The organism is Nonomuraea sp. NPDC005650 (assembly GCF_040605375.1).
In the GTDB taxonomy this organism is placed as follows: domain Bacteria; phylum Actinomycetota; class Actinomycetes; order Streptosporangiales; family Streptosporangiaceae; genus Nonomuraea.
On record NZ_JBEXCR010000057.1, the window covers coordinates 1 to 56057 of the forward strand.

A 56057-nucleotide genomic window follows, 5' to 3' on the forward strand; every position below is an offset into this window, starting at 1 on the left:
CCTGGCCCGTCCTCGTCCTGACCGGCGGCATCGTCCTGTCCCTGGCCGCAAACCTGCAACAAGCCGACCCGACCGTCTGGGGATGGATCACCGCACTCCGGCTTGAACCTCGCGAGGAGTTCGTGGTACTCCGTGAGCCGCCAGGGCACGTTGACCTGCTGGCGACCGTGGGGATTCACGTAGTAGTTACGCTCCTTCGAGTCCGGGTCGTTCCAGATGAGCGACTGCATCGCCTCGTCCAGCCGGGCGTTGTAGTCCTCGAAGACGTCTTGGCGCACCGTGAGATAGCGGTGACCGCCCTCGATCAGAGCCACCAATCCCTCTGCGATGTATCTCGCCCACGCCTCCATCCACACGATCAGCGATCCCGAGCGGTTCTGCGAGTTCGGACCGTACATGACGAACAGGTTGGGGAAGCCGGGCACCGTGATGCTGAGGTAGGCGCGCGGTCCCTTATTTGCCGGATCCTCCCACACGTCCTCAAGCCGCACGCCGCCCAGACCGCGGTACTCGGCCGGCCAGAGATACTTCTCGACCTCGAAGCCGGTCGCGGTGAGGATCACGTCGAAACGGCGTTCCTCGCCATCGGCCGTCCGGATTCCGGTCGGCGTGATCCGCTCGATCGGCTCCGTGATGAGCTCGACATTGTCCTTGAGCAGAGTCGCGTACCAGTTATTGTCGACGACCATGCGCCGCGCCATCGGCGCGTAGTCGGGAACGAGCTTCTCGAGCAGGTCGGGCCGGCTGCCGACCTTCGCATGGATGTAGTTGACCAGGCTGTTGCGGAGATTGTCGTTCGCCTCACTGACGAACCCGCCCTTCGCCTTCCACTCCGGATCCGGCTCCTGCGTGAGCTGCCCCGCGAGCCGCATTGTCGCGATCGAGTAGCAGTACCAGTTCCAGTAGTAGGGCATCGTGTCCAGCAGCCAGCGGGTCTCCGGTGCGATCGGCTCGCCGTACCGCTCGCGCGGGGCGATCCACTGCGGCGTGCGCTGGAACACGCCCAGGCTCTTCACCTGCTTGTGCACGGCGGAGAGCATCTGCACCCCGGTCGAGCCGTTGCCGATCACAGCGACATCGAGGCCCATGAAGCTCTCCTTCCCGGTGCACTCCGCGGTGTGGATGATCGTGCCCTGGAACTCCTCGACGCCAGGTGCGCCGAAGCGCTTGGGCTTGGAGAACAGACCGCTCGCGCTCACGATGGCATTCGCGGTGACATGGCGCTCCTGACCGTCCACCACGACGGTGATCCGCCACGTACCGGCCTTCTCGTCGAACTCCGCCGCCTTGACGTCGCTGTTGAAGCTCATGTGGTCGTACACCCCGTACTTCTTCGCCACATGCTCCAGGTACTCGCGCACCTCGTGGCCGCGGGCGAAGTACTCCTTCCACGGGTAGTTCTTCTCGAAGAAGAACTGGTAGAGGAAGTTCGTCGTGTCGACCCGCACATCGGGGTAGGTGTTGCGGCTCCACGTCCCACCGACCTCCGAGCGTCGCTCGTAGACGGTGTAGGGGATCCCGAGGTGTTCGAGCTGGACGCCGATGGCGATCCCGTCGTAGCCCGCGCCGATGACCGCGACCTGGAATCCGGCCGGGATCTCGGGCTTGGCACCGGTCCAGTTCGCCTGGCGGGGGTGCGGGTCGAACGCCGCGAGGTCCCGGCGGTACGCCCACTCCCGCTCATCGAGCGTCTCGTTGCGGAAAGCCTCCATCATGCGGCGCAGGGCCGCGTCGTCCGGGACCGCCTCAGTGAAGTCCTTGGGGAGGTTGAGCAGGAAGGCGGTCACCCTCTCCCGGATGATCGGCGCCGCTTCGTCCTCGACCTCGGTGTGCACCGTCGCCCCGCCGTACACCGGCGTATTCTTCAGCGGCAGCTGGAGCAGGCTCTCATCTCCCGTTGCCTGGTAGAGCGCGAGCCGGAGGGCGTTGAGGTCGGCATCGTCCAACGCCCTCCGGACGAACGCCTCGTCAACACGTCCCGGCACCTGCCGCTGGGTCGTAGCGTCCACGGTCATGGGGGTTCCTTCCTCGAACGCTCACACAAGGCGGTTAATGAGGTAACTGAATCTACTTATATGATTCCTCTTCACCATACCCCAGCACTCTGGATACGCTCTAGATCCCTGCACCGGGTACGGAGACCGGGCGACGCACCCGCTCGAGGTCTGCAGGAGATGAGGCGAGAACCATGACCGGCACCGCGGCCAGAACCCATCCCGTGATCGCGCTCCGCTACGATCTGCGAGCCCCGGACTTCGGCCCGAGCCACGCCGAGCTCTTCGCGGCGATGCTTGACCAGGTGGTCTACGCGGACCAGAACGGGCTGGAGAGAGTACACGTTTCGGAGCACCACCACACGACGGACGGGTATCTGCCCTCCGTGTTCCCGGCGCTGGCCGCGATCGCGGCGCGCACCTCGCGAGTACGCATCCGGCCCTCCGCTCTCATTCTGCCCTTGCACGATCCGGTCCGGATCGCCGAGGACGCCGCCGTGGTCGACAACATCAGTGGCGGCCGGCTGGACGTCACCGTCGGCGCCGGCTACCGCGAAGTCGAGTTCAGGATGCTCGCACGCGGCTTCGCGGATCGAGGTACGCGGCTGCGTCATGCGGTCCAGGTCCTGCGGCGGGCGTGGAGTGGGGAGCAGTTCACCTGGGATGACCGGCCGGTGCTGGTGCGCCCACTGCCGGTGCAGCGGGACGGGCCGCCGATCATCATGGGCGGCAGCACACCGAGAACGGCCCGCCGCGCCGCCGAGATCGCCGACGGCTACGACCCGGCGAGCCCCTCACTCATCGAGGACTACCTCATGGCCTGCGCGGAACTCGGCAAGCAACCAGGCGAGCACCTCACCCGGGTCGGTCCCTTCTTCCTGCACCTCGCCGACGATCCGGAGCGCACCCGGCACCTGCTCGCCCGCCATGTGCAGCACGAAATGCAGCAGTACGCCTCCTGGAACGCCGACAGCGCCCACTTCGGGGCCGCGCCCGACATCCCGCTCGAGTCGGTGTGGCAGGTCGGCAGCCACCGGGTACTCACGCCCGACGAGGCCATCGAGCTGGTCCGCGGCTTCCCGCCCAACAGCCTCCTGACGCTGAACCCGCTGAGCGGTGGCACCCCGCCCGCGCTCGCCCATGAGAGCTTGCGGCTCTTCGTGGAGAAGGTCCTGCCGGCGGTACGGACCGAGCTCGACGCCACCGCGGGAAGGCAGGCATGACCGCGCCGGGCACACCCCGGGCTGGAGGTCTATCTCGACGGAGGGGTCCACCACGGCGTCGACGTCCTGACCGCGCTCGCCCTCGGCGCTCGCGCCGTGTTCGTCGGCCGGCCCGTCCTGCTGGGCCTGGCCGCCGGCGGCGACCACGGTGTGGACGTGGTGCTGGGACAACTACGCAAGGAGCTCATCAACGCCATGCACATGCTCGACGTCAACTCCATCGACGAGCTCGACGCCTCGTACGTCACGAAGAAGAGCGGATGAGCGCGATCGACTCCACCCACGGCCGGCCATGTCCGCCGGCCGGACGACGACCGATCGTCGTCGTCTACCGGCCCGACACCGTCCAGGCGCTCGCCGCGGCCGGACTCGACTGCGACATCGTCGAGTGGCGGCGGGGGGAGGCCCCACCACCCGGTCACCGCGCCGACGTGTGCTTCGGCGGCTACAACGTCGACGCGAGTGGACCGGCGTGGGCGCAGGGCGCGAGCTGGATCCACCTGAGCGGCGTCGGGATCGACAACGTGCCGCGCGGCCTGCTCGACGGCCGGGTGGTGACCAACTCGGCCGGCGTCAACGCCGTCCCCGTCGCCGAGCTCGCCGTCATGTTCCTGCTCGCAGCGGTGAAGGACGTCCCCCGGATCTGGGGCCCGGCCGCTCCGGACGCGACGTGGACCGATTTCCAGCTTGACGTGCTTGACGGGCACACGCTGGGGATCATCGGTTACGGTCACATCGCCCGCGAGCTTGTCCCCCGCGCGCGGGCCTTCGGGATGACCGTGCTCGTCCACACCCTGACCCCCCGGCCGGACGGCGACGGCGTCGCCTTCGTGACGAAGGAGGAGCTCGCCGCCTCGGCCGATCACATCGTGGTCGCGGCGACGGCGAACGAGAGCACGCGCGACATCGTGGACCGCACCTTCCTCCAGCGCACCAAGCCCGGCGTACATCTGGTCAACGTGGCCAGGGGTTCGCTCGTCGAGCAGGAGGCGCTGCGGCCGTTCCTGGACTCCGGCCACGTCTCGCGGGCGTCCCTCGACACGGTCGAGCCCGAGCCTCTCCCCGCCGATCACTGGCTGCGCGGCCATCCCCGGGTGAAGCTCACCCCGCACGTCGGCGGCGTCTTCGCGCATGCCGCGATGACCAGACGCGCGGTGGAGCGCTTCGCGGCGAACCTGCGGCGCTATCTCGCGGGCGAGGAGCTACTCGACATCGTGCGGGGGGCGTGAACGGTCCGGCGCCGATCGCGCCCCGGCCCCTGGCACCAGGTCAGCCGATCCGGGGCATGACCTCCCCGGCCAGCCAGTGCAGGCGCTCGAGATAATGCTGATAGCTCCTCAGCTTCGGCAACGGCGGCGCCACCTCCGTCACCCCCACGCTCCGCACGCCGCAGATCTGATCGACCAGCTGCTGCACGTTCCACGTATCGAAGTCGTGGTCGTGGTCCTTGCCCACGTGCCCCTGGCTGAGGCGGAGGTTGGCGAGGTTGTAGAAGACCTCGATCGGCTGACCGCGGTATGCCGGGTCGGACCTGATCCGGTCGATGCCTTCGCCGATCTTCTCCAGCGGCGTGAGATACGGCGACCAGCCCACGCCCCACATTGCCACGCGACGCAGGGTCGCGGGGACGTCACCGGCGAACCAGAGCGGAACACCGCCGGGCTGCAGCGGCTTCGGCTCGGCGGCGACGCCGGCGAACCTGACGAACCGTCCCTCATAGGAGGCGACATCCCGGGACCAGATCTCCCGCATCGCCTCGACGTACTCATCGACGATGCGGCCGCGCGCGCCGAAGTCGACGCCGAGGATGTCGAACTCCTCCTTCAGCCAGCCGACACCGACGATCAGGTCGGCCCGCCCCCCGCTGAGCCAGTCGAGCGTCGCCCACTGCTTGGCCTGGACGACGGGGTTCTGCAGGGGGACCAGGCTGACGTTCGCGGCGACCCGGATCCGCTCGGTGTGCCCGGCGAGGTAGGCGAGGGCCGTCGTCGCGTGCAGGTAGTGCGCCCCGGAAGCCGCCACGTGGCTCTGCGGGATCGCGAAGTGTTCGCCCACGGTGAGCCGGCCGAAGCCCAACCGGTCGGCGATCGCCGAGATCTCGCCGATCTCCTTCGCCCCCACGTTGTCCTGCCAGGTCTGAAGGAGGGTCGTGACTCTGTGGTTGTTGGGAACCGTGAGGTTGAGCTTCATCGGGCATCCTCGAAGAGCCGCCAGAAAATTATATAGTATGGTGAAATTATTATACCTTTTCTTGCGTGGCGGCCGGCGCCGGTTGCGCGGTTCGCCGTCGATCGGAGGAGCCGGTGATGACGCTTGAGGAGTTCGAAGCGCTGGCCGAGCAGGTGAACAATTGGGGCCGCTGGGGGGACGACGATCAGCGCGGCACTCTCAACTTCATCTCCCCCGAGGTCGTCACGAGGGCGGCCGAATCCGTCCGCACGGGCCAGGTCTTCTCATTGGCGATGACGCTCTCGCTCAACGGGCCACAGGACGGCTCGCCACCGCCCGGCCGGATCAACCCGGTGCGGACGATGCTCGCGATCAACACGCCCATGTCCGGCTCCCCCAACTCGGCGAGGTACAGCGACGACATCGTGGTCACGCCAACCCAGACCGCCACACATTGGGACGCGCTCGCACACACGACATTCCGCGGAACCATGTACAACGGCTTTCCGGAGACCGCCGTCGACGCGTCCGGAGCCACGAAGCTGGGGATCGAGGCAGCGGGCGAGATCGTCTCGCGGGGCGTGCTCCTCGACGTCGCGCGCCACCAGGGCCTCGATGTGCTCCCCGGCCGATTCGCCGTCACTAGGGCGGTGCTCCAGGCCGTCGAGGAAGCACAGGGCAGTCCCGTCGAGCGGGGCGACATCGTGCTCGTCAGGACCGGACAGGCATCGTTCTTCCTGCAGGGGGACGTTCCGAGATACCGGCGCCCGCTGGCCGCGTGCGACTACGATACCGCGCTGTACTTCCACGAGCGTGAGGTCGCCGCCGTCGCCATCGACAACGCGCCGTTCGAACTGCTTCCGGCGAACGTCGAGGAGGTCGTGCTCCCGCTCCACGTCCTCAACCTCGTGTACGCCGGCTTGATGCAGGGCGAGAACTTCGTCCTCGAAGAGCTCGCGACCGCGTGCGCGCAGGACCGACGGTACACGTTCCTGCTCAACGCGACGCCGGAGCGCTTTCTCAGGAGCACGGGGGGCCTCGTCAACCCGGTCGCCATCCGCTGAACCGCCTGGGAGGCTGCGCGCAGAGAATCCGGCATGACCCTCGTCGAGGTCGGCGAGGATCATGCCGGACCCGTCGGCCACGGCAGCGGCGGAACCTAGGAGCTCCACTCCTTCAGCAGCGCCATGTCCCGAACCCGCGCCTCGTGCGTCACGGCGAGCGGCCGGACGTTGAGCGTCGTGGCACCGGACTGCCGGAAGGCCGCTATGCGCTCTTCGACCTCCGACGGCGTGCCGATCAGCGCGAGGCCGGCTACCAGTTCGTCGGGAACGGCCGCGGCGGCTTCGGCCTTGCGGCCGTCGAGGTAGAGGTCTTGCACCTCCTTCGCCGCCGCCTCGAAGCCGAACCTGCCGATGAGCGCGTTGTAGAAGTTCTTGCCGCGCGCGCCCATCCCACCGGCGTACAGGGCGACGTGGTCGCGCACGACCTGCCTCGCGGCATCCGACTCCGCCGCGTCCTCGCTGATGGCCACGTAGGTCTGCGCGATGATGTCGAGCGGCCCGAGACCATCGTCGCGCCGCGCGGCGCCTTCGGCCAGCGCGGGTCCGAACGCAGCCTGGGCCGCTTCGGGCAGGTAGAAGATCGGCTGCCAGCCCTCGAAGAGCTCGGCCGCGAGCGCCACGCTCTTCTCGCCCAGCGCGGCAAGCGTCATCGGCACCCGGTCGCGCATCGGACGGTTGATGAGCTTCAGCGGCTTGCCGAGCCCTGACCCGCCATGCTCAGGCCCGAGCGGGACGTGGTAGTGGCGGCCATCGTGCGTGAGCGGCTCACGCCGCCAGACCGCCCGGCAGATCTCGACGATCTCGCGGGTGCGCCCAAGCGCACCGTCGAAGCGCACGCCGTGAAATCCCTCGACCACCTGCGGCCCGGACGCGCCGATTCCGAGCTCGAACCGGCCGCCCGAGACGTAGTCGAGGCCGGCGGCCGTCATCGCCAGCAACGCGGGCGTCCGCGAGTAGATGTTGAGGATCGACGAGGCGATCCGGACTCTGTCCGTCTTCGCGGCGAGATAGCCGAGCTGGCTCACCGAGTCGAACGTGTACGCCTCAGGCACGAAGACCACGTCGACGCCGGCCCGCTCGTACTCCACAAGCCGTTCGACGGTCTCGGTGAAGCCGCCGCTGTACTCGATCGGCATTCCGATCCGCATGCCACCTCCCGCATCAATCACACATAGGAATACAATAGTTAATCTTAGGTAGATGATTCAGGGAGGTAGCTTGTCCATCCGTGAAGCCGTCATCGTCGAGGCTGTCCGCACCCCCATCGGGAAGCGCGGCGGGTCGCTGGCCGAGATCCATCCGGTCGACCTGTCGGCACTGGTACTCAAGGAGCTCGTCGCCCGCACCGGCATCGATGCCGGGACCGTTGACGACGTCTACTGGGGATGTGTGACGCAGCTCGGGGACCAGTCGAGCAACGTCGGCCGGTTCGCGACCCTGGCCGCAGGTTGGCCGGAGTCGGTTCCCGCGGTCACCGTCAACCGCGCCTGCGGCTCCAGCCAGCAGGCACTCGAGTTCGCGGCGAGCACGGTGATGTCCGGCCGGGCCGACCTCATCGTGGCCGGAGGCATCGAGGTCATGTCGCGCGTGCCTCTCGGGGCTGCGCGCGAGTCCGGCTTCCCATACGGGCAAACCGTGCTCGACCGGTACAGCGTCGACCGCCTCGACCAGGGAACCGGAGCTGAGCTCATCGCCGAGCAGTGGGGCCTCACCCGTGCGCAGCTCGACGAATACGCGGTCCGTTCCCATCGGCTCTCGGCAGCCGCGAGCGACAGCGGCGCCTTCGACCAGCAGATCGTGCCGGTGCCGCTGGCGGAGCGGACGTTCACATCAGACGAGGGTGTGCGACGCAACACGACCACCGCGATCCTCGCCGGCCTCAAGACCGTGTTCAAACAGGACGGCGTAATCCACGCCGGAAACTCCTCTCAGATCTCCGACGGCGCCTCCGCGGTCCTCGTGACCACTCCGGAGAAGGCCAGGGAACTCGGGCTGTCACCGATCGTCCGCTTTCACTCCCAGTCCGTCGTCGGCGACGACCCGGTGAAGATGCTCACCGCGCCGATCCCGGCCACGCACAAGGTGCTGCGGCGGGCGGGCCTGTCCATCGACGACATCGGCGCGTTCGAGGTCAACGAGGCCTTTGCACCCGTCCCGCTCGCCTGGCTGAAGGAGACGGGCGCGGATCCCGAGCGGCTCAACCCGCTCGGCGGTGCGATCTCGGTGGGTCACCCGCTCGGCGCGTCCGGAGCCATCCTCGCCACCAGGCTCATCCACCACATGCGTGACAACGGCATCCGCTACGGCCTGCAGACCATGTGCGAAGGCGGCGGCACCGCGAACGCCACCATCTACGAGCTCATCTGAGCACGCATGCGGCCCAGGCCGCGTCGGCGGCGGATCAGTACGCGGCCAGGAGCCGGTCGCGGTGGTCGCCCGCGACTCCCCAGCGCCGCAGGACCTGACCCGCCTCCGCGCCCGCAGGCGCATGCCCCAGCGGAAGCCGAGGCTCCCAGCCATGTTCCGGATCACCGTGGAGGATGCCACGGGCGGCGACGTGTGGATTGCCCGCCGCCTCGGCGAGCGAGAGCACGGGCGCCAGGCAGGCGTCCGTCGCCGCGGCGAGGTCGGCCCACTCGTCTCGGGTCCTGGAGCCTATGGCGTCCGCGATGCGGCTGCGCAGCCTGGGCCACGATCGAGGGTCCTGTCGATCTTGGCGGTCCGCCCCGCTGAGCCCGAGGAGGTCGGCGAGTTCCTCGAAGAACTTGTCCTCCAGCGCGCCCACCGCCACATACCCGCCGTCCGCCGTCCGGTAGACGTCGTAGTAGGGCGCACCCGTGTCCAGGCGGTTGGTCCCCGGCTCGTCGGACCATCGGCCATGGGCGCGGTACTCATGGAGCATCGACGTGAGGTAGTTCGCGCCATCGACGATCGCCACGTCGAGCACTTGGCCTTCGCCGGTTCGCGCCCGCTCGACCAGGGCGGCGAGCACGGCGGTGACGAGGTACATCCCGCCCGCGCCGAAGTCGCCGAGCAGGTTCGCGGGCGGAACCGGGGCGGTCCCCGCGCGCGCCGAGACGTGCAGCGCGCCGGTGACCGCGATGTAGGTGATGTCGTGCCCCGCACGCGCCGCGTACGGGCCGGTCTGACCCCAGCCGGTCATGCGCGCGACGATCAGACCTCGGTTGCGCTCTCGCAGCGCGACCGGCGCGAATCCCATCCGTTCCAGGACTCCGGGGCGAAAGCCTTCGACCACGACATCCGCACGGTCGATCACGGCGTGCAGCGCCTCGGCCGCCGTGGGTTCCTTGGCATCCACCTCGATCACCGCGCGATTGCGCAGCATCGACCGTGGTTGCTGACCAGGGCGGGCCACGGTCAGTATCTCCGCGCCGAGATCGGCGAGCAGCAGGCAACCGAATGGACCTGGCCCCAGTCCCATGAACTCGACCACGCGGATGCCGCTCAGCGGTCCCTCTGCCATCGCATTCCTTCCGGGGGTGGGGGACTCAACGTTGCGAAAATCATTCTATATAGTTCACTGATAGAACGATTAGGTGTGGCCACGTTCAGGAGGATGCTGCCGGATGGGCACAGAGTTCTACGAGAGCGAGCACAATGCGCTCCGCGAGGTAGTGCGGGACTTCGTCGCGCGTGAGGTCGCGCCGCATCTGAGCAGTTGGGACGAGCGACGGTCGATCGACCGAGCTGTCTGGACCGCGGCCGGCAAGGTCGGACTCCTCGGCCTGCGCACGCCTGAGCAGTACGGCGGAGGCGGCACTTCCGACTACCGTTTCCGCTGCGTGGTCGCAGAGGAACTCGCCCGGGTCGGCGCCGCTTCGCTCGCATCGGGACTCGCCATCAACGAGGACATCGTGTCCTCCTATCTCATGGCCCTCGGCACGGCTGAGCAGAAAGAGCGCTGGCTGCCCGGCATGGCCTCTGGTGAGATCGTGACCTCGATCGCGATGTCCGAGCCGGGCATGGGAAGCGATCTGCGCGCCATCGCGACAACCGCCCGCCGTGAGGGCGACTCCTGGGTCCTCAACGGCGCGAAGACGTTCATCACGAACGGATTCGCCTGCGATGTCGTCCTCGTCGCCGCACGCACGGGAGAGAGGGACGGCAGGCCGACGTTCTCCCTCATTCTGCTCCCCACCGACACTCCCGGATTCGCACGCGGGCACAAGCTCAAGAAGCTCGGCCTGCACGCGCAGGACACCGCGGAGCTCTTCTTCGACGACGCGAGGGTTCCGCTCGGAAACCTCGTCGGAGAGGAGGGCCGCGGTTTCCACCACCTCACCGACCGGCTTCCACTCGAGAGACTCTCCATCGGATGGCGTGGGCTCGCCGCCGCCGAGGCCGCGATCGAATGGACCTTGGCCTACACGAAGCAGCGCAAGGCGTTCGGCAAACGCGTCATCGACTTCCAGAACACGCGGTTCCGGCTGGCGGAGCTGGTGACCGAGACCGAGGTCACCCGTGGCTATCTGGAGGCACAGGTGCACCGCTACAACGACGGGAAGCTCGACGCCACCACAGCCGCGAAGGTGAAGTGGTGGGCGACCGAGCTGCAGAACCGGGTGGTCGACGCCTGCCTCCAACTGCACGGCGGCTACGGCTACATGGAGGAATACCCGATCTCACGCGCCTTCGCCGATGGGCGTGTGCAGACGATCGTAGGCGGAACCACCGAGATCATGAAGGAGATCATCGGCCGCTCTCTGGCCAACTGATCTCCCCGTTCCCCGATACCCCTTCCCCAAGGTGAGGATGCCCATGAAGCTCCACGACATCAGCGCGCTCGTCACCGGCGGCGCATCCGGCCTCGGCGCGGCGACCGCGGCCGAACTCGCCGCCGCCGGGGTTCGCGTCATCATCACGGACCTGCCCACCTCGCCCGGAGAGGAGACCGCGGACAAGCTGGGACCCAACGTGACGTTCGTACCCGGCGACATCACCGATGAGACGAGCCTGGTCGCGCCGCTGGACGCCGCCGAAGCGGCCGGGCCGTTCCGCGCCGTGGTGCACTGCGCCGGGCGCGGCGGCGATCGGCTCCGAATCCTCGACAAAAAAGGCGATCCAGCCCCCGTGGAGAGTTTCGAGCAGGTCCTCAAGATCAATCTTGTTGGGACGTACAACATTCTCCGGCTCGCGGCCGCCCGCATCGCCAAGCAGGACCCCGACACCGACGGCGATCGGGGAGCGATCGTCCTGACGGCGTCCGCCGCCGCCTTCGAGGGGCAAATCGGGCAGACCTCGTACTCGGCGTCGAAGGGTGGCGTGCACGCCATCACACTCGTCGCCGCGCGCGACCTGGCCAGCCACGCGATCCGGGTGAACACGATCGCGCCCGGCGTCTTCGACACCCCCATGCTCGCCCGCCTGCGCCAGGACATTCGCGACAGCATCGCGGCCACGGTGTTGCATCCAAAGAGGCTCGGCGACGCGGGCGACTACGCCGACATGGCGGTGACGCTGCTGCGCAACCCGTACGTCAACGGCGAGACCGTCAGGCTCGACGGCGCCCTTCGGATGGCTCCCCGTTGACGGCTTCGGAGGTCCTCGTCGCCGCCGACGAGGGCGTGCTGATCATCACGATCAACCGGCCAGCGCAGCGCAACGCGATGACGCTCGCCGCGGCTACCGAGATCGCGCGTTCGCTCGACGAGCTGGATGACTCCCCCGAACTGTCGGTCGGCATCATCACCGGTCACGGCGGCACGTTCTGCGCGGGAATGGACCTCAAGCGCTTCCGGGAGGGCGAGCGCCCGTCGGTCCCGGGGCGGGGATTCGCCGGGCTCGTCGAAGCGCCTCCGCGCAAACCCCTGATCGCGGCAGTCGAAGGCTGGGCTCTGGGTGGAGGCTTTGAGATGGTACTCGCGAGCGACCTCGTCGTCGCGGGTAAGGGCGCCCGTTTCGGCCTACCAGAGGTGAAACGCGGCCTCGTAGCGCGAGGCGGCGGGATGTTCCGCTTGCCGCAGCGCCTGCCGAGGGCGATCGCGCTCGAGTTGCTGCTGACCGGCGATCCGATCGGCGCGAGCCGGGCCGCGGCCTTCGGCCTCGTGAACGAGGTCGTCGACGATGGTGCGGCGCTCGACGCCGCGCTGGCGCTCGCGCGGCGCATATCCGCCAACGCCCCGCTGGCGGTGGCCGCCTCGAAGCACATCGCGACCGCCTCGCGCGACTGGCCGCAGCCGGAGTCCTTCATCAGGCAACAGCCGATCTCGGACCAGGTATTCGCCTCGCAGGACGCGCAGGAAGGCGCGGCCGCGTTCACGGAGAAGCGCAAGCCCGTCTGGCAGGGGCGCTGAGCGGCGTCGGCCGGGATCGGCCGCAGCGCACTGATCTTAGGAGTGAGATGAATCAGGCACGGACCGACGAACAATTCGGAGTCCTCACAGATGCCGCTCTGGAGCGCTCTCGCGGGCGACTCGGCATTCCGATCCCTCAGCCGAACCCCCCGCACAATTACGAGGTGACACGAGACGCGGTCCGTCACTTCGCACAGGGCTACGGCGACGACAACCCTCTTTACTGCGACCCGGCCTACGCGAAGACCTCGCGCTGGGAGGGTGTCATCGCCCCGCCGACCTTCCTTTACACGATGGGCGAGGACATCGCCCCGCAACCGGACGCGGAGACCAGAGCACTTCTCAAGGGCGACCCCTTCGCGGGCCTCGGCTCCTACCAGGCGGTCATGGAGTACGAGTGGTGGCGCCCTTTGCGGCTCGGTGACTCCTGCAGGCTCCTGGTCACCCAGGTCGGTGTGGCGGCCAAGCTCAGCAAGTTCGGTGGGCGGGCGGCCCACGTCACCAAGGACTACGTCTATGCCAACGGCCAGGACCAGGTCGTCGCCCTCCGCCGGGGAACCTGGATCAATGCCGAACGCCACACCTCGAAGAAGCGGGCCAAGGAAGCGGTGACCTTCGAGCCGTACACTCCGGAGCAGCTCAAGGAGATCGATACCCTCTACGCCGTCGAGACGCGGCGCGGTGCGGATCCCCGCTACTGGGAGGAAGTCGAAGTCGGTGACGAGCTCCAGCCACGGGTCAAAGGCCCGTTGAAGACGACCGACATCGTCGTGTGGCATGTCGGCTGGGGCATGCAACTCACGCCGCCCGGGTCGTTCCGTCTCGCCTATCAAGTGCGCAGAAAGGCGCCGGGGCTGTTTCCGCCCGACCCGCTGAACATCCCTGACACCGTGCAACGACTCCACTGGGATCCGATCCGCGCCCGGGAACTCGGCCTGCCGACGTCCTACGACTACGGCGGAATGCGGGAGACGTGGCTCGTGCACGCCATCACCGACTGGATCGGCGACGATGCCTGGTTGTGGCGGTTGCGCTGCGAGCACCGCAAGTTCAACTACATCGGTGACACCACGTGGGTCCGCGGCAACGTGTCCGCCAAGCGCGTGGTGGACGGGCACCACGTGGTGGACTTGGACCTGCGTTGCGAGAATCAGCGTGGCGAGATCACCACGCCGGCGTCCGCGACGGTGATCCTTCCGACGCGTGCCGAAGCCATCGCGCTCCCCCAGCCGCCCGCTCCGACAATCGATGGCGTCGTCGCCGCGGACATCGAACGCTTCAGCATCGGCTGACGGGCTGCGCGGTGACCGGGGTCAGCCGAGACGAGGAACCTGGTGATGATGATGGACAGTGAGGTGCGGCCGTTCCGCATCGACATCCCGCAAGCCGAGCTGGATGAACTACGACGGCGTCTGGAGGCCGCGCGGTGGCCCGAGGAGCTTGACGTGACCAGGCGCGAGGACGGCATCACGGTCGAGATGATGCGTACCCTCGTCGAACGCTGGCTCAACGGCTTCGACTGGCGGGCGCACGAGGCCGATCTCAACCGTTTCCCGCAACTGGTCACAGAGGTCGACGGGCAGCGGGTACACGCCGTGCACCGGCCGTCGCCGCGGCCGGACAGTGTGCCGCTGGTGCTGCTGCACGGGTGGCCGAGCACATTCGCCGAGTTCCGCCGCGTGATCGACGAGCTCGCCGAGCCCTCTGGTGCGGCCTGCCCGGCGTTCGACGTCATCGTTCCGTCCCTCCCGGGCTACGGGTTCTCCGGTCCGCTGCGCGAGCGCGGCTGGGGCGCCCACCGCATGGCGAGGGCCATCGCCCAGTTGGTCCGGCGGCTCGGGTACGAGCGCTATCTCGCGCACGGCGGTGACGCCGGTTACCAGGTTGCGGCGGCGCTGGCCCGAGTGGACACCCCGAACGTCGCCGGCGTCCACCTCAACCTCGGCGGGGTCGGGCTCGCCGGAGCCCACAAGCACGAGCGCCCCGCCGACGAAGTGGAGGCGCGAGCCCTTGAGCGCTACGCCGACTATGTCCGGGACAAGTCGGCGTACGCGCTGCTCAACGCGACCCGCCCCCAGACGGTGTCGTACGGGCTCAGCGACTCACCGGTCGGGCAGCTCGCCTGGATCGCCGAGAAGTTCATCGACTGGGTCGACCCGGCGTACCCGCTGCCCCTGGACGACTTGCTGACAACAGCGTCGATCTACTGGTTCACCAGGACCGCCGCATCCTCGGCGCGCTTCTACCAGGAGGAGTACACGGCCAACCGGGCGCCCGGCACCGGGCCGGCGCTCGATCGGACGTATGTGACCGTTCCCACCGGCGTCGCCTCGTACCCCGGCGAGCTTGTGCCGCCCGTGCGGCGCTGGGCGAAGGAACAGTACAACATCGTTCGCTGGGTGGAGTTCCCCGCGGGCGGGCACTTCGCGGCACTCGAACGCCCCGACCTTGTGGTCGGGGCGCTCCGTGAGTTTGCGACGTGCCTCGGCGGTGCCGGCTGAGGCACACTGATCAGCCCGGCATGAAACGGCCGCCGTCGATGACGAGGATCTGGCCGGTGACGAAGCGCGCGTCGTCGCTCGCGAAGAAGACCGCCGCCCCGGTCAGATCCTCGGCCTGGATCGCACCCTTGATCGGCTGCGCGCTCACCAACTGACGCAGGCGCTCCTCGCTCGCGGCCTTCGCCAGGGCCTGGGTATGCGTGGGACCGGGAGCGATCGCGTTCACCGTCACGTCCCAGTTGCCGAGTTGTGCCGCCGTGTACTTGGTGAGGCCGTTCACGCCGTACTTCGTCCACGCGTAGCTGAACGAGCCCAGGCCCGGGAACTCGTCCGCCGGACCGGTGTAGGTGTAGCTGTAAGCGTTCGTCGACGACTGGTTGATGACCCGGCCGTGCCCGCTCCTGACCAGGTACGGCGCCGCAGCCCGGGTCACCAGCCACACGCTGAGCAGGTTCACCTCATGAACACGCTTCAGGTACTCGAAGGTGTCGTCCTTCGGCGACCAGTCGCCGAAGAGTGCCGCGTTGTTGATCAGTACGTCGACACCGCCGAGCCTCGCCGCCGCCTCATCGACGGCCGACTGAACGGAGTCGGGATCCGACACGTCAGCACGGATCGAGAACACAGTGCCGCGTTCGGCGAGATCCGCCACCGTCTTCTCCGCGGCCTCGGTGTCCAGGTCGAGGATCGCCACGTGCGCGCCCTCTTGGAGGAACCGTTCGACGTAGGCGCGGCCGATGCCGCGACCGCCTCCCGTGACGATCGTACGCCTGCCCTTCAGTCTCATGCTGCCTCCCTCGACGTGCTGAAATCGCTGCCGCCCTCCTGGCGGGCCAGCCGGGCCGCCCTGGTCAACGGGCGGTAGGACGATGACCAACGCCGCAGAAGACGAGCCCAGACGTGGTAACGGCGATGCGTCCACGGCCACTGCACGACGTTGCGCCCGCTCGCCGAAAGGTAGAAGTTGTGGCATCCCGACTTCCACGTCTCCACCGCGTCGATGGCCTCCTGCAGCACCCGCTGGTACCACACGTCTGCCGCTTGGCGCACCTCGATGGTTCCCCCGCCGCCACGTCGCAGCCGCCGGACATCACGGGCGACGAACTCGGCCTGCCGCTCGAGTACGAAGGACACGACGGTGCCGTGCGTGTTCGGGCCGTAGAGCATGTAGAAGTTCGGGAAACCCGGCACCGTGATGCCGAGGAACGCCTTCGGGTCGTCCCCCCACGTTTCGTGCAGGTCGCGTCCGCCACGTCCGGTGACCCGCAGCGTGCCCAGGAAGTTCGCCGCCTGGAAGCCCGTGGTGAGTACGACGATGTCGGCCTCATGCTCCTCCCCCCGGTCATCGACGACACCGCGTGGCGTGATTCGTTCGACCGAGCGGGTGATGAGCCGGACATTAGGCTCCAGGAGCGCGGCGTAGAAGCCGTCCGAGAGCACGTTGCGCTTACATCGTGGCTGGAAGTCCGGGGTGAGCGCGTCGCGCAGTTCCGGATGGTCCTCGAACACGGAGGCGATGCGGGTTTCCAGCCTGTTCCGTTGCGCCGCCACGACGTTGGGGTCGCCACGGCCGCCACCTTTGTCCATGGCCCGCAGCACCCTCCAGCGTTCGAGCTTTCGCCGCCCGAATCGGTTGAGCTCCGCACGTTGATCGGAGGTGTAGTCGTGATCTCCCTTGGGGAGCACCCACCCGGGCTCGCGTTGGAAGCTCAGCAGTTCCGTGACGCGCGGCTGTAACGCGGGAACGACCTGTGCCGCCGACGCGCCCGCGCCGACGACCGCGACGCACTTTCCGTCGAGATCGACGGCCGGATCCCAGCGCGCGGAGTGGAACAGCGGCCCCTCGAAGGAGTCGATCCCCGGCCAGTCGGGAATCTTCGGCACGTTGAGCATGCCGACCGCGCTGACGACGACGTCGAACCACCGCGCCTCCCCGGTCGCCGTCGTCACCAGGTACTGCTGCCGCTGGTCGTCCCATTGCGCGCTCTCGACAGCCGTGCCGAACCGGAGGTTCGCCCGGATGCCGAAATCGTCAATGGTCTCCTCGATGTAGGCCTGGATCTCCGCCTGCCTGGCATGCGTGCGGGTCCAGTCATGCGACTTGAAAGAGTAGGAGTACAGCGCCGACGGAACGTCGCACTCGGCGCCCGGGTAGCGGTTGTCCCACCACGTTCCCCCCGGTCCTGCGGACTTCTCGAAGATGACGAAAGTCCGGATGTCTCGGCGTACGAGGTTGACGGCGGCGGCGATGCCGCCGATTCCGGCGCCGATGATGGCGATGTCGATGGTGCGGGATCTTGCGTGTTCGCGTTCTCCTGGCATGCGTCTGCTCGTCCTCTGTCGTGCCCATGGACTCTGCGGTCACCGCGCAGAACCCTAACTGATACTGACGTCAGTGTCACCATTTGGTCGTGGTCACAGATCAGACACCCAGCAACTCAAAGCTCTCCAGGTCGGCGACCGCCGTCCCAAGCCGTTTGCAGAACTCGTGGATGACGGGCGGGTCCACGCGCCGGGTGACGGCCCACAGGTAGTAGCCGTAGGCGACACCGGCGCGGTAGACGTCCCACGCCTCCTGCCGGCTCGGCGCCATCACGCCAAGGGCGGCGAGGCGCTGAAGGTAGTAGTCGAGCAGATCACGCTCCGACTCCCGCCGATCTTCGACAGAGAGCACGGCACCGAGGTGATAGGCGACATCGAGCCCCCAGTTGGTGCGCTGGAGCAACTGCCAGTCGACGAGCGAGGTCGCCCCGTCGAGCACGAAGAGGTTGCCCGCGTGCGCGTCGCCGTGCACGAGGGTGTCAATCTGGCCATCAGTGTGGCGGGCCAGCGCCTGAAGCGCACGAGTGACGCGCCCGGCGTCCTTGATCGCGGCGGGGAGCGCATCACCGCGCGGATCGTCGAGGAGCTCCTGAAGTTCCGCCACCGTCCGCAGCGGGCTTTCGGCGAGGTCGGCGAGGCGGTTTCGCAGCCAGGCGTGGCCGTCGAGTCCCGCCCCGCCCCAGTGCAGGGCGTGCATGACCGCGAGCTGCTCGAGACTTGCCATCGCCTCCTTCGGCGAGTAGGGCTCGAGTGGAGTGAGGAACCGCCCGCCGGCGGCGACGACGTCGTCCATGACGCTGAGGCCGTGCCCGGTGCGGCCGTCGATCGCGGTGTAGCGGGGGCGCGCGGTGTTCACCCCCACTGTGGCGGCGAGCTCCCGGTAGAAGTTCGCCTCGGTCTGGGTGATACGCGCATACCCGGGGGCCAGGGGGCCGCTCCCGAAGACGCCTTTCGCGCAGTAGGCGCGCACCGCATCGGCGTCCGTGGCGAGATCGACCCGGAAGCGGACCTTGGTCGCCACCGTTTTGATCGTCTCCACCACCTCCACCGATCGCACGGGCAGGTTGAGCGCCTGGCCGAGCCATGCGGGTGACAGCACCTCTTCGAGAGACAGAGGAGCAGGGTTGTTGATCACTCTCACACTCCTATGTGACAGTAACGTCAGTGTTAGGCTAGCATCGATCTTCTCAGCGCAGGAGGCTCGGATGAGTAGCCCGGTGTCACGCCGCAGACCGTGGTTCGCCCAGAGGGCGACAGCGGCTCGCCGACATCGGCAAGCACGTCGCTTCCGACACAGGGAGGGTGCACACCCATGAGCGAAACACCCCACTCCCCCGGCGACGTGATGAGCGTGGGCATGGCCTCGGACGCGCGCGGCACGATCGTCACGCCGGATGTTCGCGATCTCGTCCAGGTCGAGCAGGTCCTCACCCAATGGCTCGCACCGCGCCTGCATGCCCGGGACCTGCGACTGACCGACCTGACCTACCCGCGCGGCTCCGGCCAGTCACACGAGACGATCATGTTCGACGCTCATTGGCGCGAAGGCGGCGTCAAGCGCGCTGAGGGATTCGTCGTGCGCATCAAGCCCTCACACTTCACCGTGTTCTACGACGACATGTTCATCGAGGAATACGAGCTGATGCGGATCCTCGGTGAGCGGGGAACGGTACCGATCGCCATGGTGCGCTGGCTTGAGCAGGACCCGGCGGTGCTCGGCTCGCCCTTCTTCGTCATGGAGAGGCTGCACGGCCACGTCGCCGTGAGCATCCCGTCCTACCTCGAGTCGGGATGGGTCGCCGAAGCCTCATCCGCTGAGCGAGCACGACTCTGGGAGAACTGCGTGCGCGCACTCGCGTCCATCCAGACGATGCGGGTGCGGGACGTCGAGTTCCTGCTTGGGCCCGCCGGCAGCGCCGGATTCGCACGGGAATGGGACCGCTGGGAACGCTACCTGAACCGGGTCGACCGTGCCGACCGGCCGCTTCCCGAGTATCGCGACCTCCTGGAACACCTGCGCGCGACCATCCCGTCCCATCAGCCGGAGGGCATCGTCTGGGGAGACGCCCGGATCGGCAACATGCTGGTCGACGACTTCGAAGTGGTCGCGCTCATGGACTGGGAGCAGCCTTCTCTGGGCGGCGCGCTGCACGATCTCGGCTGGTGGCTGATCAGCGAACGCGGCAAGGTCGCCGCGCGGAAGGGCGGGCCGCTACCCGGCATGCTCGGCCATGACGAAACGATTCAGCTCTGGCGGGAGATCACCGGCATCTCAACCGAGGCCATCGAATGGTACGAGGCCTTCGCCGCGTTCAAGATGGGGTGCGTCTTGGTCAACCTGCTCGACCTGCGGGACCGCCGGCCACCGGGCGACGACTACGCCGGCATGTTCCACGTGCGCACCGCACGAGAACTGCTGGGGATGTGACAGCACGCGATGTCACGCAACCCGATCAAACTCCGGATCCGCGCCGCTCAAAGGGTCGCGGACCAGATCGTGGCAGTGCAACTGGAGTCGATGGCCGGGCTTGACCTCCCGCAGTGGGAACCAGGCGCGTTCATCGAGGTCAAACTCCCCTCCGGGCGCGTCCGGCACTACTCCCTCTGCGGTGACCCGCGCGAGCGTGACGTCTACCGGATCGCGGTGCTGCGTGAGGAGCACGGGCGTGGCGGTTCGAAGGAACTCCACGAGATGGCCGGCGCCGGCGCCGTGCTCGAAGTACGCCCGCCGCGCAACAACTTCGCTCTCGAACCCGCGGCCGAGTACCTCTTCCTTGCCGGCGGTGTCGGGATCACCCCGATCGTCTCGATGATCCGGCGGGCCGAGCAAGCCGCGATCCCCTGGCGGCTGGTATATGGCGGGCGCTCCCGCTCCTGGATGGCGTTCGCCGATGAACTGCTGTCACTCGGCGGGGACCGGGTCGCCCTCTTCGCCGACGACGTCGAAGGGCGGCCCGACCTGGCCGCCGAGATGGCGAAGGTTCCGCCGGACGGCTTGGTGTACGCCTGCGGACCCGCGCCCATGCTCGACCTGGTAGCCGGCCTGAGCGCACTGCGGAACGCGGCGCAGCTGCGGATCGAGCGATTCTCGGTGGCCGCGGTCGACATCCAGGGCGCGCCGTTCCACGTCGAGCTCGCGCGTACTGGGGTGACCGTTCCCGTCGCGTCGAACGAGTCGATCCTGCAGGCGATGCGGGCCCGTGGCATCCCCACCTCGTTCTCGTGCGAGAACGGCTACTGCGGCACCTGTGAGGCCGTCGTGCTCGATGGTGAGCCCGATCAAAGAGACACCTATCTGACCGAGGAGGAGAAGTCCGACGGCTTCACGATGATGATCTGCGTCAGCCGCAGCGCCGGCCCGAAACTCGTCCTCGACCTGTGAAGATCGACCCACCTCGAAGGGAACCGTACGGCATGTCGAAGTTCGGCCACGCCATCGTCCTGGGCGGCAGCATCGCCGGGCTGCTCACAGCGGCCGCCCTCAGCAGGAGCTTCGAGTTCGTCACCATCGTCGACCGTGACGAACTACCGGTGGAGGGGCCCGATGCCCGGCTCTCCCGCCGTGGCGTACCGCAGGGAGACCAGGTCCATCACCTGCTCAGCCTGGGCCACGAGCGGATCGAGGAGTTGCTGCCCGGCATCACGGACGAACTCATAGCGCTCGGCTGCGAGCGTTATGACGACGTCGCGGACTTCTCCCAATATGTGAATGGCGCCTGGCGCATGCGAGCGAGGAGCGACCTGATCGTCATGGCCTTGCGGCGCCCGCTCTTCGAGTGGGCAATTCGCCGGCGGGTGTTCGCGCTGCCGAACGTCACCACCGTGAAAGGGCTGGCGATCGGGCTCGTCGGGTCCGCGGACGGCGGGCGGGTCGTCGGCGCGAAGGTGCGCGGCGTCCAGGGCGGACAGATGCACGGCGACCTCGTCGTCGATGCGACCGGCCGGGGCTCGCGGGCGCCGAACTGGCTGGAGGATCTCGGGTACGCCAAGCCCGAGGAACAGCACGTGCGGATCTACATGGGCTACTCCACCTTCACCGCGAGGATTCCAGACGGCGCCCTGCCAGATGGCCTGGCCGGCGTCAGCGTCTCCGCCACCCCTGCAAACCCGGTCGGCGCCGCCATTCGCCCGTGCGGAAACGGACTCCATGACATCGTCGCCTACGGGATGGTCAAGCACTATCCGCCGGACGATCTCGATGCCATGTTCACGTTCTTCGACACCCTGAGCAGCCCGCTCGTCGCGCAGATCGTGCGGCAGGCCGTCATCACCAGCGAGATCGTGCCGTATCAGATGCCGGGCAACCAGCGTCGGCTCTGGGAGCGGCTCGACAGGTATCCCGAGTCCTTCGTCGCGGTCGGTGACGCCGTGACCTCGTTCAACCCGATCTACGGCCAGGGCATGACGATGGCCGCGCTCAACGCCACGATCCTGGGAGACGCCGTGGCCGGTGCCGACACGCTCGACGGCGTCGGCCGGTCGGCGCAGTCGGACATCGGCCTGTTTGCCGACGTCGCGTGGGATCTCGCTGTCGGTACCGACTCCGCGTACCCTCAAGCCGAATATGAGAACGTTGAGCCGCCGTCCGTGGAAGATCGAGCCTGGGCACGCGCCTTTGGCGCCGCACAAAGTTCGGAGGCTCTCGTGCGCGTCGCGTCGAGGGCCGCCGCGTTGCACATGGACAAGTCGTACCTCGACGCACCGGCGGTGCGTAAGATCGTCGCTCGATGGATGGAGACAGGGCGCCGGCCGGACCCCGCGGTCACCGACCCGCTCGCCCCTCCCGCGGTCGCCGAGCACCTCGTACGGACCACGGATCTACTGCTCGATGGGATAATGTGAGCCAATGACCTCCGCCAGGCCCGCCCCGACGCCGAAGAGCGAAGTCGGGGCGGCGCGCCCGATACGCCGCGTACCAGAGCGGCGGCGCGGTGACGGCGCGGTGACACGATCAAAGCTCCTGGAGTCCGCGCGGCAGCTGGCCGACACGAAGAGCGTTCCGGAGTTCACCGTGGAGGACATCGCCTCTGGGGCCGAGGTCTCCCGGGCCGCCTTCTACATGTACTTCGACAACAAGCTCGCGATCTGCGAGGAGGTCGCGAGGACGACACAGGCCGGGTTCATCGACATGGTCACGTCGTTCAAGCGCGACGCCGACATCCGCTCGACGATCCAGGCGGGCGTGCGAGCGTACGTCGACGGCTTCCGCAGCGACAGGCCGGGGATGCGCATGACGTACGAACTCGCCTACGCAGAGACGACGATCCGAGAGCTCGTGCACGACACCCGCACGGTCGTCTACCAGCTTTGGGAGCACGAATTCGACCGGGCCGTCGAAACGGGCCAGTGCCCGCCGCTCGACGTGCCCCTCGTGAGCCGGCTCGTCGTGGGCATGCTCGAGACGTTCTGCGTGCGCACGATGCGCACCGAAGAGTACAGCGGTACGAGCGTAGCCGATCGCGACCCCGTGGAGACGATCAGCGACCTCTGGTGCCGCGCGCTCCAGATCGACTTCTAGCCAGCCGGAACTCTGCTCGACGAAGGTCACAGACAACCCATTCACCCATGAATGCCCCGACCGCGAGCTGGGCGAACCGGGGCGGGGACAAGACGTGGCCCTGCGCCTGCCGATAATTCCATCCGTGCAGGTCAAGCCGCATGTTGGTGCTCGTGGAGGATGCCGCCGAGCCGGTCCCGTCGGCGTATGTTCAGGTCGATGATTTGCTCGGGATCCGTGATCGGATCGGGGACGGTGCGTAGCGGAGCCGCTTGGCCCAGGGCTTGGTGGGCTCGATGCTGGTTGTAGAACCGTTCGTACTCGCGAAGGGCGTGCCACAGGTGGCGTTCGTTCCAGAGCAGGCAGCGGTCGAGGAGTTCACGGCGGCAGGACTGCACCCATCGCTCCATGATCGAGTTCATCCGCGGCATCCGAATACCGGTGAGCACCGTCTGGACGCCGGCCTCGGCGAGAATCTCGTCCATGAGCGCCGGGAACTTCCCATCCCGATCTCGGAGTAGAAAGCGCGCCCGGCAGCCCGCATCGTCCAGATCCATCACCAGGTTCTTCATCGCCTGGGTGATCCAGGTCGCGCTTGGGTGTGCGGTGGTGCCGAGCACCCGGATGCGCCTGGTGGAGTGCTCGATGACTGCCAGGATGTACTGGCGCTGCCCGTTCACGGTGATGGTCTCGATGAAATCGCAGGCCAGCAGCGCGTCGGCTTGCGAGCGCAGGAAGTCGGCCCAGCTGGTGGACGCCCGCTCGGGCGCCGGATCAAGACCTTCCTGCTTGAGGATCTCCCAGACGGTGGACGGTGCGATCTCGATGCCGAGCGTGGTGAGCTCTCCGTGGACCCGCCGGTAGCCCCAGGTCGGGTTCTCTCGAATCAGGCGCAGGACGAGAGCGCGGATGGAGCCGACCGTGGGCAGGCGCCCACGTCGCTTCGGCCGGCAGGTACAGGCATGGCGCCGTTTCATCAGATCGCGGTGCCAGCGCAGGACGGTGTCCGGCCGGACGAGAAGCCGCAGCCGGCGTAGGACCTCGCGGGGCAGCGAGGTCAGGAGCGCGGCGAGAAAGGCCCGGTCTTCGGGTGCGAATCTTACTCTGGTCTCAGTGCCGAGTTGGCGTTCAAGGACGGTGATCTGGTGACGTAGGACGAGAATCTCCACGTCCTTGTCCCGATCGCTCATAGGCAGCAATCGCAGCGCGGCGAATGTGTTGATGATGGTGAGGTAGGCCAGGCGGAGGAGCACGGCCGATCATCATGCCGCACTCGGTTCCATCTTCTGGGTGGCCGGAGTTCGCGCCGCCACGCGAAGCCTTCGCAGGGCCGTGACCTGCGTGGATGAAATTTTCGGCAGGCGCACTGTGGACACAAATGACGAGGCGATGGCTGCTCGGTGGTTGCTCGCGCACGTTCAATCCGCCGTGAAATTCGAGCTCACCACGCAAGCCTGGCCCCAGACAGCCGCGCCGAGATGGGGAACCAATGACACAAAGTGCCGATGGTCAAGAACGCACGGTTGCTCGGTGGTTGCTCGCGTGTACGCGATACGGCGCGGCATCCACCGTCACTTCCCGGCACGATGATGCGGATAATCGCGGACAGCGTGATAGAAAACGTCATCCCGCGACACTGAGCGACACCAATCGAACCGACTCCGAGTCCCAGATCTCCGCCTCCCAGGTCCGGTCGCGTCCCCAGAAACTGGAGGAGGCGGTGGCCAGGCGGGTTCCGTCGGGGCTGAAGGCGAGGCCGGGAGGGCCGGCGAGGTGCGCGATGCGCAGGAGTTCGGTGCCGTCCGTCACGTCCCAGATCTGGGTGGTGGCCTTGGTGCCGCTGACCGCCAGGCGGGCGCTGTCAGGGCTGAAGACCATCGCCTGTACGCGACCATCGTGGCCGAGCTCCACGAGGTCGGCGCCGGTGACGAGGTCGGCGATCCAGATCTTGCCGGCAGTGGCGTCGAAGTCCCTGAGGCTCAGGCGTTCCTTGGTGAAGGCGATCAGCCGGCCGTCGGGGCTGATCGCCGCCATCGGCCCCGCGTCCAGCAGGCGGGCGATCAGGCGGCTGCTGTGACGGAAGACGCGCTCGGGGTTGCCGGTCAGGTCCGCCAGCGTGGTCGCGCCCTGGCTGGTCCAGGCCAGGCGGGTGCCGTCCGGGCTGAACGCGATACTCCTGACCTTCTGAGGGGTCTCGATCGTACGCAAGGGCACGGGGGTGACCACCCGACCGGCGAGGCGGGGCACGGGCGGCCGGGGCGCGATGGCCTGCCGGGGGGGGGGGGGGGGGTAACCGGCGTCTCCCGCCCTGCGAGATGGTCGTGGAACTCCGCATGCCGGAACTGGTAGAGCGGCCCGACCGCGCGCAGCAGCCCGAGACGATGCGCGTCGTCCAGGAACGCCATCAACCGCCGCGGCAGCCGCCCCCGCCGTGCCAGGCGGAAGGCGGCCAGCTCGTAGACCAGCCAGGCGTGGTGCCGCCCTGACACGAGCCCGTACGTCATGCCTGCCAGAGCCGCGACCGTGGTCGCGACTGCTGTCTCACCCACAGATCCGCTCGTCGCCCAGATCAGGACCCCGCCGATGATCGCGCCGAGTGCCCCTCCGGCCAGCAGTCGTACGAGGTTGAGCCTGCGGTCCGCGCGCCAACTCGTGAGCGGCGTGCTGGCCTGCCCGTCCACCACCGGACTCTCGGCCCACTCGGCCACCGCGTCCGTCATGAAGACGAGCAGCATCCCCGGCCCGAACACCACCGCGGCGACGAACGACCCCACCAGCCCCTCTGTGAGCGCATCTCCCGTGACGAGGTTGAGCACCGCCTGCACGACGCCGCCCACCAACGCGGACGCGAGCGCTATCCCGCTCGCGATCGAGAAGCCGGACAGCAGCTGGTTGAGCAGCGGGAAAATGCGCTGCCCGATCCGCAGGTCGGCATAGCCGGGCCGGTCACGCACCCAAGACGAGTCGCCGGACCTTTCCCGACACGCGGTGATGATCCCCAGACCGGCGACGAGGAACCACCAGGTGAAGCCGTCCAACGCCAGCGTGGCGAGGACACCTCCCCATGCCACGCTCGCCACCAGCACCAAGACCATGACCACGGGCCCCGGGGGCGGCCGGCGAATGGTCAAGGCCGACATGGGCTCCGCCTCGACCACGGCGGCCCGGCCCAGCGCCTGCGAGGCGGCGGTGTACTCGGCGGTACGGCTGGTGAGGACGAGTTGGGTCTCGGCGGGGAGCGCCTGGTTCAGCTCGGCCAGCGCCCTGGGTAACGAGGAGGCCGGCATCTCGTCCAGCCCGTCGAGGACCGGCACGATCCTGTCCTCGCGGAAGAGCCGGCGCGGCATGTCGGCGCCGTGCGTAAGTAGCGCCGGATAGGTCTGCTGCAGCCGGTCGACCAGCCAGTCCTCGAAGAGCGGATACTCCTTGACGTCCCAGCCGCTCATCGTCAGCAGCACCGGCACCGAACCGTCCGTGCTCTTCAGCAACTCGCGTACGAGCTGGATCGCCAGCGTCGTCTTGCCGGCGCCGGGGCCGCCCAGCACGACCAGGCGGCGGCCTGACGCGCGGAACCGGTCGGCCAGCCCCTTGATCTGGTCACCCGATCCCGACCAGGTGATCTCCCCTCCGATGCGCGGGCCGTCGATGAAGCGCGCCTCGTCGCGCAGGTGCCACCGTACGGGCATCGGGTCCAGCCCCAACCCCAGCACCCGGTTGGCCTCGTTGCGCCACTGGTCGTTCACCATCTTCCTGAGCTCGGCGAGCGCGGGCTCCACCGGCGTGAGCTCGGCGACCTTCCTCCCGCCGAGCGCGCCCGTCACGACGACCAGGCCGAGCAGGCCGGTGAGCCCCCAGGTGAGCGGCTGCCACCACCACGCGTCCACTTCGACGGTGTTGGTCGCCATGTTGCCCACCAGGCCCAGCGCGACGCCCGCGGCCGCCAGCGTGGCCGGCCGCATCACTCCACGACGCCCCATGTGCACAAGCATCGGGGCAGGAACCCGCCTGGATCAACATGGTTGGCAGACCGGCCGATCGGCAGGCGAGCACCCTGAAGACCACCCCTGGCATCGAATTCAGCTAATCATCAGAATTGTCTTTTCCCCAGATGTAGTTCCCGTCGGAGTCGGTCTGGTCAGGATCGACCCACTCATATCCCATTGCCTTCTGGAAAGGAACCGGGGGCTCGGGCTTGTCCCAGTAAGGATTGTAAATCCACGGAGACCCATCAGTGTCCTGGGTGGCGCCCTCCGCGCTCTGGACGGCGTGACCGGCGCGCGGAAATGGCGCGTAAGCGCCGGCGGCAAGTTTGTGACCGGGCCCGCCGCCGCGAGCGGCTTCATCTGTAACCTTCTTGCCGAGCACAACACTAGGGATTATTGCTGACGCGAGTATCCAAGTGCATGTACCGTCCCGTGCGCAGGTAATTCTCCAGGTTCTGATCGTCTGCATGACACCGCGCGGTCACGGAGTCTCCTTCGTCAGCGTGGGGAGTGGCGACAGAACACTTGGTCACATATCCGGACTTGTCATCGCTGAGAAGATAGAACGTCGCGACCGTGTTTCCGAAGCCACCGTCATTGCGGAAGCTGGCGGAGACGTCACATCCGTAGTTCATCCCGCACCGGCCCCACTCTTGGGAAACAAGAACAAAGTCAGGTCGGGGTGTCGGCGTCGGCGTCGATTCTGGCGTGGACTCCGGCTCTGGCGTGGACTCCGGTTCTAATATCGGATCCGAAGGGGGTTCTGGCGTTGAACTCATCTCTCGCGTCACCGGGACCTGCGGTCTTGCTGTCTTCTCTTCTTCTGAAGACGCTAGTAGTGTTTTTACACCGACAAGGATGGTTACGACCGATGCGACTGCCCCCACCGAAGCAATGAACTTGCGCGCATCATTGTCCATCTACGCATTCTCCATCGATGGCTGCCCAGAAGACGAAACCCATAGCCACCAAGTGCCGCCCAGACCTGCCCGAACTGCCACAAACCGGTCGCCGTCATCAACCTGCTCGCACATGACTACCACAGCATACGTCAACACGCTGTCGCGGCCCGTGACATAACATAATCAATGCCATACTGTCTTACGCAACCAAGTGGGCAATATCGGTATGCTCCTCGCGGACATCGGATCGCGGGTGACGGTTTTCAAGATCTCCCATGCAATGTTTACGCGTCGTCGAAGGCGTTCGGTGGAATCGAGCGACGGTCACGCAATGGCCTGCCGAGCGCCGGGCGTACCGTACTGGTCCCGCGCGGATCGGGTCACGCCTGGTTGTTGTTCACGGGGCCGGTTCGCCGGCGCGCCGGGTGATCGCCAGAATCGCCAGAATCGCCATGTCGTCATCGCGTGGACCGTCGGCCCAGCGCTCGACATCTCGCACCAGTACTTCGATCTCCGGCTGCCGGAACGGCCCTTGGCCGCCGAGTCGGCTTACCGGGTCGTAGAACGTCCCGCCACGGCCTCTGGCCTCCGTCACCCCGTCAGGAAGCGGGAAGGGCCGGTGGTCGGGTCGTGCCCGCGGTACGCCCAGGCGGCTCAACTCGAGGGATACCCTCGTCGCCGGTCATCGGGCTGTCGGGGTGTTCCGCAGGAGGAGAAGGGCGGTGTCGTCGGTACGCTGCTCGTTCGTGATCGGGCCGATGAGCGACTCCGCCAGGTCATGCAGGGCCTGGCCGGGCGCAGGGGTGAAACTGGCGGCCAGGCCGGCGATGGACTCGCCGAGGTCGCGGCCGGGTTGTTCGACGAGGCCGTCGGTGTAGAGGACCATGACCGCGCCGGGTGGCATGTTCACGTCCGTGGTGACGTATTCGGCGTCGGGATCGATGCCGAGCAGCAGGCCGGGGGCGGTGTCGATGACCTCGGCCGGGGCGCCCAGCAGGCCGAGCACCGGCGGTGGGTGCCCCGCGCTGGCCAGGGCGGCGGCGCGCCGGCGCGGGTCGAAGCTGACGTACAGGCAGCTGGTGAAGCGGTCGGTGGCCAGTTCGGTGAGCAGCCGGTTGGTGTGCGCGAGCACCTCGCCCGGGTCGGCGCCGGCGGTGGCGTGGGCGCGGATGGCGGTGCGTACCTGGCCCATGAGCGCGGCGGCGGTCATGTCGTGGCCTTGCACGTCGCCGATGACGGCTGCGGCCGTGGTGTCGCTGAGGCGGATCAGGTCGTAGAAGTCGCCGCCGATGTCCATGCCGGGGGTGGCGGGCACATACCGGGCGGCCACGTCCAGGCCGGAGATGCGGGGCAACGCGTGCGGCAGCAGGCTCGCCTGCAGGCACTGGGCGAACTGGTGCTTGTTGTCGTAGAGCCAGGCACGCTCGAACGCCTGAGTGACCAGCCCGCCGAGCGCGGTCAGCATGGCCTGCTCGCTGTCGCTGAACTGATGGGGGCGGTCGTAGGCGATGACGCAGGTGCCGATGGAGCGCCCCTGAGCGACCAGTGGCAGCAGCGCCCAGGCGCCCATGTTGTCGATGCGGATGGCGTTGGGGTAGGTCTGGCGGAACTCCTCCCAGGTCGAGTAGAACGCTGCTCTGCCCTCGTCGTAGCCGCGCGTCCAGCGGACCGGATGGACGATCGGGCGGCCGTTGAACCCCTCCAGGCCCTGCCGGCTGTAGCCGCGTGAAGCGGCCACGCGCATCCGGCCGCTGTCCCAGGTGAGGATGGCCATCGCCTGGGCGTCGCACACCGGCATGACGTGGTCGGCCACCAGGTCCACCACATCCTGCGCGGTCACCGCCCGTGCCAGGCAGGCCGTCAGGTGCAACATGCCGGGCAGTCCGATCACCGGCGGACGCCGGTCGGCCTCCTCGGACGTGGTGGCGGGCGTGATCCGCAGGGTGATGCCGGGCAGGCTCGGATAGCACTGGAACGACAGCTGCCGCCCGTCGGGACGGCGGGCGGTGAACTGGGTGGCCTGGTGGCTGACGACCGCGGTCCGGCAGTGGTCTTCGTAGATGGGGTCGTCCAGCCAGGGCAGCGCCGTGGTCAGGCGCCTGCCGACCAGCTCCGATGGCTTCACGGCCAGCAGTTCCGCGGCAGGTGCCGTGACGAGGGTCACCCGCGCGTGCGTGTCCAGGTGGCAGTAGCCCTCGGGCAGGCTGTCGAGACACATCAGCGCTGTCAGGCCGGCGTACGGCTCCGACCGGTGAGCCTGGATCGGGTCCAAGATCCGGGGCAGGGGCTCGGGAACGATCGGCCGGCCCCGCTCACTCGCCCGGCGGAGCAGGTCGCCCATCCTCGCGCAGGTGTCGTCGATGACATCGAGCTGACGCCGGGTGAGCCCGCATTCGGCTCCCGTAGGCCATCCCAGGACGAACCCGCCCCAGACGGCACCACCGGAGCAGACCGGAGCGGCGGCCATCGCGAAGTGGTAGGGCAGCGACAGTGCCGCCGCCGGGAACTCGCGGGCCAGGGCCACCCGGTCGCTGAGCCAGGTCAGCCGCCGCTCACGCACCGAGACCGCAACGGGCACGCAATCATTCGTCCTGATCCTGGACCAGGTTCGGGCGAGGGCGGCAGGAAGTCGTATTGCCGCCTCCATCTGCAGGAGCTGACGGCTTGCGTCCAGGACGTACACGATGCCGAAATGGGCTCCGGCGCTGAACACTGCCTCCATCAGCAGATCATCCAGGCGAGACGACTCCACCGTCGCGTCCGGAATCGAGGCGCTATCCTGCGGTTCCGCCACAGCTCCCCCGGTTGTCGAACCAGAGGTCCGACAAGCGTTCAACCCAGCTCATACGGCTCAAAGTACGTGGACATTTTTATTGGGGGCTTAAAGAGTCGGTTTTGATTCGGCAGGTGGTGAGAGAGGTTCGTGAGGTTTCGGGGAGGGCGAGGTTTGGAGTAAGCCCTTGTTCTCGAGGCTCCGGGAGTTTCGAGAGACAAGGGCGTGCCAGGGTTGGGTGTCGAGCCACTCCTGGAAGGTAGGTCCGGCGAGCTTGGCGTGCGGGCTGGGCAGGAACCCGCCGTCGGCGGCGATCTCGGCATCGGGCATGCCGGACCCGTCGACGCCGACGACCTTGACGCCTCGGCGGGCGCCGACGAGCCGGGCAGCCTCCGCCATGGTCTCCTTGCGGGGACCGGCGATCTCGGGGATCGGTGTTCCGGGGGCCGGCGCGGCGGGGTCGAGGGCCAGGTCGACCAGTGCCTCGGCCACGGTGCGGCAGGCCACGAGCTGGGTGGGCAGGGCCGGGACGTAGGCGACGTCGCCCTGCTGCCAGTCCAGGAGCTGACCGACGAACTCGTGGAACTGCGCGGCCCGCAGGATGCGGACGGGGATCGGGCCGGACAGGAGGAGCTCCTCGTGCGCCTTCTTGGCGGCGACGAAACCGGCGGTGGCCCTGTCGACGCCGATGATGGACGCCATGGCGATCCGGGCGACCCCCGCCTTCTGCCCGTACTCGTGTAGATTGCGGGCCGACGTGCGGAAGAACTCGGTCGCCGCCTCCTGCTCGGAGGCGTGCCACGAGGCGACGTCGATGATGACCTCCACCTCGGCGAGCGCCTCGGCCAGGCCCTCACCGGTGATGAGGTCCACGCCGGTGGCTCGTGACATCGGCACGATCTGGTGCCCCCGTTCGGCGAGGACGTCGACGACGTGGCGTCCCAGCCGCCCGGTCGCTCCTGCCACCGCGAACGTGGTGATGCTCATGGTGTGTGCCTTTCTCATGCGCTGTAGTTCTGGCCGGGGGGCATGCCGGGGATCGGCTTGGCGATGAGAGCGGCGGGGGTGAAGAAGCCGATGTGGGCGATCGCCATGATGAGCGTCCAGAGCGCCTTGTCGTCGTAGAGCGCGGACGCCCTGGCGAAAAGTTCGTCGGGGACGCGCTCCCCGGACGGGTTCGGGGAAAGGATGGCCTCCACGAGCTCCAGCGCGACCCGTTCGGCGTCGGTGAAGCAGGTGGCGTCCCGCCAGGTCGCCACGGCGGTGATGCGCTCCTCCGACTCCCCTGCCTGGCGGAGGTTGCCGGTTTCCCTGATGGTGAAGTACGTGCTGCCGAGGATCTGCCCGGCGCGCAGTTGCAGCAGGTGGACGGTGACCAGCGGAATCGAGCCGTTCTTGATGACCTTGTGCAGTCCTTCCCCGACTACCGCCAGCTCGGGGACGAACGGGAGGGGGTTGGGCATGCGCGACCGGAGGTCGGTCGTCGCGGGTGTGGACATGGTGAGGTCTTCCCTTCTCGATCTCAAATGAGGATGTCGCGTACGGCGTCCTGGCAGACACGAGACGTCGGCGCCCCGGCCCCTGTAACAGCGCGGCCATGTGACATAGGCCACCTGCCGTGGGTGTTACAAAGCGGTGAGGGCCGGCGTCCTAGTGCGTGGAGCAGGGTTTGAGAACGAACAGGCAGGAGCCGGGCATGAACGAGCGCAGCGAACAAACCGACCGCGTGGATTCAGCCACCGAGGCGTTCGTTGCTCACCGCAACCTGCTGTTCACCGTCGCCTATGAAATGCTCGGTTCGGCCACCGACGCCGAAGACGTCCTGCAGGAGAGTTGGCTGCGATGGGTGGACGTCGATCTGGCCGCCGTGCGTGAGCAGCGCGCCTACCTGGTGCGGATCGTCACCCGGCTGGCGCTGGACCGGCTGCGCGCGCTCGGCCGGCGCAGGGAGTTCTACGTCGGGCCGTGGCTGCCCGAACCGCTGCTGACCACACCCGATGTGGCCGAGGACGTCGTACTCGCCGACAGCGTCTCGATGGCGATGCTGCTGGTGCTGGAGACGCTCCAGCCGACCGAGCGGGCGGTGTTCGTGCTGCGCGAGGTGTTCGATCTGGAGTACGACGAGATCGCCGAAGCCGTCGGCAAGAGCCCCGCCGCGGTCCGTCAGATCGCCTACCGCGCCCGCGCCCACGTCGCCGTGCGCCGGCCCCGCGGCGTCGCCTCCCCGGCCGAGACCCGGACCGCGCTCCAGGCATTCCAGCGAGCGGTCGAAACCGGCGACCTGCAGAGTCTGCTCGACATCCTCGCACCGAACGTCGTCGCCCTGAGCGACGGCGGCGGCATCAAACACGCCCTGCTGCGGCCGGTCGTGGGGGCCGACCAGGTGGCTCGCCTGCTGGCCGTCGGCTGGTGGAAGCGCGACGCCGAACGGTCGGTCGAGCTGGTCCAGATCAATGGCGGCCCTGGGCTGCTCGTCCGCGTCAATGGGGAGATCGACGGCGTGCTGGCGGTGCGGGTCGAGAGCGGCTACGTCACCGGCGCGTACCACGTACGCAATCCCGAGAAGCTGTCGCGGGTGGAGCGGGAGACCGCCGTAAGCCGCTGAGGCCGGCCGGGTGGCCGCGCTCAGTCGCCGGCCAGGGTCCCGCCCAGAGGGGTGCGCTCGTAGCGTACGGATCGGCCGGTCCGCGTCCGCGTGACCAGACCTGATTCGCGCAGCACGGCCAGGTGGCCGCCGACCGCGCCCAGGCTGAGACCCAGCTGGCGGACCAGCTGCGTGGTCGTCGCCGGCACCGCGAGCGCCCGCAGCACCTGCGCGCGGTGCGGGCCGACCAGCCGCGCCAGCCCCGCCGCACCGCCCTGCGGGGGCGGCGGCCCGAGCAGGTCCGCGACGCCACGCGCCGGATACACCAGGGCGTACGGCCAGGGCGGCTCGACGTAGCTGATGAGGGTGCCGAAGACGGTCGGCATCAGCAGCAGTCCCTTGCCGCCCAGCCGGTGCCGCTCCCACTCGTTCCGAGGGCCGGTGCGCACCTCGATCACGCCGTCGGCCCCCTCGGAGCGCCAGCCCACCCGCGGATCCAGGTCGGACAGCGCCGCGGCCCAGCCGTACATGGCCAGGTGCCCGGCGCGGTGCACCAGGTCGCGCTCCAGCACCGTGCGCAGCCGCGGCCAGTCGGGCTCGACCAGCGCGTGCCAGGTCGCCTCGATCGCGTCCGAAAGCCGGGTGAGCACGTCCGGGGCGGCCAGGATCTGCTGGACGTGGCGCGCTGGCGTACGCAGCCCGACCAGGTTGCGGGCGATCTCCGCGCGAACCTGGCTCAGCGGGGTCGCCCGCACCGCGGCGAGTTCGACGGCGAAGTCGTCGCCGGGGCCCGAAGGCGGAGGGTGGATGAAGTCGGCGTTGTAGCCGCCGCGGCGGAACAGCGTCGTCAGCGCCCCGACCGCGGGCGTCTCGCGGAGCAGCCGCGCGTACCGCGGCGCGATGCGCTCCGCCCAGGGCCGCAGCGCTCCGGCCGGCTGCTTGCCCGCGGCGACCCGCAGCGCGTTCATCGCTTCACCCAGCGGCGAGATCGCGTAGCGGGTGTGGGCCACGTCGACCGGCCCGACTTCGATGGCAAGCATCTTTCGCCTCCACACGAAAGCTTAACGCCTCCGCCCGCACCGCCCCGAGACTGGCCCGCATGACGACGCTCCAGACCGCACCGGCGCGGGCCACCTACCGCGAGGTGTTCGCGGTAGGCCAGTTCCGCGTGCTGTTCGCCGGCTACACGCTCTTCCTCGGTGGCGAGACGGTGAAGATGCTCGCCCTCTCGGTGACCGTCTACGCCGGCACCGGCTCGCCCCTGCTGGCCGCGCTGGCCTACGTCGCCGGCTTCCTGCCCTACGCCCTCGGTGGCACGCTGCTGCTGGCCCACGCCGACAGGTGGCCGCCGCGGGCCGTGATGGTCGGCTACGACCTGGTCCGCGCCGCGGTCGCCGCTGTGCTCGCCGCCGGGCTGCTCTCCCCCACCGCGATGCTGGTGCTGGTGTTCGTCGCCGGCATCCCCGGCGCGGTCGCCTCCGCGGCGCGCAGCGCGCTGCTGCCCGAACTGCTCGACGGCGACCGGTACGTGCTCGGCCGGGCCGTGTTCTCCATGGCCGCCGGCGGCACGCAGGTGCTCGGCTTCGCCGTGGGCGGGATGCTGATCGCGGCGCTCGGCCCGTACGGCGCGCTCTGGATCACCGTGGCGAGCTGCCTGCTGTCCGCCGCGCTGCTGCGCCTGCGGCTGGCCGAGCTGCCGCGCCGCGGCCCGGCCGCGGGGTACGCGGTACGCGAGACCTGGCGCGTCAATCGTGAACTGCTGCGCCGACCGGCGATTCGTTCGCTGCTGCTGGCCCAGTGGCTGCCGCCCGCGCTCGTGGTCGGCGCCGAGGGCGTGCTCGTTCCGTACGCCGTCCAGATCGGCCTGCCGGACTCGGCGGGGTTGCTGTTCACCGCCGTGGCGCTCGGCATGCTCACCGGCGACCTCGTGATCGGCCGGCTGGTCACCCCGGAACGAAGGGAACGGCTGTCCGGGCCGCTGGCACTGCTGCTCGGCGCGCCGCTGCTCGGGTTCGTGCTCTCGCCTGGACCGGTCATCGCGGCGCTGCTGCTCGCCGTGTCCGGGTTCGGGGTCGCGTACCAGCTGGGGCTGGCCCGGCGCTTCCTGGAGGCGGTGCCGGAGGCGAACCGGGGCCAGGCCTTCGGGCTGGCGCTGACCGGGACCATGACGCTGCAGGGGCTGTTCGCGGCCGGCGGCGGGGCGTTGGGCGAGGTGGCAGCGCCCGGCCTGGTCGTCGGCGCGGCGGGCGCGGCGTCCCTGCTGGCGGTATTGGTCCTCTGGCGCGTGCTCGCGTCGCCGAGGGCGTAGCGGAAGGTTGCTCGGTCGGGGTGGTGCACAAGACCCTGATGCCCTTGCCGTTGACGTCCATCTCCTCACCACACCTCGATGTCCGTGCCGGTCGTGATGATCCGAAGGGCGCTCAGTGCGTGCCGGTGCGGGTCCTGGAGCTTGGGGAGCAGCGACAGCACTGCGCTGACGTTGCCGTGCGCCGCCGCTTGAAGGGTCAGGTCGCCGAGCGCGCGGTCGCGCTGCGCACGCGGTACGTCCCGGAGGGCAGCATACGCCGTGGCAAGGTCGTCGTCGGTCCGCTCGTTCGGGGAGAGCAGGTCAGCCACCGACCTGTGGACGTCGCCCCAGAGCCGCAGCAGGTCTTCCTCGCCCAGCGCGGCGATGATCTCGGCCGCCTCGTGGGTGTCGAACCACCTCACCCGGGAGTTCTCCAGCAGCTCTCTCACCAGTTCCGTACGGCCGGTGCGCAGCAGGTAGGCCAGCCACGGAGTCACCTCGAACGGATGCGCGGGTAGTCGGGAAACCCGACGCCGCCGGCGATGCCCTCGATGGCGTTGACGCAGCGGCCGGTGGCAACCTCGAAAATCTGCAGGACGCCGCGGACCCGCTCGAGTTCGGCGAGCGCGTCCCGCAGGGGCGCGGTGTCGAGCACGGGGTCGAAGCGGGACCAGTCGACGGCCCGCAGAGCGGCGAGCGCGCCCGCCGGATCCAGGGGATCGATCATGCCAGCCGACGATAACGGGGATCTCCGACATTCGCCCGAACCGATCACTTGGGTCAGCCGCTGCGATTCGCCCTGCAACCCGCAGGGGCCCGTCTGGAGTCGTGATCACGTGGCCGGAAAAAGGATTGGACGGGATGATGCTCGGGCTTGTAGCTTCCAGCTGACCGTGACGCCGCCCGAGGAGGTGAGACCCATGAACGCTGTATCGATGTGGGTGCTCCCCCTTCCCGTCACGGCCGGGCGATTGACGTAGGTGTCGCCGGGAGCGCCTCGCCAACAAGGCACTCCCGAAAGGCAACACCTATGCACTCTCAACAGGTCACCGCCGAGGTCGAACGTGACTCCGCGGTGGGCGACGTCCCCGGAGCTCTCCGGTCGCCGGCCTCCGGCGCCGATCGCGCGCCCCTCGTCTTCGATGTGATCATTGCCGGGTGCGGGCCGACCGGTGCGATGCTGGCCGCCGAACTGCGGCTGCACGACGTGCGGGTACTCGTTCTGGAGAAGGAAACCGAGCCCAAGTCGTTCGTCCGCATAGTCGGTCTGCATATTCGCAGTCTCGAGCTGATGGCGATGCGCGGACTGCTCGAGCGCGTTCTCCAGCATGGAAGACAGCGTCCGGCCGCCGGTTTCTTCGCCGCCATCAACAAACCCGCGCCCAAGGACCTGGATTCCGCGTACGCCTATCTGCTGGGCATCCCGCAGCCGGTCATCGAACGCTTGCTTGAAGAACATGCGATCGAACTGGGCGCGCAGGTCCGGCGCGGTCGCGCGGTCGCCGGTTTCGAGCAGGACGACGAGGGTGTGACCGTCGAGCTGGCCGATGGGGAACGGCTGCGTTCGCGTTATCTCGTCGGCTGTGACGGCGGGCGCAGTACGGTGCGAAAACTGCTCGGTGTCGGCTTCCCCGGCGAGCCCTCACGGACCGAGACGCTGATGGGCGAGATGGAAGTGGGCGTGCCGCAGCAGGAGATCGCCGCCAAGGTCACCGAACTCCGCGAGACCCGTCAGCCATTCTGGCTCCGCCCCTTCGGCGAAGGGGTCTACAGCGTCGTCGTCCCCGCCGCGGGAGTCAGCGACCGCGCGGAACCGCCCACTCTCGAGGATTTCAAACAACAGTTGCGCACCATCGCAGGAACCGATTTCGGCGTGCACTCCCCGCGCTGGATGTCCCGCTTCGGGGATGCCACCCGGCTGGCCGAACGTTATCGGGTCGGGCGGGTGCTGCTGGCCGGCGATGCGGCACACATCCATCCACCCACCGGCGGGCAGGGCCTCAACCTGGGCGTTCAGGACGCGTTCAACCTCGGCTGGAAACTGGCCGCACAGCTCCGCGGCTGGGCGCCGGAAACACTGCTGGACACCTACCAGGCCGAACGTCATCCGGTCGCGGAGGACGTGCTGGACAACACCCGCGCCCAGATGGAACTGCTGTCCACCGAACCGGGCCCGCAGGCCGTACGCAGGCTGCTCACCGAACTGATGGACTTCGACGAGGTGAACCGCCATCTGATCGAGAAGATCACCGCGATCGGCATCCGCTACGACTTCGGCGAAGGCCCCGACCTGCTCGGCCGCCGCCTGCGCGACATCGACGTGAAACAGGGCCACCTCTACGGTCTGCTGCATCGCGGCCGCGGCCTGCTGCTGGACCGCACCGAACGCCTGACCGTCGGCGGCTGGTCGGACCGGGTCGATTACCTCGCGGATCCCACCGCGGGACTGGATGTTCCGTGCGTCCTGCTACGCCCCGACGGCCACGTCGCCTGGATCGGCGACGATCAGCAGGACCTGAACGACCACCTTTCCCGCTGGTTCGGCAAGCCCGCCGACTGATTTCGCCCGAGCAGCCGAAAAGCCCGTGAGGATGATCGGAAGTCGGCGGAAGAGCACCGCGGGGTGGATCGGCGCAGGCGTCCGCGCGTCGTATGACGGTCGTTTGACGAACGGCAGGCGGTCCGCTGTGGCGCTGTCCGCGACGGGGACATGCTGACCGCCCAGGAGGTCGACCGGCTCGGCCGCAACCTCCTGGACGGGCTGATCGTCCTCGACGACCCGTTCCAGCGCGGCATCGCCGTCAAGGTGCCGGAGGGCACACCGAGCGTGCGGTGCCCAAGCGCGGGCCCCGGTCGGTCAGGTGGTCGAGCAGGACCTGGCTGATGTCGGCCAGTTGCCGCAGTTGTTCCGGCGTGAGCAGGTCGATCAGGTGCTCGCGGACGCCAGCTTCGACTCCAGCTCCGTCAAGCACGCGGGCGGCGACAGCTTCGAGGTCACCGGCGACCTGACGATCCGCGGGGTGACCCGGCAGATCGCCATCCCCCTCGACTACACCGGCACCGCCATCGACGCCCAGGGCCTGACCCGGGTCGGCTTCGAGGGCAGCACGGTGATCAACCGCAAGGACTTCGGCATCACCTACAACGCCGTGCTGGAGACCGGCGGCGTGATGATCTCCGACAAGATCGCGCTCGAGTTCGACCTGTCCGCCGTCAAGACCGCCTGATCCATCCCCGCTCTGACCTTCCGCGCGCCCAGGCCCCAGCGGGCGAGCGGCGCAGGTCCGCCTGGAGCGGGGTGTTCTGAGGCTCACGAAACCGTGGAGAACTGGGCCGGCAGGCCGTCCAGCAACTGGCTCAGCAGCGGGTACCCGCCATCGACGCGGATCACCTGGCCGGTGACCGTGGTGAACGCGCCGTCCACGAGCGCGGCGATCGGGCGAGCCAGATCCTGCGGCCGCAGCATCGTGCCGGTCACCGACCGGTCGCCGAAGTGGCGCCGGATGCCATCGGTGAACACCTCAGCGGTGGCATCGGTGCCGACCGCACCAGGGGCGACGGCGTTGACGGTGATGCCGTCCCGTATGGCCTCGCCGGCGACCTGCCGGGCGAACGCGTTCACGGCGGCTTTGGCCGTGGACTGGGCGGCGCTGCCGATGATCAGCTCGGCCGCGGTGGCGGAGACATAGACGATCCGGCCGCACCGCCGTCGGCGCATGAGCGGCAGCACCCGCCGGGTCAGGTGGTAGACGCCGGCCAGCTCATCACTCATCTTGGCTGCGAACGCCTCCCACGGCACCTGCTCCAGCGGGCCGAAAGGCGGCGCCGCGGTGTGGGCGTTGCCCACCAGCACGTCGATCCGCCCGTGCTCGGCGATCACCCGGTCCACCAGCGTGGCCACCTGGGCCTCGTCGGTCACGTCGGCCTGGATCGCCTGCGCGGCGCCGATCTGCTCGGCCACCAGCTCCGCGGACTCGGCGTCGCGCAGATAGTTGACGATCACGTGGTAGCCGAGCCGGCCCAACTCGCGCGCGGTCTCGGCCCCGATTCCCCGGCCGGCTCCGCTGACAAGCGCCACCTGCTTGCTGTTCATCTGTCTCTCCTGACTCGTCGTACGAAGATGCGAGACACGCTAGATTTTGGGGTTACTTTTTGTAAGTACGTACCTTGAGGTAAGCCCTAGAGACAGCGGTAGGTGAGCAGGTGGACGAGAGCGACGCCCGGTGGATCAGTGACACGTTTCACAGCGGCTGCCCCGGGCGGGAGGTGATGGAACATGTCACCGGACGGTGGGTGCCGCTGATCCTGGCCGCCATGACGCCTGGGCCGGTGCGCTTCTTCGAGTTGCGCCAGCGCATCGAGGGCATCAGCGAGAAGATGCTTTCGGCCAAACTGCGAACTCTGGTCCGTGACGGGCTGGTAGAGCGCACCGTGGAGCCGACCACCCCGCCGCAGGTCAGTTATGAGCTGACCGAGTTGGGTCAGGGCCTGTCCCGCCCGTTCGCCCAACTGGTCCGCTGGATCTCGGCGCACACCCCGGAGGTCATCGCGGCCCAGCAGCGCTATGACTCATCGCCGCAACCCGCGACGGCACCCGTCTCGGGCGGCGATCCCAGCCCCGTCAGCCGTCGGCGTTCTGATGTTCATCGCCACGGCGAGGAGCCTGCTGAAGGGTTCGCCCTCGTACGCGCAGGCCGGAACATGACGGCGTAAGGGTGCGGTATGAGGCGTCTCGTGCTCTGGCTGGCGATGATCTGTCTCGTCGGTTTCTGTGTCGTGCTCGCCGTACAGGCCGGGCCTGACGAAGATCCGGATCCGCCGCCGACGGTGCGGCCGGCGGCGCTGCTGCCCGTGTTGCCGGCCGAGAAGGCGCCGCGCCTCGACTACGCGGTGTTGTACGACCCGGAGGTCATCCGGGAACCCCCGGCCGCGCACCATTCCTGGAGAGCGGGGAACGGCTCCGGCCAGGAATGGCGGATCGAGGAGGCACTCGGCTTCGTTCCCCGGGACGGCGGGCAGGCGGTGTCGCCCCTCGCGATCAGCGACGACGGCCGGCGCCTCGCCTATCTCCGGCGTTCCGACCGGGCCCTGGTTGTCAAAGACCTCGCCGGCGGGGCGGCCAAGCGGGTCTCCACCGGCGCATACCGGCCCGGCGACGAATCTTGGAACGTCGAGCTGGCCTTCCACGGGGACGGCGAGCTGCTGTTCGTGTGGAACGCCCGCCGTGGGAGCGACCTGATCGATCTGTCGTCGAAGGCGCGGCTCCATGTCGGCGCGGAGTTCGACCGTGACCTTCTGGAGGCGCGCGCGGACGGTGGCCGTGTCACCGTGTCGAGCGGCAAGGAACTACGGGTCCGCGAGAGCTGGAAGTCCCCGTTCACGGTGGCCCACCGCGAAGGTGATGCCGAGGACGGCACGTACCCCGTGGTGCTGGGCGACGAAGCGGTGAGCATCGTCCGGCTGGGAGACGTGGGAAACCTGCGTTACCAGCTGAAGAGAGTGGATCTCCGGCGCCCCGCCCACCGGGTCACGTCCGCCGATCTCGCGCTGCCGTACGACCTGGAGACCGTCGACGCGATCCGCCCCCTCGGTCGCGACAGCGTGCTGCTCCGCGCCGAGCGGAGCCGGACCTGGCCCGATCACGGCTACCCGCCCGGACCGTGCGACTGGGAGGAGTTCTACATCGTCAATCTGAAGACAGGGGCCATCAGGTGGGCCGACTACCGGCCCGCCGAGATCTGGGGAACAGCAGGAAAGCACATCAAAAGGCAGACCTACGCACGGGACTTCGTGCCCACGCCGGTCACAGAACGCCCCGTACCGGACCCAGACCGCGAGCGCTGCCTCTGACCCGGCGGCCCCGACCTGCTCGGACAACCTGCACCTCTTACCGGCGAGCATCGGCCCCGGTGTAGTTTGTGGCTCACCCGATTTGTCAGGAGAAGCATGGTTTCCGGCAGGTCCAGAGTCCTGTTCGTCACCGACCTCGCCTACCAGGCGAAGGGACGGCGCTACTGCGACGAGGACATCTTCCTGTCCTCCCGGCTCCGGGAAGACTTCGACATCGCCCTGTGCCACCCGCTGGACGCGGCCGCGCTGATGGACGCCTTCGACGCGGTCGTGGTCCGCAACAGCGGCCCCGTCCTGCACTACCGGGACCGGTACGACGCCTTCCTCGCGCAGGCCGCCCAGCGCGGCACCCGGGTCTACAACCCCTTGACCGGCCGGGGCGACATGGCCGGCAAGCAGTACCTGCTGGATCTGACCGCGGCCGGACACCCGGTCATCCCCACCGTCGACCGGCCCCAGGACTTCGGCCGCCTGCCCGAGGCGGACCAGTACGCGGTCAAGCCCAAGGCCGGAGCCGACTCCATCGGCCTGGAGTTCGTCACTCGTGACCGGCTCACCGACCTCGCCCACGTCTCCAACGGCGACCTCCTGGTCCAGCCGCGCATCGACTTCCGCTACGAGGTGTCGTTCTACTACGTCGACGACACCTTCCAGTACGCCCTGTACGCTCCCCGCCCCGACCAGCGGTGGGCCCTGGAGCCGTACGAGCCCACCGAGGCCGACCTCGACTTCGCCCATGGCTTCGTCGACTGGAACACCATCGACCACGGCATCCAACGGGTCGACGCCTGCCGCACCCAGGACGGCACCCTCCTCCTGGTCGAACTCGAGGACCTCAACCCCTACCTGTCCCTGGACCTCATCCCCGACCAGACCCGCGACGCCTTCGTCACCAGCATGAAGGCGTCCCTTCGCCGATTCCTCGACACTCCGGCCGGGCACGGGCCAGGCCGAAAGGCGACCTGACCGCGCGCGGCTGACACGGCAGTGAAACTGAGAGCATGACGACTGTCGACATCTCTCCCCTCGATCTGGACGAAGCCTCTGAAGCGGATCTCCGCGGTCAGTACGACCTGGCGGTCGCCGCGTTCGCAGTGGACCGGCCCGACGCGCAGAAGCCTGACTACGACACGTTCGTGGGCCGGTTGCGGGCCATTCCGCCAGGCGTGAGCAGGCAGTGGATCTGGGTGGCACGCCGGCGAGATCGCATGGTGGGTCTCGGAATCACGCAGTTGCCGGAGTCGGACGACGACAACAGCGTTGTCGTCGACGTTCGGGTCCTGCCTGAGCTGCGCCGGCAGGGGATCGGGACGGCGCTGCTGCGCCGGGCGCTCAGCGAATCGCCGGCCGGTGGCCGTGAGCTCGTCGTCGGACGAGGCGTGACCGCCGGTGGCGACGGCGAGCACTGGATCCGCGCACTGGGGTTCACCGTCGTGCAACGGGTGGCCCTGCAGGTGCTCACGGTTCCTGAAGTGGACCCGGCGCTCTGGGAGGTCCCCGTGCCGCCCGGCCATCGTCTGGAGCGATGGACGGGAGTCGCGCCCGACAACCTCGTGGAGTCCTACGCGCGAGCGCGCGGCGCCATCCACGACGCCCCTACCGGCGACTCCAGCTACCGTCATCCGCACTGGTCCGTACCCCGCGTGCGGCAGGCCGAGCATGACGCGCGCCGGCGCGGCGTCGAACACCGGACCGTCAGCTGGGTTATGTCACGACGCGTATCATGCTCACCGCCGAGGCCCCTCTCGGCGCGCTCGAATTCTGAGAGCTCTCCTGTTTTCTCGCTCCAGGGCGGCGTCACCCGGCCAGGGGCGCGACGGCGCGCATGCACCTGTGCCTGGAAGGAGGAGGCGTTCCCGTGCCGAACGACCTCATGGAGATTGCCGCACGCGAGTTTCGCGTGGTCGCGGAGCGACGTAAGGGAGGAGCCGAGGCCCGGTCCGGTGCCGCGGTCCATGCCGTGCGGACGGTCGATGGCGATGCCGCGTTCCTCAAGGCCACGCCGGCCACGCTGGGTGCGCAGGCTTTGCTGGCCGCGCGGCGAGAGCTGCGGTTCTACCGGGACCTCGCACCGGTGGTCCCCGTGCGCACCCCACGACTCCTTGACTTTCTGGACACCGAGAGCGGTGTGGCCGTACTGCTCACGGCCGCAGGACAGCCCCGGGGCAGCGCGTCCTGGACTCCGGGCATGTGGGCCGAATTAGGCGAAGACCTTGCCGCCCTCCACCGCATGCCGCCGCCGACGGCCGGCGACTGGAACCGGCCCGATGCGTTGCTGGACGCCCTCGACTCCCCTGATCCCCCCGAGCACACCGCCTTCTGGGCGGCCGCACTCCCCCAGCTTGGCGACCTCCTCACCCGCCGCGCCGAGCTCCGGGAAGAGATCATCGCGCTGTCGCCGACCTTCATCCATGGAGACTGCCACACCGACAACATCGTGCTCTCGGCAAGCGCACTCACCTTCTGCGACTGGCAGTCGACCGGAGTCGGCCGGCCCGTCAGCGACCTCGCCTTCCTCAGCGTGCGTGCGACCCCCTCGGGCGCGGTCGTCCCCCGGGCGTTCATCGAGGCCTATCTGCGTCATCGTCCCTGTGACCGCCGCGTTCTGGAACGCGCCCTGGTCGCCGAAGAGCTCGCCGTCTTCCTCTTCCTCTGGCCGCCCTACGCGGCGTTCAACAGCGAGGAAGGGATCGCTCGAGTTCACGCGAGAACGCGCGAACTCGCAGAGCGGTACCTCGACGGTGCCCGCTGACATCGACCTGTCGCCGTCAGCCGTCCTCGCGTGCCGGGGGCAGCAGCGCGGCGGCGGCCACGACGAGCGGGTCCAGCCGGCCGTCGGCCGCGCCCGCGTCGGCGAGCAGCTTGGCCCGCATCCGGGGGTCCCAGAAGGAGTGGATATGGGCGGCGATCTGTTTGGCCGCCCAGGCCGGATCGCGGTTTCGGAACTGTACTGCGATCTCGTTCGACAGGCGGACGTGCGGAGATATCTGCGTCATCACTTCACCGGTGCGGGGGCCGAGGCCGGGGCCGGGTGCTTCAGCGACACCTGGACCGCGGTCACCTTGTACTCGGGGCAGTTGGTCGCCCAGTCGGAGTTCTCCGTGGTCACGACGTTCGCTCCGGTCACCGGGTGGTGGAAGGTCGTGTAGACCACCCCGACCGGCATCCGCTCCGCGATCTTGACCCGGAGGCTGGTCTCGCCGACCCGGCTGGCCAGCGCCACGGTGTCGCCGTCACGGATGCCGCGCACCTCGGCGTCGTGCGGGTGCATCTCCAGCAGGTCCTCCGGATGCCAGGCGGTGTTCCCGGTGCGCCGGGTCTGGGCGCCCACGTTGTACTGCGACAGGATACGTCCCGTCGTCAGGATCAGCGGGTACTTGCGGGTGCTGCGTTCCTGGGTCGGGACGTAGTCGGTCAGCATGAACCGGCCCTTGCCGCGTACGAACCCCTCGATGTGCATGATGGGCGTGCCCTCGGGGGCCGCGTCGTTGCACGGCCACTGGACGCTGCCGACCTCGTCGAGCTTGGCGAACGACACCCCCGCGAAGGTGGGCGTGGTCATCGCGATCTCGTCCATGATCTGCGCGGAGTGGTCGTACTTCATCGGGTAGCCCATCGCCTGCGCGATCTCGCAGACGATCTCCCACTCGTGCTTGCCGGTCCGCGGCGCCATCACCGGGCGGACCCGGTTGATCCGGCGCTCGGCGTTGGTGAACGTGCCGTTCTTCTCCAGGAACGAGGTGCCCGGCAGGAAGACGTGCGCGTACTTCGAGGTCTCGTTGAGGAACAGGTCCTGCACGACCACGAGGTCCATCGACGACAGGGCGGCGGTGACGTGCTTGGTGTTCGGGTCCGACTGAACGATGTCCTCACCTTGCACGAACAGGCCCATGAACGTGCCGTCGATCGCGGCGTCGAACATGTTGGGGATGCGCAGGCCCGGCTCGGGGTGCAGCACGCGGCCCCACAGCGTCTCGAAGGTGCCGCGCACCACGTCGTCGGAGATGTGGCGGTAGCCGGGCAGCTCGTGCGGGAAGGAGCCCATGTCGCACGAGCCCTGCACGTTGTTCTGCCCGCGCAGCGGGTTCACCCCGACGCCCTCGCGGCCGATGTTGCCGGTGGCCATGGCCAGGTTGGCCATGCCCATCACCATGGTCGAACCCTGGCTGTGCTCGGTGACGCCCAGGCCGTACATGATGGTGGCGTTGCGCGCGCCCGCGTACAGGCGGGTCGCGGCCCGGAGCTCGGCCGCGGGGATGCCGGTGATCGACTCGACCGCCTCCGGGCTGTGCTCGGGGGCGGAGATGAACCGCTCCCACTCGGCGAAGTCCTCGCAGCGCTCGTTGACGAACTCCCGGTCCACCAGGCCCTCGGTCACCACCACGTGGCTCATGGCGTTGATCAGCGCCACGTTGGTGCCGGGCAGCACCCGCAGGTGGTGCTCGGCCTGGACGTGCGGGGAGCGCACCAGGTCGATCCGGCGCGGGTCGGCGACGATGAGCTTGGCGCCCGCGCGCAGCCGGCGCTTGATCCGCGAGCCGAACACCGGGTGGGCGTCGGTCGGGTTCGCCCCGATGATCAGGATGACGTCGGCCTTGTCCACGGACTTGAAGTCCTGGGTGCCGGCCGACGTGCCGTACGTCTGCTTGAGCCCGTAGCCGGTCGGCGAGTGGCAGACGCGGGCGCAGGTGTCCACGTTGTTGTTGCCGAAGGCGGCGCGCACCATCTTCTGGACGACGTAGACCTCCTCGTTGGTGCACCGGGAGGAGCTGATGCCGCCGATCGCGCCGGCGCCGTGCCTGGCCTGGATCTCCAGCATGCGGCTGCCGACGTAGCCGATGGCCTCCTCCCATTCGACCTCGCGCCAGGGGTCGGTGATCCGCTCGCGCAGCATCGGCTTGAGCTGCCGGTCGGGGTGCGAGGCGTAGCCGAAGGCGAACCGGCCCTTGACGCAGGAGTGTCCCTCGTTGGCCTTGCCATCCTTGTAGGGCACCATGCGTACGACCTCGTCGCCGCGCAGCTCGGCCTTGAACGAGCAGCCCACGCCGCAGTAGGCGCAGGTGGTGATCACGCTGCGGGTCGGCATGCCGAGCTCGACCACGGACCGCTCCTGCAGCGTGGACGTCGGGCAGGCCTGCACACAGGCGCCGCAGGAGACGCAATCGGACTCCATGAACGTGCCGCCGGCGCCGGCGGCGACCTTCGACTCGAATCCGCGGCCCTCGATCGTCAGGGCGAAGGTGCCCTGCACCTCACCACAGGCGCGCACGCAGCGGGAGCAGGCGATGCACTTGCTCGCGTCGAAGTCGAAGTAGGGGTTGGTGCTGTCGGTCGGCAGGTCGAGGTGGTTCTCGCCGTCGAAGCCGTAGCGGACCTCCCGCAGGCCGACCACGCCGGCCATGTCCTGCAGCTCGCAGTCGCCGTTGGCGGGACAGGTCAGGCAGTCCAGCGGGTGGTCGGAGATGTACAGCTCCATGACGCCGCGGCGCAGCTCCGCCAGCTCGGGCGTCTGGGTGCGTACCTTCATCCCCTCGGCCACCGGAGTGGTGCATGACGCCGGGGAGCCCTTGCGGCCGTCGATGTCGACCAGGCACAGGCGGCACGAGCCGAAGGGCTCCAGGTTATCGGTGGCGCACAGCTTCGGGATGTCGATGCCGCACTCGGCCGCGGCACGCATCACCGAGGTCCCCTCCGGGACCCGCACCGGCTTGCCGTCGATCTCCACGGACACGGTCGCCTCGCCCGAGCGTGCCGGAGTGCCGTAGTCCTGCTCCTTGATCAGGCTCATCGCCGTTCCTCCGTCGTCGCTCCGAAGTCGCCGGGAAAGTGGGTGAGGGCGCTTCGCACCGGCATCGGTGTCAGGCCGCCCATCGCGCAGAGGGAACCCTCGGTCATCAGATGGCACAGGTCGTTGAGCAGCTTCAGGTTGGCGGTCCTGTTCTCGCCCGCGACGATGCGGTCGATGACCTCGACCCCGCGTACCGCGCCGATCCGGCATGGGGTGCACTTGCCACACGACTCGGCGGCGCAGAACTCCATGGCGAACCTGGCCTGCCCCGCCATGTCCACGGTGTCGTCGAACACCACCACGCCGCCGTGGCCCACCATCGCGCCCGCCGCGGCGAACGCCTCGTAGTCCATGGGCAGGTCGAACCGGGACGTCGGCAGGTAGGCGCCGAGCGGCCCGCCGACCTGCACCGCCCGCACCGGCCGGCCAGAGCGGGTGCCGCCGCCGTATCCCTCCACCAGCTCGCCGAGGGTGATGCCGAAGGCGGCCTCCACGATGCCGCCGCGGGCGATGTTGCCGCCGAGCTGGAAGACCTGGGTGCCGCGCGAGCGGCCCACCCCGAGCCCCGCGAACGCCTCCGCGCCGTCGGCCAGGATCATCGGCACCGAGCCCAGGGTGAGCACGTTGTTCACCACGGTGGGTTTGCCGAACAGGCCCTCCAGAGCCGGGATCGGCGGCTTGGCGCGCACCATGCCGCGCTTGCCCTCCAGGCTCTCCAGCATGGAGGTCTCCTCGCCACAGATGTACGCCCCGCCACCAACCCGGACGAACAGGTCGAAGGCGAAGTCGTGGTCGAGGACCCGCTTGCCGAGCCAGCCCTTCTCATAGGCGGCGTCTATCGCCGCACGCAGCGTGGCCACGGCATCGGGATATTCGGAGCGGATGTAGATGTAGCCCTCGCTCGCCCCGACCGCCCAGGCGGCGATCGTCATCCCCTCGATGAGGGTGAACGGGTCGCCCTCCATCAGCATCCGGTCGGCGAAGGTGCCGCTGTCGCCCTCGTCGGCGTTGCAGCAGACGAACTTCAGCTCCGACGCGGCGCCGAGCACGGTCTTCCACTTGATGCCCGCCGGGAAGCCCGCGCCGCCCCGGCCCCGCAGCCCGGAGTCGGTGACCTCGCCCACCACCTGCTCGGGGGTGAGGGACAACGCGCGCCTCAACCCCGCGAGCCCGCCGTGGGCGATGTAGTCGTCGGGAGAGACCGGGTCGATGACGCCGACCCGGGCGAAGGTCACCCGCGTCTGGTCGCGCAGCCAGGCGATCTCCTCGGTCGGACCGAGGCACAGCCGGTGCGACGCGCCGTCCAGCAGCCCTGCGCCGAGCAGGTCCTCGACGTCGTCCGGGGTCACCGGGCCGTACGCCACCCGCCCGGCCGGCGTCGCCACCTCGACCAGCGGTTCGAGCCACAACAGGCCGCGGGAGCCGTTGCGCACGACGCGTACCCTGGGGCCGGCCGCCTCGGCGATCCGCTCGGCGACCTGGTCGGCCCCCACAGAACGGGCCGCGGAGTCGCGCGGGACGTAGACGGTCACAGGCTCGTCGATCACTGGCCGACCTCCAGGAGGCGGTCGAGCTCCTGCGGCCCGACCCTGCCGTACAGCCGGTCGCCGACCTGGACGGACGGGCCGGTCGCGCAGTTGCCGAGGCAGAAGACCTGTTCCAGGGTGATCTCCCCGTCCGGCGTGGTCTCCCCGAGGCCGATGCCGAGCCGGTTTCTCGCCCGCTCGACCAGCCCGGCCGCGCCCACCGCCTGACATGCCTCCGCCCGGCAGATCCGGACCGTCGTACGGCCCGGCGCGGTCTGACGGAAGTCGTGGTAGAAGGTGACGACGCCGTGCACGTCGGCCCGCGAGAGGTTCAGCTCGTCTGCCAGGATCGGGATCGCCGCCGGGTCGATATGACCTAGATCCTCCATGAGACTGTGCAGGATAGGCAGCAGAGCACCTCGGTCGTCGCGGTGCCGCGCGACAACCGACCGTACTCGATCTTCAAGAGGCGGCGTCGGCGACGACGTCATGACCAGCCTTTCGATCGGAAGCCTTGCACTTGCAAGGTCACGCATAGTGGGCGGGCATGTCCAATCACTTTCTTCTATTGCCTGAAAGGGTACGCCTATCAACGCAGGTCGGACAGGGTTTGCCCGCGTGCTCCGGTCGGGCCGCCCCGGACGCTTCAGCCCCGGATTTTCGGAGAACCGTGCGTGACAATCTCTCGTCCTGACTGTTCCGGTGGGCAAAGGACGTGGGCCGCCGCCAGGAACCGCCAGTCGAGGTCAGCCGGCCCGATGATGAGCAGCGTACGCACCATCGCGAGCATGGCCTCCCGGACGGCCTCGGCGAGCGCCGATTCGACCGGCATCAGCGCGCTCCAGGTGATCGCGCCCGGATCCCATCCTTCGGTGACCAGGTCGACGATGTGCCCGATGAGTGGCAGGACGGTCAACCCGATCGCGGGTGCGGGCGACCGGCGCGGCCATGATCGCGGCCCGCGGCTTGAGCGGCCCGCCGATGCGCTCACGGTCCGGCGGCCGCTCTCGACCGGGGCGCAGTTGGCGCTCCGAGCTCATGGCAGGACCACCGCCCGGTTGATGGGGAAACGCCGGCCTGGTGCCCGGCCTCAACGGCAGGAGCCGAACACCTCTGTCGTGAGCATGGCCACGTCGGTGAGCAGGCGCGGGCGGGCCTTGCCGTACCTGACCGAGATGCCGGTCTGCTTCATGGCCGGGTCGAGAATGGCGGCTCGGTGCTCGTCGCTGTTCATCCACCAGCGGACGGCCGCGCGCGGCGTGGCGGTGCCGTCCCAGCCCGAGAAGACGTTCTCCTTGACCTGCCAGGTGCCGGTCGGGCAGTAGCCGGCCGCCTTGACCCGGACGCCGACGTCGGAGTGCGTGACCGGGTTGATGTGCCACTGCTTGTTCTTCGGGTCCTCCGGCCGGTCGATCCACCACTTGAGCAGCCTGGCCGCCTGCACGTGCTCGTCGGCCGCCTTGTAGAGGCGGTAGCTGTCCTCCAGGGGCGCGACGCCGATGCGGGCGCGCTCGGCGTTGACCAGGCAGCGGATGGCGTTGGACGCGAAGCCCTCCATGAGGACGATCGCCGCCTTGCGCTGGCCTTCGGTCAGCTCGGGTTTGTTCTTCTTGAACCAGGGCTCGGTGCGGACGGGGTTGTCGGCGAAGGCGCAGTCGGCCTGCTGCGCGTGGGCGGGCGCGGCGGTGGCCGCCAGCCCGGTGGCCAGCAGCGCCGCGGCGAGGAAGGCTCTCATGCCTCGACTGTGCTTTGCACCGCGCGGCGCCGCATGAGTAGGGCCTACTCAAAGAGCCACGCTGTGCGACTGTGAAACCACTCGCCAGGCGCGCCCTGCTGCACGAGCACACCGCCCTTCGGAGCCGGGCACAGGCCGGGATCTGCACTCCTCGCTGACCCATCACGTCGAGCAGGGCGCGTTCCTTTCGAGATCATCTTGTCGTAGCGGTCCGGTACGCTCTCCGCCGATCAACTTCGCGCGAGAGGCTGCCGATGTTCCGTCTCCTGGCCATCCTGGCCGCCGCCGCGCCGAGCCTCCTGTTGTCGCTGCATCCCGGCATCTTCTGCGGCTGGGCTCCGGCCACCTGGCCCGAGCCGACCCCGCTGCGCACCGCGATCTGGGACGCCGCCTTGTGGACCGTCCTCGTGCTGCCGGCCGTGCTGGCGTTGCTCGCCATCTGGGCACCACGACGGTTCCCGCTGCTCGGCGCGCTCGCCGCGACGGTGTCGCTGGCGATCAACGCGCCCACGCTCGTCATCCCCTACACGAACCCGTGCGGCCCGCAGCTCTCCCCCTGGATGTCACTCTCATGCCAGGCGGTCGTGGTCGTCGCCCTCCTGCTGGCGCGCGGGGAACGGCGGGCCCCGATGCCCCGCCTGCAGACGGTCTGCTGGACGGGCGTCGTGCTCATCCCATTAGCCAGGACCGTGCTGGCGGTGCTCATCTCCACCTACTCCGGCAGCCTCCCCGGCTGCTTCGCGCAGCTCGAAGGTCCGTGGGCGGAGGTCTCCGACCACCTGTCCAGAGCCACGGGCACGGGCATCCCGATCAGCCTGGCCGCGATCGGCGCGGTGCTCGGGGGAGGCGTGGTGGGGCCGGTCCTCACGGTCGTGCTGCTCGTCGCCGCGCTCTTCGAACCGATCGCCCAGCTCGCGACCTCCGCGCCGCACAACTGCTCCACCGTCCTTGGGCTGGTCGGCTGGCCCCACCTCGCCGCCGCGGGACTGGCCCTGGCCACCCGGCTGCGCTCAGCCGACCAGTCCTAGCTGGGCCTGGCCAGGGCGCCGATCACCCCCGAGGAAATGCTCGCCAGGATCGATGCGACCCCCCGTGACGGAGTTCGACCCTGGCGGCCCGACACGCACGGTCAAGGCGGGCACTCCTCTGGTGTAGAGCGGACGGATGACGGCCAGGGCCGTCGACAAGCCCGGAAACCAGCCGTAGAGGAACAGCCACTGGATTCCTCGGGCTCAACAAAGCACTACTGCTCTTGGAGCTACTGTGCGCCGGTGATCAGGCGTCGTTCCAGGTCGATGACGGGCTCGATGCTCTGCAGGTCGTAATTGCTGAGGATGACGGCCGTCCAGTCCATGTCGAGGTAGAAGGACCAGCTTGTCGAGATGCCCCCGGCGCCGCCTCCGTGGGTGATGATGCGCTGGTTGTTGAAGGTGGGGGCCACCGGCCCGTACGCCTGGAAGGTCTCCCCTCGAAGGGAACTGCCGGACGTGTCCTCCTTCAGCGGCTTGGCGGAGATCTTTCCGTTCACATACAGCTCGGTGTAGGGCCGGGAGGCGAGTTTGCCGGCTTGCAGCGCCGCCGCGAAACGGACGAGGTCGGGGGCGGTGGAGAAGCCGTTGCCACCGCCCGTGCCCATCCATCCCCGGGCGGAGTTGCTGCCCTGGCCTGCGTCGCCGTAGACGGAGCCTTTGTCGAGGTTGCGAACGGCGTCGACCCGCGTGCCGTCCTTTTGATACATGTACGGATGGGCGATGCGCTTGTCGGCCAGCCACTGGCGGCGGGTGTAGTAGGCGGAGTCCTTCATGCCAGCTGGAAGAAAGATGTTCTGGCGGACGTAGTCCTGGAACGACATGCCGGAGACCCTCGCCACGAGCTCGCCGAGCAGGGTGTAGCCCATGCTGCTGTAGGCCTTCTTCGTCCCGGGGGTGAACTCCAGCTCGAAGGTCTTCAGATTCGCCCAGAAGTCCGCCATCTGCTCTTCATAGCTGTTGTGGATCTTCTCCGGCGGCGGCTTCTCGCCGGCACGCCTGGCGTCGCCCAACCCGCTGGTATGTGTCAGGAGATGATGCACGGTGATCTGGCCGGCCGTCTGCGCCGGCAGGCCGTCCAGGTGTTTGCCCACCAGGTCGTAGAACTTGAGCTTGCCCCGCTGAACGAGCTGTACGACGGCCAGCCCCGTGAACAGCTTGGAGGTGGAGGCCAGGGCGTAGATGCCATCGGTCTTGTTCGGTACCTTGTTCTCCTTGTCCGCCCAACCGTAGGCGCGGGCCAGGATCTGACGGCCACGGTGGGCGATCGTCACGGTGCCGGAGAACTGATCCTTGTCCGCCAGTTCTTTGATGTACCGGTCGAAGGCCCCTCCAGGGCGCAGGTCCTGCGGAATCCGGCCAGAGACAGCGGTGTTCGCCTCGGCGGTTCCCGGCGCGGCCACGAGACCACCGGCCGCCAGCGGGAGAGCGCCCAACAGCCCGATGGTCGAACGGCGCGATGGGGCATGGTCGGGCGCGGGATGCGGCAATGCCATGGAACCTCCTGTCACGAGAACAGATGCGCCAGCGATGCAATCACGGCGTTTGTTTCTTCGGCGTTTCCCATGCTCCTTACCGATAGCACCAGTTCAGCGGCATTCTTGGAGCTGCGCCGTGCCATCACCCGTGGCCCTGGGACGCACTTCCAGTTCGGCGTGCATATCTGCACTTCGCCCGGAGCCGCAAGATCGGTCAGATCGTCCTGATCTCAGTGACTGATTGATCAAGGGCACTGGTGTGTAGGGTGAGCCATCGTGCAGCGACTGGCGCTCTTCGACCTGGACAACACGCTCGTGGATCGCGCTGCAGGGTTGCGCCTGTGGGCGGTGGAATTCTGCGAAACGCGCGGGCTTGAGGCAGACAAAGTCGACTGGATCGTGGAGGCCGACGGGGATGGCCTCGTCCCTAAGGAAACCTTCTTCGCCCAGCTCCGGGGGCAGTTCTCGCTGTCCGACTCGGTCGTGGAATTGTGGGCCCAGTATCGTCGCCGTCATCCGACCCTGATTTCGGCCAGTCCAGGCGTCCTGGCCGGACTCGCCCAACTGCGTCGAGCAGGTTGGAAGGTCGGCCTGGTCACCAACGGCTTCGCTGATGTGCAACTCACGACTATCACCAGCACTGGTGTGGCTGCGCATGTCGATGGCTGGGCCATTTCCGGAGCGGAGAAGGTGCGTAAGCCGGAGCGGAAGCTGTTCGAGCTCGCAACTGAGCGATGCGGCCTGACCTTGTCGGCGGGCGGGTGGATGGTGGGCGACAGCGTGGCAGCAGACATCGGCGGCGGACAGGCTGCTGGTTTGCGAACGATCTGGGTCGATCGTGGTCGCCAATGGCCGGGACAGATCAGCAAGCCTGACCACGTCGTGGCTGATGCTGCCGAGGCGATCGCGGTTCTCCTGGCTCAGTAGGGAGCCTGTGAGAGCCTTTGGACTGCTCATGACGGCAGTCCGCCATCGGTTAGCGCTTGCCGACGCATCGGGATACCGAGGTTCACCGCAGTTCGTCCGGCAAGGCGTTGGCTCTCCTCTCGCTTGGCGCGCAGGAAGGTAAGGCTGCACAGCCAGCCGACCGTGGCCGCCGCGTCCGCCTCGGTGGCGCGCTCCCAGCCCACTTCCAGTAGCCACAGGAGCCTTCTCTGTACCTTGTCAAGCTGGGCTCGCCTACGTCGCCGCCGCAGTAGTTGTGCGACGATCCCAAGATGCTGCGCAGCCTTGAGATCAAAGCCACCCTGTCTGATCTTGAGGACGCCCATCGTGACCACGTGTTCTGGGAGCCAACGATTGAACTGAACTTGGATTGCTTCATCTGTGAGCGGGTGGGCCGGACGACCGCGTTGAAGTTGGGGGACGAGCGGGCCGTCTGCCTCAGCAGGAGGGACTACAAGCACTTTGCTGCGGCGCGGATCTCGGCGTTCGACGTGACAAGCCAGGACGCTCTGTTGGTTTTGAGGGCCGTGATCGACTTCTGGTGGGTGCCGTTCCAGGATGCCAAGCGGGGTGGGAATGCGACGCCCCTGAGCAGGTGGGTCCGGCTGCACTACGGCTGTTATTGCCCCCATCAGGAGGCCTCGGGCAAGGGATCGATTCAGACGAACGTACGTCGTCCTTGGAGTCCACGGTGCGGCGAATGCAAGAAGGAGATCGCGGTTGATGCCGAGGTTCCCTCGATCCGGCTCTTGGTCTGAGTCCCAGATCGGACGGTATGCGGGCATGATGACCGCGACCCGGTGAGGGCATGTCCAGATCCGCCTGTCGTGCGAGGACGACGTCCGGCGCCGATGAGTCCATGGCGATCCCTCCTCGATAGGGTCGTGCCGTGACCGGGCGGAAAGGCCGATGGGCGAAGGCTGACCAGGACGGCGGCATCGAGGACGCGACCCTGCTCATCTTGGAGTGGCTCGCCGAGCAGGGCATCAATGCGATGCTCAGGGTTGATGCGGAGAGGCTGGCGGAGGGTCGGCATTCCTGGACTTTCGCGGCGAGCGGCGGCCCGCTGGAGGCGGGCATGCGTGCCGACGGCGCCAGCGCCGCGCTGTGTCTGTCGACGGCAGTCGCCCGGCTGCGCGAGCTCGGCGTGGTCGTGCCGTTTTGATCACGATCCCGTGTGCGTCCTGGGTGGGGCTCACCCGCCCACGCGGCACTGCGACGCCCCATCGCAACAGCCCATCGCTGATCGATCACGCTCGCACACCTTCGCGCCGGACCCCACCATGCTCGGCGGGCAACGTCGCGGACGCCATCCCGCCCCGCCGATGGCGCCCGGCCCGTCCGCTGTGAACCGTCCACGGGGTGGGGCGCCCCAGATGGCGAAGGTGGCCTCATTCTCCGCGGGCTGAGGGGTGTCCTCTCTCACGCGCCCACCCCAAGCGGCGGTGTACGCCTACGAGTCCGGCCTGATCCAGGCCCGCCGCCGCCCCTCCCCAGGACCCGCGGGGAGGCGGCGTTCGGGGCGGTCACGTGCCGGGAGCCCTACTTGGTGGCGTAGCCGGTGCATTCGGTCGGGCTCGTGATAGGGCCGTTGTGCTTGCAGGCCTTCCACGGAGCGCCGTAGTCACCGACGTCTGGAGTGTCGAACCACCCGCTCACGTTGCTGACCTTGAAGGCCGTCGGCGTTCCGGCGCCGCTGACCAGCCAGACCGAGCCGCCCGCGGTGATGTAAGCCTGACCGTGATAGCCCCGTCCGGTCCCCTGCGTTCCGTCGCACCACCACAGGCGGACCGTCGCGGCGGAGCCACCGATCTTCAGCATCGTGCACGGACTGGCCGCGATCTTCGTCGATGCCGAGACCGACTGGCCCGCAAGTCCTTGCTGGACCGCTGCCGCTCGAGCCGGTGCCGGGCTGAACAGCGCCACCGCCAGCGCACTGGCCGCCAAGGCGCCGACTGTAGCCCACCGATTATGGACCTTCGCGAGTTCTTTCACCGAATCCCCCTGTCCCTGCGTGGCGCTTCGGCCGACTGCCGACCCATTGAGCATCGCAACAGCCCCTGTCGTCGGGCTGTCGGAGAGCTTTCGCCTGAT

The 56057-nt window shown here is 68.4% G+C and carries 55 protein-coding genes and 1 pseudogene; 28 read left to right on the forward strand and 28 right to left on the reverse strand.

Annotated elements, in window-relative coordinates:
- On the reverse strand, positions 1 to 2015 hold a 2015-nt coding region (locus tag ABZS69_RS57555; protein WP_355390318.1), incomplete at its 3' end, for an NAD(P)/FAD-dependent oxidoreductase.
- Between the two features lie 173 nt (positions 2016 to 2188).
- Here ABZS69_RS57555 and ABZS69_RS57560 point away from each other — a divergent pair.
- Genes ABZS69_RS57560 through ABZS69_RS57570 form a run of 3 tightly spaced genes read left to right on the forward strand, consistent with a single transcriptional unit; the run spans position 2189 to position 4446 of the window.
- Positions 2189 to 3217: an LLM class flavin-dependent oxidoreductase gene (locus ABZS69_RS57560; RefSeq protein WP_355390321.1), complete on the forward strand. Its 1029-nt coding sequence runs from the start codon at positions 2189 to 2191 to the stop codon at positions 3215 to 3217.
- Positions 3218 to 3238: 21 nt separating this feature from the next.
- Positions 3239 to 3481, forward strand: a complete 243-nt coding sequence (locus ABZS69_RS57565; protein ID WP_355390538.1) for an alpha-hydroxy-acid oxidizing protein — start codon at positions 3239 to 3241, stop codon at positions 3479 to 3481.
- Positions 3478 to 4446 carry an NAD(P)-dependent oxidoreductase gene (locus tag ABZS69_RS57570; protein ID WP_355390324.1) on the forward strand — a complete coding sequence of 323 codons (969 nt, stop codon included), beginning with the start codon at positions 3478 to 3480 and terminating at the stop codon, positions 4444 to 4446. The genes ABZS69_RS57565 and ABZS69_RS57570 overlap by 4 nt, the downstream gene beginning before the upstream one ends.
- 40 nt (positions 4447 to 4486) lie before the next feature.
- On the opposite strand, the gene ABZS69_RS57575 is transcribed toward ABZS69_RS57570, so the two are convergent.
- A complete protein-coding gene (locus tag ABZS69_RS57575) occupies positions 4487 to 5407 on the reverse strand; it encodes a TIGR03619 family F420-dependent LLM class oxidoreductase (protein WP_355390327.1) in 921 nt (306 codons plus the stop codon).
- 116 nt (positions 5408 to 5523) lie between these two features.
- Between ABZS69_RS57575 and ABZS69_RS57580 the strand changes: the two genes are divergently transcribed.
- A complete protein-coding gene (locus ABZS69_RS57580; protein WP_355390330.1) occupies positions 5524 to 6450 on the forward strand; it encodes a cyclase family protein in 927 nt (308 codons plus the stop codon).
- A 95-nt stretch (positions 6451 to 6545) separates the two neighbouring features.
- Here the strand turns inward: ABZS69_RS57580 and ABZS69_RS57585 are convergent, their stop codons facing one another.
- Positions 6546 to 7598, reverse strand: a complete 1053-nt coding sequence (locus ABZS69_RS57585; protein ID WP_355390333.1) for an LLM class F420-dependent oxidoreductase — start codon at positions 7596 to 7598, stop codon at positions 6546 to 6548.
- Between the two features lie 76 nt (positions 7599 to 7674).
- On the opposite strand from ABZS69_RS57585, the gene ABZS69_RS57590 reads away from it, so the two are divergent.
- Positions 7675 to 8817: a thiolase family protein gene (locus ABZS69_RS57590; protein WP_355390541.1), complete on the forward strand. Its 1143-nt coding sequence runs from the start codon at positions 7675 to 7677 to the stop codon at positions 8815 to 8817.
- Positions 8818 to 8851: 34 nt separating this feature from the next.
- Here ABZS69_RS57590 and ABZS69_RS57595 read toward each other — a convergent pair whose 3' ends face one another.
- Positions 8852 to 9934, reverse strand: coding sequence for a CaiB/BaiF CoA-transferase family protein (locus ABZS69_RS57595; RefSeq protein WP_355390336.1), 1083 nt, complete (start codon positions 9932 to 9934; stop codon positions 8852 to 8854).
- Positions 9935 to 10037: 103 nt separating this feature from the next.
- Between ABZS69_RS57595 and ABZS69_RS57600 the strand changes: the two genes are divergently transcribed.
- The 5 genes from ABZS69_RS57600 to ABZS69_RS57620 are packed head-to-tail and all read left to right on the forward strand — an operon-like array spanning position 10038 to position 15265.
- On the forward strand, positions 10038 to 11186 hold the full coding sequence (locus ABZS69_RS57600; RefSeq protein ID WP_355390339.1) for an acyl-CoA dehydrogenase family protein: 1149 nt from the start codon (positions 10038 to 10040) through the stop codon (positions 11184 to 11186).
- Between the two features lie 43 nt (positions 11187 to 11229).
- On the forward strand, positions 11230 to 12000 hold the full coding sequence (locus ABZS69_RS57605; protein ID WP_355390342.1) for an SDR family NAD(P)-dependent oxidoreductase: 771 nt from the start codon (positions 11230 to 11232) through the stop codon (positions 11998 to 12000).
- A complete protein-coding gene (locus tag ABZS69_RS57610; protein ID WP_355390345.1) occupies positions 11997 to 12764 on the forward strand; it encodes a crotonase/enoyl-CoA hydratase family protein in 768 nt (255 codons plus the stop codon). The genes ABZS69_RS57605 and ABZS69_RS57610 overlap by 4 nt, the downstream gene beginning before the upstream one ends.
- Positions 12765 to 12811: 47 nt before the next feature.
- The gene (locus tag ABZS69_RS57615) at positions 12812 to 14056 is read left to right on the forward strand and encodes a MaoC family dehydratase N-terminal domain-containing protein (RefSeq protein WP_355390348.1); all 1245 of its coding nucleotides are present in this window, start codon (positions 12812 to 12814) and stop codon (positions 14054 to 14056) included.
- Between the two features lie 45 nt (positions 14057 to 14101).
- Positions 14102 to 15265 carry an epoxide hydrolase family protein gene (locus ABZS69_RS57620; RefSeq protein ID WP_355390351.1) on the forward strand — a complete coding sequence of 388 codons (1164 nt, stop codon included), beginning with the start codon at positions 14102 to 14104 and terminating at the stop codon, positions 15263 to 15265.
- Positions 15266 to 15275: 10 nt separating this feature from the next.
- Here ABZS69_RS57620 and ABZS69_RS57625 read toward each other — a convergent pair whose 3' ends face one another.
- The 3 genes from ABZS69_RS57625 to ABZS69_RS57635 form a co-directional block, all read right to left on the reverse strand.
- A complete protein-coding gene (locus ABZS69_RS57625; RefSeq protein WP_355390354.1) occupies positions 15276 to 16052 on the reverse strand; it encodes an SDR family oxidoreductase in 777 nt (258 codons plus the stop codon).
- A complete protein-coding gene (locus ABZS69_RS57630) occupies positions 16049 to 17587 on the reverse strand; it encodes an NAD(P)/FAD-dependent oxidoreductase (protein WP_355390356.1) in 1539 nt (512 codons plus the stop codon). Before ABZS69_RS57630 ends, ABZS69_RS57625 begins: the two co-directional genes overlap by 4 nt.
- Before the next feature lie 100 nt (positions 17588 to 17687).
- Positions 17688 to 18722, reverse strand: a complete 1035-nt coding sequence (locus ABZS69_RS57635) for a phosphotransferase (protein ID WP_355390359.1) — start codon at positions 18720 to 18722, stop codon at positions 17688 to 17690.
- A gap of 177 nt (positions 18723 to 18899) precedes the next feature.
- Here ABZS69_RS57635 and ABZS69_RS57640 point away from each other — a divergent pair, with 177 nt between their 5' ends.
- The 4 genes from ABZS69_RS57640 to ABZS69_RS57655 all read left to right on the forward strand — a co-directional run bounded on the left by ABZS69_RS57640 (position 18900) and on the right by ABZS69_RS57655 (position 23105).
- On the forward strand, positions 18900 to 20015 hold the full coding sequence (locus ABZS69_RS57640) for a phosphotransferase family protein (RefSeq protein WP_355390362.1): 1116 nt from the start codon (positions 18900 to 18902) through the stop codon (positions 20013 to 20015).
- A 69-nt stretch (positions 20016 to 20084) separates the two neighbouring features.
- Positions 20085 to 20969: a PDR/VanB family oxidoreductase gene (locus tag ABZS69_RS57645; RefSeq protein ID WP_355390365.1), complete on the forward strand. Its 885-nt coding sequence runs from the start codon at positions 20085 to 20087 to the stop codon at positions 20967 to 20969.
- Between the two features lie 32 nt (positions 20970 to 21001).
- Positions 21002 to 22429, forward strand: coding sequence for a hypothetical protein (locus tag ABZS69_RS57650; RefSeq protein ID WP_355390368.1), 1428 nt, complete (start codon positions 21002 to 21004; stop codon positions 22427 to 22429).
- 100 nt (positions 22430 to 22529) lie between these two features.
- Positions 22530 to 23105: a TetR/AcrR family transcriptional regulator gene (locus tag ABZS69_RS57655; RefSeq protein ID WP_355390371.1), complete on the forward strand. Its 576-nt coding sequence runs from the start codon at positions 22530 to 22532 to the stop codon at positions 23103 to 23105.
- Between the two features lie 131 nt (positions 23106 to 23236).
- Here ABZS69_RS57655 and ABZS69_RS57660 read toward each other — a convergent pair whose 3' ends face one another.
- The 9 genes from ABZS69_RS57660 to ABZS69_RS57700 all read right to left on the reverse strand — a co-directional run bounded on the left by ABZS69_RS57660 (position 23237) and on the right by ABZS69_RS57700 (position 32241).
- Positions 23237 to 24337 (reverse strand): integrase core domain-containing protein, encoded by a 1101-nt coding sequence (locus ABZS69_RS57660; RefSeq protein WP_355390373.1) that lies wholly within the window; start codon positions 24335 to 24337, stop codon positions 23237 to 23239.
- 370 nt (positions 24338 to 24707) lie between these two features.
- The gene (locus tag ABZS69_RS57665) at positions 24708 to 25292 is read right to left on the reverse strand and encodes a hypothetical protein (RefSeq protein WP_355390376.1); all 585 of its coding nucleotides are present in this window, start codon (positions 25290 to 25292) and stop codon (positions 24708 to 24710) included.
- On the reverse strand, positions 25187 to 27061 hold the full coding sequence (locus ABZS69_RS57670; protein ID WP_355390379.1) for an NACHT domain-containing protein: 1875 nt from the start codon (positions 27059 to 27061) through the stop codon (positions 25187 to 25189). Before ABZS69_RS57670 ends, ABZS69_RS57665 begins: the two co-directional genes overlap by 106 nt.
- Before the next feature lie 103 nt (positions 27062 to 27164).
- Positions 27165 to 27449, reverse strand: a complete 285-nt coding sequence (locus ABZS69_RS57675; protein WP_355390382.1) for a hypothetical protein — start codon at positions 27447 to 27449, stop codon at positions 27165 to 27167.
- A gap of 4 nt (positions 27450 to 27453) precedes the next feature.
- Complete coding sequence (locus ABZS69_RS57680) at positions 27454 to 27987, reverse strand: hypothetical protein (RefSeq protein WP_355390385.1); 534 nt, start codon at positions 27985 to 27987, stop codon at positions 27454 to 27456.
- Between the two features lie 379 nt (positions 27988 to 28366).
- Positions 28367 to 28564: a hypothetical protein gene (locus ABZS69_RS57685; protein ID WP_355390388.1), complete on the reverse strand. Its 198-nt coding sequence runs from the start codon at positions 28562 to 28564 to the stop codon at positions 28367 to 28369.
- Between the two features lie 87 nt (positions 28565 to 28651).
- Positions 28652 to 30691, reverse strand: a complete 2040-nt coding sequence (locus tag ABZS69_RS57690; RefSeq protein WP_355390391.1) for a SpoIIE family protein phosphatase — start codon at positions 30689 to 30691, stop codon at positions 28652 to 28654.
- Between the two features lie 159 nt (positions 30692 to 30850).
- A complete protein-coding gene (locus ABZS69_RS57695) occupies positions 30851 to 31729 on the reverse strand; it encodes an NAD(P)H-binding protein (RefSeq protein WP_355390393.1) in 879 nt (292 codons plus the stop codon).
- A gap of 14 nt (positions 31730 to 31743) precedes the next feature.
- Complete coding sequence (locus ABZS69_RS57700) at positions 31744 to 32241, reverse strand: carboxymuconolactone decarboxylase family protein (protein ID WP_355390396.1); 498 nt, start codon at positions 32239 to 32241, stop codon at positions 31744 to 31746.
- Between the two features lie 197 nt (positions 32242 to 32438).
- Between ABZS69_RS57700 and ABZS69_RS57705 the strand changes: the two genes are divergently transcribed.
- Entirely contained in the window at positions 32439 to 33347 is a 909-nt protein-coding gene (locus ABZS69_RS57705) for an RNA polymerase sigma-70 factor (RefSeq protein ID WP_355390399.1), read from the forward strand.
- Positions 33348 to 33367: 20 nt separating this feature from the next.
- On the opposite strand, the gene ABZS69_RS57710 is transcribed toward ABZS69_RS57705, so the two are convergent.
- Positions 33368 to 34366: a winged helix-turn-helix domain-containing protein gene (locus ABZS69_RS57710; RefSeq protein WP_355390402.1), complete on the reverse strand. Its 999-nt coding sequence runs from the start codon at positions 34364 to 34366 to the stop codon at positions 33368 to 33370.
- Positions 34367 to 34425: 59 nt separating this feature from the next.
- On the opposite strand from ABZS69_RS57710, the gene ABZS69_RS57715 reads away from it, so the two are divergent.
- On the forward strand, positions 34426 to 35634 hold the full coding sequence (locus ABZS69_RS57715; RefSeq protein ID WP_355390405.1) for an MFS transporter: 1209 nt from the start codon (positions 34426 to 34428) through the stop codon (positions 35632 to 35634).
- 65 nt (positions 35635 to 35699) lie between these two features.
- On the opposite strand, the gene ABZS69_RS57720 is transcribed toward ABZS69_RS57715, so the two are convergent.
- Positions 35700 to 36110, reverse strand: a complete 411-nt coding sequence (locus ABZS69_RS57720; RefSeq protein WP_355390408.1) for a hypothetical protein — start codon at positions 36108 to 36110, stop codon at positions 35700 to 35702.
- Positions 36107 to 36340 (reverse strand): hypothetical protein, encoded by a 234-nt coding sequence (locus tag ABZS69_RS57725; protein WP_355390411.1) that lies wholly within the window; start codon positions 36338 to 36340, stop codon positions 36107 to 36109. Before ABZS69_RS57725 ends, ABZS69_RS57720 begins: the two co-directional genes overlap by 4 nt.
- A 303-nt stretch (positions 36341 to 36643) precedes the next feature.
- Between ABZS69_RS57725 and rox the strand changes: the two genes are divergently transcribed.
- The 3 genes from rox to ABZS69_RS57740 all read left to right on the forward strand — a co-directional run bounded on the left by rox (position 36644) and on the right by ABZS69_RS57740 (position 38840).
- Positions 36644 to 38173, forward strand: a complete 1530-nt coding sequence (gene rox / locus ABZS69_RS57730; RefSeq protein ID WP_355390413.1) for a rifampin monooxygenase — start codon at positions 36644 to 36646, stop codon at positions 38171 to 38173.
- A 150-nt stretch (positions 38174 to 38323) separates the two neighbouring features.
- A complete protein-coding gene (locus ABZS69_RS57735; RefSeq protein WP_355390416.1) occupies positions 38324 to 38497 on the forward strand; it encodes a hypothetical protein in 174 nt (57 codons plus the stop codon).
- Complete coding sequence (locus ABZS69_RS57740) at positions 38475 to 38840, forward strand: YceI family protein (protein WP_355390419.1); 366 nt, start codon at positions 38475 to 38477, stop codon at positions 38838 to 38840. The genes ABZS69_RS57735 and ABZS69_RS57740 overlap by 23 nt, the downstream gene beginning before the upstream one ends.
- A gap of 83 nt (positions 38841 to 38923) precedes the next feature.
- On the opposite strand, the gene ABZS69_RS57745 is transcribed toward ABZS69_RS57740, so the two are convergent.
- Entirely contained in the window at positions 38924 to 39706 is a 783-nt protein-coding gene (locus ABZS69_RS57745; RefSeq protein ID WP_355390422.1) for an SDR family oxidoreductase, read from the reverse strand.
- A gap of 110 nt (positions 39707 to 39816) precedes the next feature.
- Here ABZS69_RS57745 and ABZS69_RS57750 point away from each other — a divergent pair, with 110 nt between their 5' ends.
- From ABZS69_RS57750 to ABZS69_RS57770, 5 genes and pseudogenes are all read left to right on the forward strand, one after another.
- Positions 39817 to 40326: a helix-turn-helix domain-containing protein gene (locus ABZS69_RS57750; RefSeq protein ID WP_355390425.1), complete on the forward strand. Its 510-nt coding sequence runs from the start codon at positions 39817 to 39819 to the stop codon at positions 40324 to 40326.
- A gap of 9 nt (positions 40327 to 40335) precedes the next feature.
- Complete coding sequence (locus tag ABZS69_RS57755; protein WP_355390428.1) at positions 40336 to 41463, forward strand: hypothetical protein; 1128 nt, start codon at positions 40336 to 40338, stop codon at positions 41461 to 41463.
- A 96-nt stretch (positions 41464 to 41559) separates the two neighbouring features.
- On the forward strand, positions 41560 to 42429 hold the full coding sequence (locus tag ABZS69_RS57760) for a hypothetical protein (protein WP_355390431.1): 870 nt from the start codon (positions 41560 to 41562) through the stop codon (positions 42427 to 42429).
- 35 nt (positions 42430 to 42464) lie between these two features.
- Positions 42465 to 42794, forward strand: a pseudogene (locus ABZS69_RS57765) (GNAT family N-acetyltransferase); the annotation flags it as partial.
- A gap of 527 nt (positions 42795 to 43321) precedes the next feature.
- Positions 43322 to 44215 carry a phosphotransferase gene (locus tag ABZS69_RS57770; RefSeq protein ID WP_355390434.1) on the forward strand — a complete coding sequence of 298 codons (894 nt, stop codon included), beginning with the start codon at positions 43322 to 43324 and terminating at the stop codon, positions 44213 to 44215.
- Between the two features lie 16 nt (positions 44216 to 44231).
- Here the strand turns inward: ABZS69_RS57770 and ABZS69_RS57775 are convergent, their stop codons facing one another.
- The 6 genes from ABZS69_RS57775 to ABZS69_RS57800 all read right to left on the reverse strand — a co-directional run bounded on the left by ABZS69_RS57775 (position 44232) and on the right by ABZS69_RS57800 (position 50512).
- Positions 44232 to 44459: a formate dehydrogenase subunit delta gene (locus ABZS69_RS57775; protein ID WP_355390437.1), complete on the reverse strand. Its 228-nt coding sequence runs from the start codon at positions 44457 to 44459 to the stop codon at positions 44232 to 44234.
- Positions 44459 to 47251, reverse strand: a complete 2793-nt coding sequence (fdhF, locus tag ABZS69_RS57780; RefSeq protein WP_355390440.1) for a formate dehydrogenase subunit alpha — start codon at positions 47249 to 47251, stop codon at positions 44459 to 44461. The genes ABZS69_RS57775 and fdhF overlap by 1 nt, the downstream gene beginning before the upstream one ends.
- A complete protein-coding gene (locus tag ABZS69_RS57785) occupies positions 47248 to 48798 on the reverse strand; it encodes an NADH-quinone oxidoreductase subunit NuoF (protein ID WP_355390443.1) in 1551 nt (516 codons plus the stop codon). The genes fdhF and ABZS69_RS57785 overlap by 4 nt, the downstream gene beginning before the upstream one ends.
- On the reverse strand, positions 48795 to 49313 hold the full coding sequence (locus ABZS69_RS57790) for a formate dehydrogenase subunit gamma (RefSeq protein ID WP_355390446.1): 519 nt from the start codon (positions 49311 to 49313) through the stop codon (positions 48795 to 48797). The genes ABZS69_RS57785 and ABZS69_RS57790 overlap by 4 nt, the downstream gene beginning before the upstream one ends.
- 110 nt (positions 49314 to 49423) lie before the next feature.
- Positions 49424 to 49693 (reverse strand): hypothetical protein, encoded by a 270-nt coding sequence (locus ABZS69_RS57795; protein WP_355390448.1) that lies wholly within the window; start codon positions 49691 to 49693, stop codon positions 49424 to 49426.
- A 174-nt stretch (positions 49694 to 49867) separates the two neighbouring features.
- Positions 49868 to 50512 carry a CAP domain-containing protein gene (locus ABZS69_RS57800; protein ID WP_355390451.1) on the reverse strand — a complete coding sequence of 215 codons (645 nt, stop codon included), beginning with the start codon at positions 50510 to 50512 and terminating at the stop codon, positions 49868 to 49870.
- A 254-nt stretch (positions 50513 to 50766) separates the two neighbouring features.
- Between ABZS69_RS57800 and ABZS69_RS57805 the strand changes: the two genes are divergently transcribed.
- Positions 50767 to 51540 (forward strand): hypothetical protein, encoded by a 774-nt coding sequence (locus tag ABZS69_RS57805; RefSeq protein WP_355390454.1) that lies wholly within the window; start codon positions 50767 to 50769, stop codon positions 51538 to 51540.
- A 230-nt stretch (positions 51541 to 51770) separates the two neighbouring features.
- On the opposite strand, the gene ABZS69_RS57810 is transcribed toward ABZS69_RS57805, so the two are convergent.
- The gene (locus tag ABZS69_RS57810) at positions 51771 to 53030 is read right to left on the reverse strand and encodes a serine hydrolase domain-containing protein (protein WP_355390456.1); all 1260 of its coding nucleotides are present in this window, start codon (positions 53028 to 53030) and stop codon (positions 51771 to 51773) included.
- A gap of 264 nt (positions 53031 to 53294) precedes the next feature.
- On the opposite strand from ABZS69_RS57810, the gene ABZS69_RS57815 reads away from it, so the two are divergent.
- The 3 genes from ABZS69_RS57815 (at position 53295) to ABZS69_RS57825 (ending at position 55128) form a co-directional block, all read left to right on the forward strand.
- Positions 53295 to 53945: an HAD family hydrolase gene (locus tag ABZS69_RS57815; protein ID WP_355390459.1), complete on the forward strand. Its 651-nt coding sequence runs from the start codon at positions 53295 to 53297 to the stop codon at positions 53943 to 53945.
- Positions 53946 to 54235: 290 nt separating this feature from the next.
- Positions 54236 to 54721: a hypothetical protein gene (locus ABZS69_RS57820; protein ID WP_355390462.1), complete on the forward strand. Its 486-nt coding sequence runs from the start codon at positions 54236 to 54238 to the stop codon at positions 54719 to 54721.
- 131 nt (positions 54722 to 54852) lie between these two features.
- Positions 54853 to 55128, forward strand: coding sequence for a hypothetical protein (locus tag ABZS69_RS57825; protein ID WP_355390465.1), 276 nt, complete (start codon positions 54853 to 54855; stop codon positions 55126 to 55128).
- 377 nt (positions 55129 to 55505) lie between these two features.
- Here ABZS69_RS57825 and ABZS69_RS57830 read toward each other — a convergent pair whose 3' ends face one another.
- The gene (locus ABZS69_RS57830; RefSeq protein ID WP_355390468.1) at positions 55506 to 55958 is read right to left on the reverse strand and encodes a hypothetical protein; all 453 of its coding nucleotides are present in this window, start codon (positions 55956 to 55958) and stop codon (positions 55506 to 55508) included.
- Between the last annotated feature and the right edge of the window lie 99 nt (positions 55959 to 56057).

Bases quoted from the DNA above. Each gene is read 5' to 3' on its own strand.
- ABZS69_RS57630 (WP_355390356.1), bottom strand. From the start codon at position 17,587: ATGCCAGGAGAACGCGAACACGCAAGATCCCGCACCATCGACATCGCC.
- ABZS69_RS57695 (WP_355390393.1), bottom strand. From the start codon at position 31,729: ATGAGCATCACCACGTTCGCGGTGGCAGGAGCGACCGGGCGGCTGGGA.
- ABZS69_RS57805 (WP_355390454.1), top strand. From the start codon at position 50,767: ATGTTCCGTCTCCTGGCCATCCTGGCCGCCGCCGCGCCGAGCCTCCTG.
- ABZS69_RS57615 (WP_355390348.1), top strand. From the start codon at position 12,812: ATGAATCAGGCACGGACCGACGAACAATTCGGAGTCCTCACAGATGCC.
- ABZS69_RS57625 (WP_355390354.1), bottom strand. From the start codon at position 16,052: ATGAGACTGAAGGGCAGGCGTACGATCGTCACGGGAGGCGGTCGCGGC.
- ABZS69_RS57790 (WP_355390446.1), bottom strand. From the start codon at position 49,313: ATGCGTGACCTTGCAAGTGCAAGGCTTCCGATCGAAAGGCTGGTCATG.
- ABZS69_RS57605 (WP_355390342.1), top strand. From the start codon at position 11,230: ATGAAGCTCCACGACATCAGCGCGCTCGTCACCGGCGGCGCATCCGGC.
- ABZS69_RS57700 (WP_355390396.1), bottom strand. From the start codon at position 32,241: ATGTCCACACCCGCGACGACCGACCTCCGGTCGCGCATGCCCAACCCC.
- ABZS69_RS57670 (WP_355390379.1), bottom strand. From the start codon at position 27,061: ATGGGGCGTCGTGGAGTGATGCGGCCGGCCACGCTGGCGGCCGCGGGC.
- ABZS69_RS57800 (WP_355390451.1), bottom strand. From the start codon at position 50,512: ATGAGAGCCTTCCTCGCCGCGGCGCTGCTGGCCACCGGGCTGGCGGCC.
- ABZS69_RS57690 (WP_355390391.1), bottom strand. From the start codon at position 30,691: ATGGAGGCAGTGTTCAGCGCCGGAGCCCATTTCGGCATCGTGTACGTC.
- ABZS69_RS57640 (WP_355390362.1), top strand. From the start codon at position 18,900: ATGAGCGAAACACCCCACTCCCCCGGCGACGTGATGAGCGTGGGCATG.
- ABZS69_RS57705 (WP_355390399.1), top strand. From the start codon at position 32,439: ATGAACGAGCGCAGCGAACAAACCGACCGCGTGGATTCAGCCACCGAG.
- ABZS69_RS57585 (WP_355390333.1), bottom strand. From the start codon at position 7,598: ATGCGGATCGGAATGCCGATCGAGTACAGCGGCGGCTTCACCGAGACC.
- ABZS69_RS57650 (WP_355390368.1), top strand. From the start codon at position 21,002: ATGTCGAAGTTCGGCCACGCCATCGTCCTGGGCGGCAGCATCGCCGGG.
- ABZS69_RS57575 (WP_355390327.1), bottom strand. From the start codon at position 5,407: ATGAAGCTCAACCTCACGGTTCCCAACAACCACAGAGTCACGACCCTC.
- ABZS69_RS57820 (WP_355390462.1), top strand. From the start codon at position 54,236: ATGCTGCGCAGCCTTGAGATCAAAGCCACCCTGTCTGATCTTGAGGAC.
- fdhF (WP_355390440.1), bottom strand. From the start codon at position 47,251: ATGAGCCTGATCAAGGAGCAGGACTACGGCACTCCGGCACGCTCGGGC.
- ABZS69_RS57745 (WP_355390422.1), bottom strand. From the start codon at position 39,706: ATGAACAGCAAGCAGGTGGCGCTTGTCAGCGGAGCCGGCCGGGGAATC.
- ABZS69_RS57680 (WP_355390385.1), bottom strand. From the start codon at position 27,987: ATGGACAATGATGCGCGCAAGTTCATTGCTTCGGTGGGGGCAGTCGCA.
- ABZS69_RS57580 (WP_355390330.1), top strand. From the start codon at position 5,524: ATGACGCTTGAGGAGTTCGAAGCGCTGGCCGAGCAGGTGAACAATTGG.
- ABZS69_RS57735 (WP_355390416.1), top strand. From the start codon at position 38,324: ATGCTGACCGCCCAGGAGGTCGACCGGCTCGGCCGCAACCTCCTGGAC.
- ABZS69_RS57595 (WP_355390336.1), bottom strand. From the start codon at position 9,934: ATGGCAGAGGGACCGCTGAGCGGCATCCGCGTGGTCGAGTTCATGGGA.
- ABZS69_RS57560 (WP_355390321.1), top strand. From the start codon at position 2,189: ATGACCGGCACCGCGGCCAGAACCCATCCCGTGATCGCGCTCCGCTAC.
- ABZS69_RS57715 (WP_355390405.1), top strand. From the start codon at position 34,426: ATGACGACGCTCCAGACCGCACCGGCGCGGGCCACCTACCGCGAGGTG.
- ABZS69_RS57600 (WP_355390339.1), top strand. From the start codon at position 10,038: ATGGGCACAGAGTTCTACGAGAGCGAGCACAATGCGCTCCGCGAGGTA.
- rox (WP_355390413.1), top strand. From the start codon at position 36,644: ATGCACTCTCAACAGGTCACCGCCGAGGTCGAACGTGACTCCGCGGTG.
- ABZS69_RS57710 (WP_355390402.1), bottom strand. From the start codon at position 34,366: ATGCTTGCCATCGAAGTCGGGCCGGTCGACGTGGCCCACACCCGCTAC.
- ABZS69_RS57620 (WP_355390351.1), top strand. From the start codon at position 14,102: ATGATGATGGACAGTGAGGTGCGGCCGTTCCGCATCGACATCCCGCAA.
- ABZS69_RS57725 (WP_355390411.1), bottom strand. From the start codon at position 36,340: ATGATCGATCCCCTGGATCCGGCGGGCGCGCTCGCCGCTCTGCGGGCC.
- ABZS69_RS57760 (WP_355390431.1), top strand. From the start codon at position 41,560: ATGGTTTCCGGCAGGTCCAGAGTCCTGTTCGTCACCGACCTCGCCTAC.
- ABZS69_RS57775 (WP_355390437.1), bottom strand. From the start codon at position 44,459: ATGACGCAGATATCTCCGCACGTCCGCCTGTCGAACGAGATCGCAGTA.
- ABZS69_RS57570 (WP_355390324.1), top strand. From the start codon at position 3,478: ATGAGCGCGATCGACTCCACCCACGGCCGGCCATGTCCGCCGGCCGGA.
- ABZS69_RS57755 (WP_355390428.1), top strand. From the start codon at position 40,336: ATGAGGCGTCTCGTGCTCTGGCTGGCGATGATCTGTCTCGTCGGTTTC.